Raw genomic sequence first — 56,349 nt, forward strand, 5'->3', positions numbered from 1 at the left:
TCGAGCTGAAGGAGATGGCGAGCACATGACGAATGACCGATCGCGGCGTTCTCCGGCGGACACGGTTCGCGAGCTCACGGAGGCCATGAAGGCCAGCAGCATCGTCCTCGCGCTGGTCCGGGTCGGAGTCGCCGACGCGGTGGACGACGAGCCGGTCACGGCGGCGGCGCTGGCCGAGAAGGTCGGCGCCGACGCGGACGCGCTGTTCCGGCTGCTTCGCGCGTCGTCGTCCCTCGGGCTCTTCGAGCACGTCGGGGGCGGAAAGTTCGTGCACACGCCGATGTCGCGGGCCATGCGCCAGGACGCCCCCGGCAACCTCAGCAGCCTCCTGAGCACATCGATGGACTGGGGCTGGACGCTGTGGGGACTCCTCGGCGACAACGTCATGACCGGCCGGTGCGCCTTCGAGTCCCACTTCGGCATGGACCTGTTCTCCTACTTCGACCAGCACCCCGAGGTCCAGAGCCTGTGTTACGGCGGCGTGACGACATGGGCGCAGATGTTCCACGCCCGGATCGCCGAGACCATGGACCTGGGTGACGCGCACGTGATCGCCGACGTGGGCGGCGGCAACGGCGCCCTGCTCCGGACGGTCCTCGAGCGCAACCCGCACCTGTCCGGCATCCTCTTCGAGACCCCCATCACGCTGCGTACGGTCGTGCCCGAACTCGCCGACGGACCGCTGGCCGACCGGTGCTCGCTGGTCGCCGGCGACTTCCAGCAGGCCGTCACCTGCGCCGCGGACGTCTACACGATCAAGATGGCGCTGCACATGTGGAGTGACGACGTCTGCGTCAGCGTGCTCCGCAACTGCGTCGAGGCGGCTCGCCCGGGTGCGCGCGTCATCGTCCTCGAACGCCTCATGACGGACCAGCCGACTCCGGAAGTGGCGTACATGGACCTGCACATGATGCTGGTCTCCGGCGGCCGCGAACGCACACGGGAGGAGTGGGCCGCGCTGTTCGAGCGCTCCGGCCTCCGGCTCTCCGCGGTCACCGACACCTCGACGCCGTTCTGGATGATCGAGGGCGTCGTCGTCGGCTGAGCGCGCGACCACCACCCTCACCTCCCGCATAGGGAAACCCGGCCCGTCGCCGCACCGATCGGCGACGGGTCTTTCTCGTTACCTCGCCGACTAGTCGTTCATTACTAGTCGGCGGCGACTAGATTGCTCTAGGCTAGGCGAAGGCGCTAGCCACCGCCGACATGCATACGAAGAGAGCAGGAGCCCACCAATGCCGCGAGTCAAAGGGAATCCCTGGGTCACGCTCGTGATCCTGTGCCTGGGGTTCTTCATGACACTCCTGGACACCACGATCGTGAACATCGCGCTGCCGAGCATGTCCCATGACCTGGGAGCCAACCTCGACGACCTGATCTGGGTCATCAGCGTCTACGTCTTCGGCCTCGGCGTTCTGATCATCACGGCCGGGGGTCTGGGCGCCATCGTGGGGCCGCGCAACGTCTTCATCGCCGGCCTGGTGCTGTTCACCGCGGCGTCGGCGGCCTGCGGCGCGTCCCAGAGTCCGGGGCAGCTCATCGCGGCGCGCGCCGTCCAGGGCGTCGGGGCCGCGTTAATGACGCCGCAGACGCTCACGCTCCTCATGGCGATCTTCCCACCCGACAAGCGAGCGGTTCCGAGCGTCATCTGGGGGTTCGCCGCCGGCGTGGCCGGCGTGGCCGGGCCGACCGTCGGCGGCCTGCTCGTGACCCACTGGAGCTGGCGCTGGATCTTCTACGTGAACGTGCCCGTCGGGGTGATCACCCTGATCGCGGCGATCCTGCTCATTCCCGACCTGCGCGTGGGTCAGCGGCGGCGGCTCGATCTCCTCGGTGTCGCGCTGGTCAGCCTGGCCCTGTTCGCGATCACCTTCGCCCTGGTGGAGGGCGAGCACTACGACTGGGGGACGGTCCGGTCCTTCGTGACGATCCCGGGGCTGATCGTCACGGGCGTCGTCCTCCTGGGCCTCTTCATCGTCAGCCAGGCGTACCGCAAGGACCCGCTGATGCCGCTGGAGCTGTTCCGCAACCGAGACTTCTCGATCATGAGTTTCGTCGGGCTGGTGCTGTCGTTCACGCTCGTCGCCGCCGCCTTCGGCCTCACGATCTACCTGCAGAGCATGCTCGGGCTGTCGGCGCTCTCGGCCGGCCTCACCATCGCGCCGTCGTCGCTCGCCATCATGGCCGGCTTCGGGATCGTCGGCGCCCTCGGCAAGTGGGTGAAGGAGAAGCAGCTCGTCATCGGCGGGTTCGTGCTCAACGCCATCGCCATCGCGGACATCGCCCACGTCACGCGGATCCACGCCTCCCGGTGGGACTTCCTCCCCGGCCTCATCATGCTCGGGCTCGCCCAGGCGGCGATCTTCAGCCCGCTGGTGACCGTCGCGGTGCGCGACGTGCCCACCCGCCTCAGCGCGGCCGCCTCCGGCGCCTTCAACGCGATCCGCCAGATCGGCTTCCTCCTCGCGGCGGCCGCCGTGGGCGCCCTGCTGGAACGGAAGATGGCCGGGGCACTGCACCATGAGGCGGTGGCGCAGGCGACCCGGCTGCCGGCCGACGCCCGTGCCCCGTTCGTCTCCGCGTTCGACGAGCTGGCGCGCAGCGGCCTCCAGGTCGGTTCCGGCTCGGCCGGCACGCAGCTGCGGTTCCCGGCCGGCATCGCGCCGGCCACGTTGCAGCAGATGCAGAACCTCAGCGGCACGGTGGTCGCGCACGCGTTCATCGACGCCCTGCGCTTCACCCTGTACCTGGTGATCGGCGCGTGCCTGCTGGCCGGCGTCGTCTGCATCGCGATCAAGAAACACCACGCGGAGGCCCAGGGCGACGAGGACCGGAGCCAGCTCGACCCGATCACGTTCTGACCTCGGAGGCGGCCCGTCGCGCCCGGCGTGCGCACGCCCGCCGGGCCGGCGCGGCCGCCGCACCGCCCACCGGCGACCCCGTGCCGGTGACGCCCGGCTCTTCTACGATGGTGTTGATCGTCGCTGGAGAAGGGCACCATGTCATCACCGCGTACACCGCTCGCCCTGGCCATCCTGGCGCTTCTCCACCAGGAGCCGGTCCATCCCTACGAGATGCGTCGGCGGATGCGTGAGCGCCGCCTCGACCACGCGCTGAAGCTGCGGCACAGCTCGCTCTACACCACGGTGCAGCGCCTGCAGGACGCCGGGCTCATCGAACCCACCGAGACCAGCCGGGAAGGCCGCTGGCCGGAACGCACGGTGTACGCGCTCACGGACGCCGGGCGCGAGGAGTTCCAGAACTGGCTGCGCGAGCTGATCTCCGAACCGGTCCGCGAGTACCCGCAGTTCGCCGGGGCCGTGGCGTTCATCAACCACGTGACGCCCGACACCGCGGTCGAACTGCTGAAGGCGCGCGCGTCGGCGCTGGAGACCGATATCGCCGCGACCGAGGGGTCCTTGGACAAGCTGCTCGAGATGGGTCTGCCCCGCTACCTGCTGCTGGACGCCGACTACCTGCTGACCATCCGCAAGGCCGAGCTGGCGTGGGTGCGCTCCCTGACGGAGAGCGCCGCGAGCGGGAAGCTCAGCTGGCCGCTGGAGGGCACGTCCCACGACACCTGACCGGTCGAGCCGTGCTCGAGGCGGGTACCAGCAGCGGTTGACAGCATCAGGGGCCACCGTCATGCCACCGAGCAGTAAGGCGGCCCATGAAAGCGCTGGTCCTCGCCGGAGGTTCCGGAGTACGCCTCCGCCCCTTCACGCACAGCATGCCCAAGCAGCTGTTCCCCATCGCGAACAGGCCGGTCCTGTTCTACGGCCTGGAGGCCATCGGCGCCGCCGGCGTCCATGATGTCGGCGTGGTCGTGGGAGATCACGCGGAGGCCATCAGGCAGGCCGTGGGCGACGGGGCCTCCTTCGGCCTGAAGATCACCTACATCCGTCAGGACCTGCCGCTGGGCCTCGCGCACTGCGTGTCGATCGCCCGCGACTTCCTCGCGGACGAGGACTTCGTGATGTACCTCGGCGACAACGTCATCGGCGACGGTGTCGAGCCGATCGTCTCGGCCTTCGGCCGTACCCGGCCGGCCGCGAGGGTGATGCTGGGCAAGGTGGGCGACCCCCGCCGGTTCGGCGTCGCGGAGGTGGGCCCGGACGGGCGCGTCCTGCGGCTCGCGGAGAAGCCGGCGGTCCCGCGCAGTGACCTCGCGATGATCGGCGCCTACGTCTTCTCCCCCGCCGTGCACGAGGCGATCGCCGCCATCGAGCCGAGCGAACGCGGCGAGCGGGAGATCACCGACGCGCTGTCCTGGCTGGTCGCCCACGACCACGTCGTCGAGGCGCACGTCTCCTCCGGGTACTGGCAGGACACGGGCACCTTCGCCGGCGTGCTCGACTGCAACCGCGCGATGCTCGGTGCGATCACCCCCGCGGTCCTGGGGAGCGTGGACGACGCGAGTGAGCTGATCGGCCCGGTGGTCGTAGAGGAGAACGCGACGGTGTCGAGGTCACGCGTCATCGGGCCCGCCGTCATCGGCTCGGGCGCCACGGTGTCGGAGAGCCGGATCGGCCCCTACACGTCGATCGGCGCGAAGTGCACCGTGAACCGCAGCGTGGTGGAGAACTCGATCATCTTGGGCGGGTCCTCGCTGCACGGGATCCCCGGAATGCGCGACTCGCTGATCGGCCGGGACGCGGACGTACGCCGGGCGGAGACGCCCGGGCCGTGCTCCCTCATCCTGGGCGACCACAGCAGCGTGGCGCCGGCCGTGTGAGGGGCATGCCCCTCACACGGCCATGCGTCACGGTCACGGTCGCCGGCCGACCACCAGGGTCTCGTTCCGGTCCAGGGGGTGCACGGAGACGTCGCGGAGCCCCGCCTCCTCCATCCAGGACCGGCACTCGGTCGCGGTGTACTCCGAGCCGCCCTCGGTCACGAGCAGCATGTCGAGGCTGATGAGAAGGTTGTCGATCCCGGCCGCCTTCTCGTCGAGCATCGGGTCGTAGACGAGCACGAGCCCGCCGGGGCCGACCGCGCCGGCGGCCTTGCGGATGAGTTCGCGGCGCCGCTCGACGGGCCAGTTGTGCAGTACGTGCCCGACGACGGCGACGTCCGCCCCCGGCAGCGGGTCCGCGAAGAAGTCCCCGCCTCGGAAGGTCGCGCGTCCGTCCACGCCGTGCCGGACCATGTGCTCACCGAAGGACGTCTCCATCTGGGGCAGGTCGAAGACGGTCCCGGTCAGGTGGGGGTGCGCGGAGAGCACGCGTGCCACGAGGTTTCCGCGGGCCCCGCCGACGTCGAGCAGCGACGCGTGGTCCTCCCACGAGATGATCTCGCTGAGCGCCTCGGCGGCGTGGCCGCTCGCGGCGTCCATCATCGCCAGGTACGCACGCCGCTGGTCGTCGTCGCGGGTCATCGCGTCGAACGACGGCTGGGCGCCGCTTCGCGGCAGGCCGGTCCGCAACACCTCGGTGAGCCCGCCCCATGCGGGGTACAGCGCGTGGTTCACCCGCTCCAGGAAGCCGCCCACGTACTCCGGCCGCCCGCGTACGAGATGGCGCTGGGCGGCGGGCGCGTTGCGGTACCGGTCGTCGACGCGTTCCAGCAGGCCCAGTGCGACGAGGCTGTCGAGGAAGTCACGGACGCCGCGCGGGTGCAGGCTCAGCCGCCGGGTGAGGTCCACGGCCGTGCCGGGCTCGTCGGCGAGTGCGGTGAACACGCCCAGCTCCGTGGCGCTCAGCAACACCTTCGCGGCGCTGAAGGCCTTGCCGAGCGCGAGGATGTCGGCGGCCGTGGCGGGCGCCGCCGTGCGGTCTGCGCTGTCGGGCATTACTCCTCCATCAGTGTGTGACGTGACACGCCGTCTTCCAGCACGGTGATCGCCCGGCCGGGGCAACGGCGCGCGGCCTCGCGCACCCGCTGGTGCGTGTCCTGGGGCGGGCGCGCATCGGCGAGGCGTACCACGCAGTCCTCGTCCTGCTCGAAGACCGAGGGGACCGCGAGGACGCAGAGGCCGCTGCTGCAGCACCGGTCGGGGTCGACGAGAACGTTCATCGGTTCACCAGGCGACCGGCACTTCGAGGAGCCCCTCCATCAGGGCGCCCTCATTGCGTCGCAGCTCCGCCGGGGAGACGGTCAGTCGCAGCTCCGGCAGCCGGCGGAGCAGGGTCTCGATCGCCATCTGGAGCTGGAGACGCGCCAGAGCGGCGCCGACGCAGAAGTGCGGCCCGACGCTGAACGTGAGGTGGTGCGCCTCCCCGCGGCCGACGTCGAACTCGTCGGGCCGGTCGATGACCGAGGCGTCGACGTTCGCCGACTCGATGACCGGGATGACGCTCGTCCCCTTCGGGATCGTCCGGCCGCCGATCTCGATGTCCTCGGTCACGTAGCGCAGCATCGACAGCGAGGAGCCGAGCAGCTTGAGGCGGAGCAGCTCCTCCACCGCCTGCGGGACCAGGCCTGGATCCTCCCGCAGCTTCTTCGCCTGGTCGGGGTGGGTGAGCAGCACGGCCACGCTCGCGCTCAGCTGCGCGGCGGTGGTCTCGTAGCCGACGAGCAGCAGCAGGCGGGACCACCAGTGCAGCTCGTACTCGCTGAGCCGGCCGTCCTCGGTGTCCCGTACGCCGATCAGGGCGCTGATGAGGTCGTCCCTCGGGCGTTCCCGCTTCTCCTTGATCAGGTCGGCCATGTACCCGTTCAGCTCGCCCATCGCCCGGCCGATCTCCTCGCGGCCGAACTTGCTCACCGACAGGAACGCGTCGGTCCAGCCGCGGAAGCGATCCCGGTCCTCCACCGGCACGCCGAGCAGCTCGCAGATGATCCTGATCGTCATCGGGAACGACAGCGCCGTGTTCAGGTCCGCGGGCGGACCAGCGGCGATCATGCCGTCGACGAGCTCGTCGGCCACCTTCTGCACGTGCGGGCGCAGGTTCTCCACGCGGGTCGCGGTGAACGCCTTCATGACGAGACGGCGCAGACGGGTGTGGGCGGGCGGGTCCGGATCCATCTTCGAGTCCTGGAACATCATGTTGTTCTTGCTCATCCGCGCGGCGCCCGGACGCATGATGTTGCGGCTCACGTGGGGGTGGCACAGGAGCGTGCGGATGTCCTCGTACCGCGTCACGAGCCACGCGACGTCGCCGCTCGGCAGCGTCGCGGGCACGACCGGCTCGTCCCGCAGGGTCCGGAGCTCCTCGGGCGGATCCAGCGCGGCGGCGCGCCGGAACGGGTAGGGGCAGGGAGTCTCAGTCATGTGCCCTCCTCTGGCGACGATGCCCGGGACCGACGACACGGCCGGGGAACGACATGGCAGGCCCACGGTCGCACCGCCGGCTCGCGGCGAACGCGACCTTCGCTCGACGACGGCGGCCTCACCAGGCGACGGGAACCTGGACGAAGCCCTGCATGAACGAGTCGTCGTGGCGGCGCAGCTCCCCGACGGGGACCGCGAGCCGCAGGCCTGGCAGGGTGACCAGCAGTTCCTCCAGCGCGATCTCCAGCTGCACGCGGGCCAGCGCGGCGCCGAGGCAGTAGTGCGGCCCCACGCTGAACGCGAGATGGTGGTTCCCGCCGCGGGTGATGTCGAGCCGGAACGGTTCGGGGAACACGGTCTCGTCGTAGTTCGCCGACTCCAGCACGCAGATCAGGCTCGCGCCCTTCGGCACGGTCACGCCGGCGACCTCGATGTCCTCCTTGACGTACCGGAGCATGGACAGCGAGCACCCCACCACCTGGCAGCGCAGCAGCTCGTCCACGGCCCCGCGCATCAGGCTCAGGTCGTCTCTGAGCAGCGCGAGCTGGTCGGGATGGCCCAGCAGGGTGACCACGAGACCGCCGAGCTCGGTGGCGGTCGTCTCGTTCCCCGCCATGAGGATCGCCACGCACCAGTGCAGCAGCTCATGTTCGCTGAGGCGCCCGTCCTCGGAGTCACCGACCTCGATGAGCGCGCTGATCAGGTCGTTCGCCGGCGTCTCCCGCCTCGCGGCGACCAGGCCCTGCATCCGCAGCCACATCTCGCGGGCCGACGCCGAGCACAGGGCGTCCTGCTCGTCCCGTGGCACGCCGAGCAGGTCGCCGAGCACGCGTACGGAGAACGGCGCGGCGAACGAGGCCAGCAGGTCGGCGGGCGGTGAACCCGACGTCATCGCGGCGAGGAGCTCCCGCGCGGCCTCGCGGATCAGCGGGCGCATCCGCTCGACGCGGCCGGCGGTGAACGCCCTGGCGAGGACGCGGCGCATGCGCGTGTGCTCCGGAGGGTCCATGTCCACGAAGCCGATCGCCTTCTTGCGCTCCTTGACCATCCGCTCGCCGTCCGGCCGGTTGCGGTTCCGGCTCAACCGGGGGTCGGAGAGGACCGTCCTGATGTCCTCGTACCGCGTCACCAGCCAGGCCGTCGAGCCGTCCGGGAGTACCGCCGGGACGACGGGCCGGTCGCGCAGCGTGAGGAGCTCCTTCGGCGGCTCCAGCGGGCTGGGCCACGCGAAGGGAAAGGCGATGGGGTCCGCGTGCACAGGATGCCTCCCGGAGTCGAAGGCCGCCGCCCGCCGGCGCCGCGGCCCGTGGTCGCGATCGAGGCGGCATCCTGCCAACACCGGCTGGAGAACCGCTCCAGCGAGGTTGGGGCGCCTCCCCGTACGGCGGCCGGTCGCGCGGGCGGTTCGCCGCACGGGCGTTCCGGTAGCTGCCGCTTCAGAGATGCTCCAGCACGGTTCGACCGGGTTCTGCCGACACTGTCGGTCGGCAGAACCCGCCCGGACCTCCGGCGGGAACCGACGTCACAGGAGATGCCATGGCCGACGTGGGAGATGACATGTCTGACGAGCGCGCCGCGCTGAACCGCCGGCGCCTGCTGAGAACCGGCGCCGTCGCCGCACCGGCCGGACTCGCGGCCACGCTCCTGGGCGGCCTTGCGGCGTCCGCGGACGCCGAAACGGACACCTCGGGCTCGCTGGTCGGAAGCTGGGCGGTCACCATCACGTTTCCCGGCAGCACCCAGGAGTCCGAGCGGGGTCTGTTCGCGTTCATGCCCGGCGGTGTGATCATCGAGACCAACACCCGCTCGAAGTACCCGGGCATCGGCTCCTGGCGCATGACCGGGGCCAGTACGTTCGCGTTCGTCTTCCGCGAGCAGGCCTTCGACGCGACCGGGGCCTACGTCGGTGAGATCCACGTGGCGCAGACCGGGAGGCTGACCTCCTCCACCGCGTTCACCTGCGACGGGACCGGCACCATCCACGACCCGTCCGGGAATCCGGTCACCACGGTGACGAGCCACGGCGACGCCGTCCGCTACACGACCGCCGACACCACGTGAGCGGCCGCCGGTCGTGACGATGCCGGGGACGCGTTCGCGTCCCCGGCATCGTCGCGTGCCGTGAACCGCCCCTACTCCACGGTCTCGACCACGCCGCTCTGCCCGTCGACCGTGACGACCTGCCCGTCGCGCAGCGTACGAGTGGCCCGGCCCGTCGCCAGGACGGCCGGCACCCGGTACTCACGCGCGATGATCGCCGGGTGCGACAGCAGCCCGCCGCTGTCGGTGACGAGCGCGCCGACGCACGGGAACAGCACCGACCATTCCGGGCTGGTCTCCGGACAGACGAGCACGTCGCCCGGACGGAGCTTGCCGAACTCCGACACGTCCGCGATGACGCGCACCGGGCCCGTGTAGGTCCCCGGAGACGCGGCGACCCCGCGCAGAGCGCCGTTCTCCGGCTCCCCCGCGGAGCCCTGCGCGGACTGGAACTCGCTCGTCACCCAGCCGAAGACCCGCAGCGCGTACTGGGCCTCCTCCGGCAGCCGGGAGAACTTGTCCTCCATGTCCCCGCCGCCCCAGCCGGCGGGCGGCTCCCCGTACACCGGCGGACCGGGGTTGACCCGCGCCCACTCCCGCTCGCCCTCTCGGCGTGCGACCAGTGTTCGCCGGGGCTCCCCGTCGCCCAGTGCGGCCAGCGCCTCCTCGATCGTCAGCAGGAACACGTCGGCCTCCCGGCCGATCTGCTCCCGCCGGGCCAGCCTCCGGCCGAGTTCGAGCACGGCGTACCGGACCAGGCCGCCGGTCAGCGCGGTGTAGAAGGCCTTGTCGTCGCGGACCGGGTAGGCCGCCTGGGCCCGGACGAGCGCCCGGTCGAACCGCTCCCGGTCGGTGTCGGGTCGCTCGGCGAGCAGCGCGCGGGCCTCGGCCACGGCCTCGTCGCGTGCCTCCAGCAACCCTGCGGTCCGCAGCTCCGGCCGGTTCATCTGGTCGCGGATCAGCCCGAGGACCAGGACCGGACGCTCCGCGAGCGTCTGCTCGGTCAGGTCGACGCCCACGCTGCGGTGGCAGAAGTCCCGCAGATAGGCGGCGAAGCGTTCGGCGAACTCGGCGTCCGAGTCCGCCAGCCCGCCGGACAGCGCCTCCTCCGGGTCGTCGAGCAGTTTCCGGACGGCCGGCCTGGACCGGGCGACGCGGGCGCACTCGGCCAGCGCGAGCGCCGGCTCCGTCGTCTTGCCCGGACCGCCGCTGAGCAGGCGCATGGTCTGCCGTACGTCCCAGCCGAGCAGGTCGCGGACGAGCAGGCCGAACTCCCCGACGAGGAACATCGAGGCCGAGGCGAGCCTGAAGTGCGTCTCGTGGACCTCTTCGACGAGGTCGAGGACGACGGACACGTGCCGGAGCAGCGCCTCGTCGTCCAGCGCGCCGAGGTCGACGTCACGCAGTGCGGCCGTCTTCGTCGCGAGGGCGTCCTGGCCGCGCTCGTTCCATTCGTCGATCAGCAGCCACGCGTCGTCGCTCCGGACCGCCGCGACGATCTCCGAGACCCGCTCCATGATCTTGTCCAGGCCGTCCAGCGGCACCATGCGGGTGTACATCCAGCCGCCCACCTCGCGGTACTCGACGCCCGCGAGGAAGCTGTACTGGAACATGTGGTGGCGCGTCGCGTTGTAGACGTCCATGAAGATCGACCTGCGCATGGGCGACCAGGGCACGCGGGAGCCGTAGTCGTCCCGTCGCCAGAAGCCCTCCGGCACCTCGACGGGGATCGGCACCCGCACGGGCGGCGGGTCCGGAAGAGCCGTGATGGGCCGCGCCTGCAGGAGCCACAGGCGGTCGTCGTCGAAGGCCCACTCGATGTCCTGCGGCGCACCGAGCCGCGCCTCGACCCGGCGCGCCAGGTCGGCCACGGCCCTGGCCTGCTCCTCGGTGATCGCGCCCTGGCCCGTCGACCTGCGGGCGGCCTCGCCGTCCCGGACCACCCACTCCTCCGGTGACGCCTGGCCCGACATCATCAGGTCTCCGACGCCGGAGACGGCGTTCACGACGACCTGGCCGCGTTCGCCGGTGACCGGGTCGGCGCTGAAGGCGTTGCCCGCGCAGACCGCCGGGACCATCCGCTGGACGAGCACGGCGACGCGGGAGGCCCGCGCGGTCCCATGGCTCTGCGCGTACGTGGTCACCTGTTCGGAGAAGGCGGAGCGCCAGCAGTCACGGACGGCGTCGAGCAGCTCCCGCTCCCCCTTGACGTGGAGCACGGTCAGGTACTGACCGGCGTACGACGCGTCCCGCAGGTCCTCCTCCGCCGCGGACGACCGCACGGCGAGGGACTGGTCCCGTAATGCCGGATCGATCTCCGCCAGCCGGGCGGCGATGTCCGCCGGCATCGACACGTCGGCGGACGGATCCCCGGCGAGGGCCCGGTCGAAGGCGTTCACGGTCACCACGACACCGTCGGGGACGGGGAATCCCGCGTTCAGCAACGCGCCGAGGACGGCGGCCTTCCGGCCGACCAGGCCGGCGTCGCCGAGGTCGACGTCGCGTATTGGTCGTAGGTAGTCGTTCATGGGCAACCCCTCCTGGTTCAGTGGTCCAGCCCGGCGACGTCGCATGCCTCACGGGCCGCCCGCAGGATCGCGCACCGGCCGTCCGTCGTCGGCGCGAAGGCGGAGACGCCCAGGGTGGTGACACCCGCGGCGGCGTACTCCTTCATGCGACCGGCGATCCGGCCGACCGGACCGAGGATGGAAATCTCATCGATGAACGCGAACGGCACGGCGTCGGCCGCGCCGCGCCGATCGCCACGCTGGACGCGCTGGTGCACCTCCATGGCCTGGTGCCCGAACCCCATCCGCTCGGCCACCGCGCAGTAGAAGTTCCGGTCGAACGACCCCATCCCCAGGAAGTGGGCGAGATAGGGACGGACGGCGTCGGCCGCGGTCCGCACGTCCTCCGCCGGGGCCACGGGCACGCAGGCGATCACTTCGAAGCCGTCGCCGGCGCCGTCCGCCGGGACCGGCCGGCCCCGGCGGGCGGCGGCGCGGCTCTCCGCGATGACGGCGACCGACTCGGAGACCCGCGTCGGCGAGCAGAAGGTCGCGATCCAGCCATCGGCGATCTCGCCGGTCAGCCGCAGGTTCCGCGGTCCCACCGCGGCGAGGTAGATCGGCATGTCCGCCCGGACGGGCTCGGTGAACAGGCGCAGCGGCTCCCCCGTGCGTCCCGGCGGCGGGAGCCGGACGTGCGTGCCCTGGTACCGCACGGGCTCGCGCCGCAGGGCGGAACGCACCACGTCCACGTACTCCCGCGTGCGGGCGAGAGGATCGTCGAACGCGACGCCGTACCAGCCTTCGGAGACGTCCGGATTGGAGATGCCGAGCCCGAGCCGGAAGCGCCCGCCCGAGACCGCGTCGAGCGTCGACGCCGTCAGCGCCGTCAGCCCGGGCGTGCGCGCCGGAATCTGGAAGACGCTGGAGACCAGCCCCAGGCGCCGGGTGGCTCCCGCCACCATGCCCAGCACCGTGGCCGCGTCGGACCGGTAGCCCTCGGCCACCAGCGCGGACTCGTAGCCGAGCCGCTCGGCCTCACACGCCACGACCGTGGCCCCGTCGTGGACGAGGTTGACCCCGAGCCTCACGTCCGCCCCGCTCAGACCGGACGGGCTTCGACGATCGAGTGGGGCGGCACCCCATCGGTCACGCCGGCCAGCTCGAACCCGGCCGTCGCGAGCAGCCGTCCCCATTCGTCGCGGGTACGCTCGCCGCCGCCGAGGCACACCATCATGTCGACGTCCATGAGCTTGCTGTAGTGCCACTCGTTGAGCGGCGGGAGCACCGCCTCGATGATCAGCACCCGGGCGTCGGCGTTCGTGCCGATCGCCTCGCGGATGCGGCGGAGGATGAGCACGCTCTTCTCGTCGTCCCAGTCGTGCAGGATCGCCCTGAGGAGGTAGGCGTCGGCCTCGGGCACCGGCCCGAAGAAGTCTCCTCTGACGCACTCCACACGGTCGGCGACGCCCTCCTCCTTCAGGACCGGCTGGGCGCCGTCGATCGCGGTGGGCAGATCGAACAGGATGCCCTGGACGCCGGGGTTCTTCCGCAGGATCGAGGCCAGGAGACGACCCTGGCCGCCGCCGATGTCGGCGATCCGGCCGAAGGCGCCGAAGTCGAAGCGGTCGGCGATCTCCGCGGCGCGCCAGTTGACCGAGGTCATCGCCCGATGGAACGTCTCGGCGGTGCCGGGGTTCTGCTCCAGGTACTCGAACCAGGACCGTCCTCCGAGTTCCTTGTCCGCGATGGGCTCGCCGGTGCGCACGGTGTCCATCACATGTCGGTAGCAGCCCCAGGACGCGGCCTCTCCCCAGAACATGGCCATGTAGCGCATCGTCCCGGGAACGTCGCTGCGCAGGTACTCGGCGGTCGGCGTGAGCTCGAACCCGCCGTCCGGGCGTTCGGCGAACACCCCGAGCGAGGCCGCCGCGCGCAGGAACCGGTAGAGCGAACGCTCGTCGGTGTCGGTGGCGGCCGCCAGGTCCGCCGGAGTCCGCGGCCCGTCGGCGAGGAGATCGGCGACGCCGAGGCGGGCGAGCACGTGAAGGATCTGGGAGACCCACTTTCCGGTCAGCATCATCAGGACCTGGTCCTGGGGGGACCGGCCGTCGGAGAACACAGGCAGGGGCGTGGTGATCAACGGGACTCCCTTCCGCACGTCAATGACCGGCCGATCGTGTCCCTCACCGCTAGAGGAGTCATCGAAGACCTATCTCGCGGCCACGGACAGCCGCCGCGCGACGGACGGCAGGAGCCACAGCGCGTTCGCCCGGCCGATCGCCGCCTTCTCCTCCGCGCCGAGCCCGGGGAACGCCTCGAACGCGCGGGTGCCCCGCTCGACCGCCTCGGCGGAGGCGGCGCACCAGTCCGTGCCGAACAGGATCCGCGAGGGGTCGGCCACCGACAGGAGGCTGGGCACGGCGGACGGAGCGGACAGCGCGAGGTCGTAGTAGAAGTGCCGGAGCGCGTCCCGGACGTCGGCCGCCGGCGTCCCCGCCGTCTCGGCGACCGCCTCCAGCCTGGTGGCCGCGTACGGCGCGAAACCCCCGGCGTGGGAGAGGATGATCGAGACCCGCGGGAATCGCTGCGGGACACCCGCCCTGATCATGCCGACCGCCGCACGTGTGGTGTCGAGCAGGAAGTCGGCGAACACCGGGGGCACGCCGGGCGCCGCGCCCGCGGGCAGGGCGAGCGGATGGACCAGGACGACCGCCGCGCGCCGGTCGAGCTCCTCGAACAGCGGATCGAACAGAGGGTCGCCGAGGTACCGGTCCCCCGCGTGCGGCAGGAGCGTCACACCGTCCGCTCCCAGGACGTCCAGGTTGTGCCGCAGCGCCTCCAGCGCCTCGTCGAGATGCGGCATCGGCAGGGCGGCGAACAGGCCGAACCGGCCCGGCCGCTCGCGGACCAGGTCGGCGACCGCCTCGTTGGTCCGGCGGGTGAAGTCGTCGGCCTCCGACGCGGTCGGGAAGATCTCGGCCGGGATGGCGTTGGACACCACGCCCAGCTCGATCCCGTTGGCGTCCATGACCTCGATGGTGCGGTTCACGCACCAGCCGGGGCAGGGGTTCGGCGCGCCGCGTTCGGCGAGCATCGCGCCGACGGACGTCGGCAGCGCGTGGTGATGCACGTCGATGCGGTGCACACGGGTGTTGGATGAGAGCAGGTCGGTCACGAGGCGACCCTCCTAGGAGGCGGTACGGATCCCGGCGTCGCACGCCGATACGGCGAGCATCTGGTCGACCAGCGAGGTGCGGTGCTTGGCGTCCCGGAACAGCGGATGGGCGAGCACGTCCCGCAGGAAGCCGATCGTGGTGTGCACGCCCGCGCCGGCGACGATGAACTCGCTCAGCGCCCTCTCCATGCGGGCGATGGCGCCGGGGCGGTCGGGCGCCCAGACGACAACCTTGGCCAGCAGGGAGTCGTAGTACGGGGTGATCGCGAGTCCCGCCCGCCCGTACGTGTCGACGCGGGTGAACGGGCCACCGGGTGGTTCGAAGACGTCGAGCACCCCCGGGGCCGGCAGGAAACCGCGGTCGGGATCCTCGGTGTTGACCCGGCACTCGATCGCGACGCCGCGCGGCGAGACCTCCTCCTGGCGCACCGACAGCGGATGTCCGGCCGCGACCAGCAGCTGTTCGCGGATCAGGTCGATGCCGGTCACCATCTCGGTGACCGGATGCTCCACCTGGATCCGGCAGTTGGCCTCGATGAAGTAGAAGTTGTTCTCGTCGTCGACGACGAACTCGACGGTCCCGGCGCCGACGTAGCCGACCTCCCGGGCGCATCGGACGGCGGCCTCGCCGAGCCGGGCGCGCAGGTCGGCGGGGAGGGCGGGGGCCGGAGTCTCCTCGATCAGCTTCTGCCGCGACCGCTGCACGGTGCAGTCGCGCTCGCCGAGATGGATGACCCGTCCGTGCCGGTCCGCGAGCACCTGCACCTCGACATGGCGAGCCGTCTCCAGGAACCGTTCGACGTAGACCCGGCCGTCGCCGAAGACCGCCTGGGCCACCGCGCGGGTCTCCCGGAACACCTGCAGGAACTCATGGCCGTCGCGGACCACGGCCATGCCGCGGCCGCCGCCTCCGGCCACCGCCTTGATGATCACCGGGTAGCCGATCCGGTCGGCGACGCGCTTGGCCTCGACCGCGTTGCCGAGCGCTTCGAGGCTGCCCGGCAGCACCGGGACGCCGGCGTCCACCGCGACCCGCCGCGCCTCGGCCTTGTCGCCCAGGCGCTCGATGACCGTCGCCGGCGGTCCGATGAACGTGATGCCGTGGGTCTCGCAGATCTCGGCGAAGTCGCGGTCCTCGGAGAGGAACCCGTACCCGGGATGAACGGCCTCGGCGCCCTCGCGGAGCGCGGCCTCCACGATGCCGGCCGGGTTGAGGTAGCTGTGCCTGGCCGGTGGCGGTCCGATCTGCACGGACCGGTCGGCGAACCGCACCGGCCAGGTCTCACGGTCGGCCGTCGAGTGCACCATCACGACCCGGATGCCCAGCTCACGACAGGTACGGGCGACGCGTAACGCGATCTCCCCGCGGTTGGCGATGAGAACCGTTTCGAACACGAGAGCTCCAATGTGGTCAGGAGTCGGCGGGGGCGAGCACGAGCAGAGGCGCGTCGAAGTCGACCGGGGTCTGGTCCGGCACGAGGATGTCGACGACCCGGCCCGCGCGGTCGGCGTCGACCGGGTTCATGAGCTTCATGGCCTCGAGGATGCCGATCTGCTGTCCGGCCTCGACCTCGTCGCCGATGGAGACGAACGGGTCGGCGCCCGGCTCGGGCGCCCGGTAGAACGTTCCGACCAGCGGGGCACGGATGACGTGTCCTCCGGCCGTCGCAGGGGCGGTCTCGCCCGGCGCGCCGTCCTGTCCGGCCGCCGCCGGCGGTGGCGCGGGGGCCTCGGAGTACTCCACCTCGACGCTCATCTCACCGGCGCGTACGCGAACCGTCCGGGGCAGGGCGTCCGCCGCGCCGATCAGTTCCCTGGCCTGCCGGCAGAGCATCTCCAGCAGTGCGCCCGAGTCCAACGACTCGCCCATGGAGCCTCCTCGATCATCCGATCCTGTGATTCCCGAAGACGCGGAAGCGCGCCCGGCGGTCCCGTACCAGCCGGGCCGGGTCCCGTCCCGAAAGCTCGCGGAGGGTCGAGGCGACGGCGGCGCGGACCAGCTCGGCCGTCCCGACCGGGTCGCGATGGGCGCCCCCCGCGGGCTCGGGGACGACGGCGTCCACGACGCCGATGCTCAGGAGCTCGCGGGCGTCGATCTTCAGCGCCGTCGCCGCCCGTTCGGCGGCGCCGCCGTCCTTCCACAGGATCGCCGCGCATCCCTCCGGGCTGATGACCGAGTAGACGGCGTTCGACAGCATCAGCACCCGGTCGGCGACCGCCAGTGCCAGCGCGCCGCCGCTGCCGCCCTCGCCGGTCACGACCGCGACGATCGGGGTCGGCAGCCCGGACATGAGGGCGAGGTTCTCGGCGATGGCCCCGGCCTGGCCCCGCTCCTCCGCGCCCAGGCCGGGGTCGGCGCCGGGGGTGTCGATGAACGTCACGACCGGCAGGCCGAGCTTGGCGGCGAGTCTCATCAGGCGGGCCGTCTTGCGGTACCCCTCCGGCGAGGGCATGCCGAAGTTGCGATCGATCCGCTCGCGGGTGTCCCGGCCCTTCTGGTGGCCGATGAGGACGACCGGGTCGTCGTCGAGCCGGCCGACCCCCGCGACGATCGCCCGGCAGTCGCCGGACGCCCGGTCGCCGTGGAGCTCCTGGAAACCGTCGAAGGCGTGCGTGACGTAGTCGAGCGTGGTGGGCCGGTCGGGGTGCCGGGCGAGCTGGACGATCTCCCAGGCCGACCGGTCCGCGAGGCGGTCGGGCCGCCGGATCAACGCCTCCGGCGTCCGCGCGGCGGAACCGCCGTCGTCCTCGGGCGGCGCCGCCTTACGGCGCCGGCCGGACGCGGCCGCCAGCAGCCGGGCGAGCGTCCCGCGGAGCGCGCCGCGCCGCTGCACCTCGTCGACGAGACCGTGGGCCAGCAGGAACTCGGCCGTCTGGAAACCGTCGGGAAGCTCGACGCCGATCGTCTGCTTGATCACCCTCGGCCCGGCGAACCCGAGCCGGGCGCCGGGCTCGGCGATGATGACGTCGGCGAGCGTCGCGAACGACGCCGCGACTCCGCCGTAGGTCGGGTCGGTCACCAGCGAGATCGTGAGGATCCCGGCCTCGTTCAACCGCGCGAGCGCCTGGCTCGTCTTCACCATCTGCATCAGCGACAGGGCGCCCTCCTGCATGCGGGCGCCGCCGGACGCCGTGACGAGAACCAGCGGAACCCCGTCGGCGAGGGAGGTCTCGGCGGCGTTCGTGATCTGCTCGCCCACGGCGGAGCCGAGGCTGCCGCCGAGGAACCGGAAGTCCATGACGGCCAGGACCACGGGGGTGCCGTCCAGCCGGCCCCGTACGGCGAGGACCGCCTCGCGCAGCCCGGTGGCGGCCCGTGCCGCGTCCAGCCGCTCGCGGTACGGCCGTAGGTCCACGAAACCCAGCGGGTCGTCGGCGACCGGGGACACCTCGATCGCGCCCGCGGACCCGGGGTCGAGAAGCTGGGCGATCCGCTCCGGCGCCGTCAGCCGGGCGTGGTGCCCGCACATCGAGCAGACCTTGAGGTCGCGCTCGAAACGCTTGCCGTACAGCAACGCCCGGCACGCCGGGCAGCTCACCCACGCCGCCGGCGGCGTGGCGTCGGCGGCGGCGCCGCGCGCCCGCCGGGTCGTCGTGACCGCCGGTCTCTCGAACATTCTCACCATCCGCTCGCGATCTCCGCCACACCGGCCACGACCTTCGCCGCACCTCCTAGTGGCCCGCTGGAACGCCGGTGGAACGCCGTCCCTCGACCGGATCGCGAGCCCTTCGCGAGCCCGCGCGAACAGCATCGGAGCGGTGGATCCTTCGACGGGAGAGGTGGCCCATGGCGGCGCGGAAAGTCACGGTGATCGGCCTGGGCGCGATGGGCGCGGGCATCGCTCACCGGCTCATCGAGTCCTCGTTCGCGGTGACCGTCCACAACCGGACGGGCGCCAAGGCGCTGCCCCTCGCCGAGGCGGGCGCGACGGTCGCGCCGTACGCCGCCGAGGCCGTACGGGACGCGGACGTCGTGCTCCTCAGCCTCGGCGACGAGGAGGCGGTCGAGCAGGTGCTCTTCGGGGACGCCGTCAAGGGGCTCCGCGCCGGCACCGTGGTGGTCGACACGTCGACCGTCTCCCCCGCGTACGCCCGCGACGCGGAGGAGCGGCTGGCCGCGCTCGGCTGCCCGCGGATCGAGGCGTGCCTCATCGGGAACCCGGCGATGGCACGGGCGGGCGAACTGCGGGTGCTCGGCTCCGGTGAGCACCGGACCTTCGAGCAGGTGGGCGACGTGCTGACCGCGATCGGCGCACGGGAGCCCCTCTACCTCGGCGCCACCGGGCGCGCCGGCGCCATGAAGCTCGCGTTCAACCTCATCCTGGGCGCGCAGACCGCGGCGCTGGGTGAGGCCCTGGCGCTGACCGCGTCCGCCGGCCTGGACCGGGAGCTCGTCCTGACGGCCATCACGCGGAGCGGCTGGGGCTCGCCGGTGCTCAACTTCCGCGCGGAGCTGATGCGGACCCGGGGTTACGAGCCGGCCGGGTTCCGGGCCCGCCTGATGGCCAAGGATCTGCGGCTCGCGGTCGAGACCGCGGCGGAGGCCGGCCTGACCCTGCCCGTCACCGCCGAGGCCGGCCGGCGGTTCGGCGAGGTCGTCGCCGCGGGCAGGGGCGACGCGGACGCCGCGGTGGTCTGCGAGCTGGACCGCCGGCCGGCCGGCGCGGACGCGGACTGAACGCTGCGCCGGCCGGGGCGTCAGCCGAGCGTCACGGCCAGGCTGTTGACGGTCAGCGCGAGTATCGCGAGCGCCGTCCGCAGCAGATGCCAGTTGCGCCAGCGGGGACGCGGGTCCTGCCAGTCGTCGGGCAGGGCCCCCGACCGCCACGCCTTGATCTGCCGGTTGATCGGCACGTTGCACAGGTGCGACACCACGGACACGCCGAACAGGAGGACCGCGGCGGCGCCGTACAGCGTGCTCTGCCCGGTCCCGTCGGCGAGCACGGCCAGTACGACGTCCGCCGCCGTCGAGCCGAGGACGATCGCCGGCATGACCGGATCCCAGTTACGGCCCAGGAGCTGATGCGTGTAGACGAAGTTGTCGGGCGCCATCACCAGCAACGCCGGTACGACGCTGACCGCGACTCCGAACAGCACCCCGGTCGTCGTACCGCTCCCGATCAGGGCGACGATGGTCAGCACACGGAACACGAATGACTCCCCCTCTCGTGCCGTTCGCCGTCACCCGGCCTGCCGGTCCGGCACCGGTGACTCTCGCCACCAGGGTGACCGGCGGGCCCATTCGATCGTCTTGACGAGTCCGTCGTGCAGCGACGTCTCACAGCGCCACCCCAGGAGCCGCCCCGCCTTGGCCGTGTCGGGGATCCGGCGGGGCACGTCCTCGTAACCGTCGCCCAGCCGGGCCGCGGTGTCGAAGGCGAGCGGCTCGGCGTTCGCCCCGGCGAGCCGGCAGACCAGGTCGATGGCCTCGCCGATCGGCGTCTCCCGGTCACTGCCGATGTTGAGGCACTCGCCGTCGGCCCGGCCGGACTCGGCCGCCATGACGGTGCCCGCCACCGCGTCCGCGACGTAGGTGAAGCATCGGGTCTGCCGGCCGTCGTCGTAACGGATCGGCGGCAGTCCGTTCAGCACCCGGTGGACGCTCCTGCTGATGACGTACGAGGGCCGCTGGCGCGGGCCGTAGAGGTTGAAGTAGCGCACGATCGTGGCGCGAAGACCGGCCTGCCGCATGAAGGCGTACGTCAGGTGCTCGGCCAGCGCCTTGCTCGACGAGTACGACCACCGTTCCGCCGACGTGGCGCCCAGCACCCGGTCGGAGCCCTCGCTCCAGGGAACGGCCGGGTTCCTGCCGTAGACCTCGCTGGTGCTGGCGAGGAGCACCTTCGCCCCGACGTCCAGGGCGCGGCGCAGCACGTTCCGCGTGCCCATGACGTTCGTGTCGATGACGTCGAGCGGCCGGCTGAGATAGCGGTCGACGCCGACGACCGCGGACAGGTGATAGACGATCTCGGTGTCGGCGGTGATCGCCGACGCGAGCGTCTCGGCGTCGCGGACGTCGCCGACGACATGGCGTACCCGCCCCGGCCCGATCTCCCGGTCGGGCGGAGGCGGCGCCATGTCGTACACGGTGACGTCGGTGCCCTGGCCGACGAGCCGGTCCACCAGATGACCGCCGAGGAATCCACAGCCTCCTGTGATCACGATGCGGGACATGTCAGCGCCCGATCCCGCGGTAGACGAAGCCGAGCCGGCCGAGTTCATCGATCTTCTCCCGCGAGTAGTACGCACGCCCGTCGAGGATCAGGCACGGCATCTCCACCACACTCCGCAGGTCGCCGAAGTCCAGCTCCTGGAACTCCCGGTGACCCGCCAGGACCGCCACGCATGCGGCCCCCTCCGCCGCCTCCCGCGGCGTCCGAGCGGCCGGGACGCCGAGGACCGCCTCGGCGTCCGAGCGGGGGACGAGCGGGTCGTAGACGGTGACGTCGTGGCCCGCCGCCCGCAGGGCGCCGATGACGGGCTTGACCGGGGTCCGGCGCATGTCGCCGGTGTCGCTCTTGAACGAGACGCCGAGCACCGCCACGCGGGCGGGGCCCGGCCGACCGAGCGCGGCGAGCCCGCGGGTCACCACGTCGAAGGTGTAGCCGGGCATGCCGTCGTTGACGGCGCGTGCCGCCTCGACCGTGCGCAGGGCGACGCCGTGATCCCGCGCGGCGTGCCACACCATCCACGGGTCCTTCGTCAGGCAGGACCCGCCCACGCCGATGCTCGGCCGCAGGATGTTGACGAACGAGTCGCCCTTGGGAAGGGAGTTGGCGGCCGTGATGACGTCGAGCACGTCGGTGTCGTAGGCGGCGCAGACCTTGGCCAGCTCATTGGCCATCGCGATGTTGAGATCGATCCACCAGTTGTCCGCCAGCTTCACGAACTCGGCGACCTCCGGGGCGTCGAAGCCGATGGTGCGCACGCCGAGCGCACGCTGCCAGAACGCCGCCGCCGCCGAGGTGCTGTCCGGGTCCACTCCGCCGACCACGATGGGCAGCCGCCGCAGCTGGTCGAGCGCGGCGCCTTCCGCCAGCCGCTCGGGGCAGAACGCGAGGCCGAAGTCCGTTCCCTGGCGCAGGCCGCCCGCCTCGAGAAGAGGTAGCACGAGCCGGCGCATCGTCCCGGGCGGGACGGTGCTCTTCAGGATGACCAGCTGGCCGGGGCGCAGCCGCGGGGCCAGCTCACGGCACGCCGCCTCGAGCTGCCCCGTCAGCGCGGAGCCGGCGTCGTCGATGGGAGTACCGACGGTGACCACGATGACGTCGGTCTTGGCGATCAGTTCGTAGTCGGCGGTGACCTGCAGGGCGCCGGATTCCAGGGCACCGGCCAGAAGGCCGGCCAGCCCCGGTTCGCCGAACCTGCACCGGCCCGCGTTCATCTCCTCGACCATGCCTCGATCGCTGTCCACTCCGAGCACGGTGATGTCACCGCCGGCCAGGGTGGCGCCGAGGCAGGAACCGACGTAACCGAAGCCGACGACGGCCACGGAAAGGCTGGTCCCCTCTGGCAGAAATCGCATCCGCACCTCTCCCACTCGTGTCTCGGTCGGCCTGATGGTCGCTGCGGACCACGGTCTCCCGGGCATCTGGAGGTCCGGGCGAGGAATGCTCGAAACCCGTCGCCGGGTGTCGTCAGACGCTCGGCGCGTTCGGCAGGAAGCTCAGGTCCCAGCCGCCCTCGGCGATCTCCTGGTCGAGCCGCGTACGCGCGTAGATCCAGTGGAGGTCGTGGAAGCTGTAGTGGACCTCACCGTTCACGGAGGCGACGCGGAGGAAGTGGTGCTGGACGAGACGCGCGAGGATCGTCTCGGCCTGGCCCTCGTCCCGGCACAGCAGCCCGGCCGCCTGCCGGGCGCCGAACTCCCGGCGAGGGAGCATGCACAGAAGCCGTAGGGCGGAACGTTCCTCGGGAAGCAGCTGAGCGTAGCTGAGGTCGAAACGCTGTCGTATGTCCAGCCCGGAGTAGCCCAGCTCCTCCAGGAGCCTGCCGTAGTTCGCCAGCTGGTCGGCGAACTTGTCCAGCGGCAGACCCGGCAGCTCGGCCAGCCGGCCACCGGCGCACCGGAGGGCCAGCGGAATCCCGCAGCAGCGCCGGGCGATGCGTTCCGCGGCCCCGCGCTCCTCCTCGACACGCTCGCGTCCGGCGATGGTCTCCAGCACCCGCACGCTCGGGTCGAGTTCGAGCGGTTCGAGCTTCACCGTCAAGGCGTCCGCCAGGACGCCCAGACCGGACGTGCTGGTCACGATGGTCGCGCAACGGCGCGCGCCGGGCAGCAGCGGCGGCACCTGCTCGGTGCGGACGACGTCGTTGAGCAGGACGAGCACTCGCCGCTTCGCGCACCAGCTGCGGAACACCTTGCCGCGCTCCTCCAGCCCGCGGGGCAGGTCTCGCTGAGCGATCCCGATTGCCTGGAGGAACTCCGCGAGGATGTCGGCCGGTGCGACCGCCGACCCGTCCCGGTTCTGTAACTGCGCGTAGAACTGGCCGTCGGGAAAGTGGGCCTCGATCGCGTGGGCGAGCGCGAGCGCGGTCGCCGACTTCCCGACTCCGGGCATCCCGGTGATCACCGTGATGGCCGCGGTGCCCCCGCTCTCCATGTCCGCGAGCACCCGTGTCTCCAGGGACCGCAGGAGGTCCTCCCGGCCGACGAGCGAGGCGATGTTCGGCGGCAGCTGCGCCGGCGTGGCCGGGAGGTGCGCCTTCTGCCGGACCGGCTCTACGTGCGCCGGCGCCATGTCCAGTGACGCGTCGGCGGACAGGATCGCCTGCTGCATCTCTCGAAGCGGCTTGGAGGGCTCTAACCCGAGCTCGTTGATGATCGTGCGACGCAGCCTCTGGTAGGTCTCCAGTGCCTCTGAGCGGCGACCGGACCGGTAGAGCGCCAGCATGAGCTTCGCGTAGAAACCTTCGCGCAGCGGATGCGTCGCCGTGAGGTCCTTCAGCTCGCTGATGCACGTGTCGTGGTCGCCCATCTGGAGCTTGGCCTCGATCTTCAGCTCGAGGGCGCCGAGGCGACGCTCCTCCAGCTGGGTCAGCTGGGCGGACAGCAGCTCGCCGGTCGCCACGTCGGCGAATGCCGGGCCGCGCCACAGATCGAGCGCCTGCGTCAACAGCTCGACGGCCTTGACCGGGTCGCTCGACAGGGCCGACCGCCCGTCGTCGACCAGCCGCTCGAAGTGGTAGACGTCCACGTCTTCGGGCGGCGACGTCAGCATGTAGCCGTACGGCCGGGTGAGGAGCGCGACGTCCGGGCCCTGACCGCTCTCGTCCAGCATCTTGCGGATCTTGTAAATGTAGGTCTGAAGAGTGGGCTGTGCGCTGACCGGTGGCCGGTCGCCCCACAGCTCCCGAATCAACTGGCCACTCTGGACGACCCGGTTGTGCCGGAGCACCAGCAGAGCCAAGACACACCGTACTTTTGGAGCCGTAGGCGTCAGCTCCTTCTCTTCGTGTAACAATTGAAACGGACCGAGCAGTCGGAACTTCATTTCGCCACTCCATGTAACCGGCAACCGACGGAATGAGCAGCAGATAGTCGGGAGGCGACTAGTCCGGATCGTACCTTTGGCCCCTTCAATCAAGCACAGCCATCGAAGACCACATCCGGCCAGCGAGGCACCGAAAATAGGGCCTTTCCTTTTTAAGGGATCTCGTTAGCGCGAGTAAAAGAAGTCAGCGTCTGGGGAAATTTCGTCCTTGTGTTACTGACGATGACCGGCCGGGATCACGCGATGTCAGCGAACCCTTACTCAGCGCCTATGGCGCGATCTGACGCCACATCGTCCGCATCCCCTCCTCCAAGGTGATGCGGGGGCGCCAGCCGAGCGCGTCCGCCGCGTTCCGCACGTCGAGCCACGAATGCCGACGATCGACCTCGCGCCCGGGAAGGCGGGTCACGGTCACCGACCTGCCGGTGACGACCTTCCGCACCACCTCCACGACCTCGGCCAGGGACACGGGCCGTCCGCTCCCGATGTTCAGCACCGGCGGGCGCACGCGGCCTCCGTCCGCCGTCATCGCATGGACGCGGACCATCGCCCTGACGACGTCCTCGACATGGACGAAGTCACGCGTCGCACCCGGATCCCCGTAGATCCGGAGGGGCTCGCCCCGCGCCACCGCGGTCAGCCAGTGGTTGATGACGCCCTGGCCGCCGGCGCGCCGCTGTCCCGGGCCGTAGACGGTCGCGATGCGCAGCGCGACGGGCTCGACGGCGTCGGTCGCCGAGAGCATCTCCCGCTCCATCTCCAGCTTCACCCGCCCGTAGACCGTCGCGGGGTGAACCGGCGACGTCTCGGCGTGCGGCGGCTCGGCCGCGGTGCCGTAGACGGCGCCACCCGAACCGGCGAGCACCATCGTGGGCCGGTCGCCGTCCCGCCGGACCACGTCGAGCAGCAGCCGGAACGTCTCCAGGTCGGCCCGCGCACGCCATGGCTCGCGCTCGGCCTGCGCGATCGTCGCGGTCTGCGCGACGAAGAACACCGTGCGCGCGCCGGCCAGGCCGGCGGCGGCGCGGCCGTCCCGGGCGAACGGCTCCGCCCGCGAGTAACCGGACGTCGGTACGCCCGCCCGGGTGAGAGCCGCCGTGAGCCACGTGCCGATGAACCCCGTGGCTCCGATGACCGCGGCGGGCGTCGCCCCGCCGCTGTCGGTATTCGAAGTAAACCCCGTATCCACCACCGGGTCAGCGTACGGTGGAACGCTGGAATCGCCCTCGAATCACGGTCAAATACAAGGTGACCGCGGGGCCGCGCACCGGCTCTCAGAAATACCGGATGCTTCTCCGGCGAACATGATCATTAATTGGCAGGCGATTCACCTCATCGTTTCGTCGTCGCCCATTCATCGGAGCGCCCGAGAACCCATGCCCGACAGGTACGATTTCCGGCTCTCGGGCGGCGTGTAATTCACTTACCAGTCCACCGGCCGGCGAGCCCGGAAGATCCGTCCGGTCGGCCCACCATCCGGAAGGACCGCCGCCCACACCACGTGACGGGCCGCGTCCTCCGGGGAGGTCGCCGCGTCCGGGCGCATCCTCGTCCGCACCAGGCCCGGATTCACGGCGTTGACCAGAACACCGCGCTCCCGCGTCTCCTCGGCGAGCGCCACCGTCAGCGCGTTGAGCGCGGCCTTGGAGACCGAGTACCCGGGAGTGCCGGGGAAGATGCCGTTGCTGAACATGCCGGTGCCGCTGGAGACCATGACGATCCGGCCCCACTTCCGGTCCAGCATCGCCGGGAGGAACGCCTGGCACACTCTCCAGGCACCAAGCGTGTTCGTGGCCAGCTGCCGCTCCACGAGTTCCAGCGGCACCGTGGAGGGCAGCGTGCCGGCGTCGAGCAGGAGCCCGGCGTTGTTGACGAGGATGTCGACCGGACCGACGCGGCCGCGAACCGAGTCCGCCGCCCCGGAGGCCGTGACGTCGAGCCCGACGCCGACGGCGCCGTCGCCCAGCGCGCCCGCGACCCGGTGGGCGTCGTTCTCGGTCCGTGCCGCCACGATGACGCGATGGCCGAGCGCGTGCAGGCCCGCCGCGACGGCGGCGCCGAGGCCGCGTCCCGCGCCGGTCACCAGTGCCGTACGCCGAGGGCCGGCCATCGGCGCTACCCCGTGACCTCGGCCAGGAGCTCCAACTGGCCGAGGTCGGGGACGCACGGGAAGAAGATCAGCTCGTCGCAGCCGGCGGCCGCGTGGTCGCGCACCATGGCGTCCACGGCCTTCTCATCGGTGAGCAGGCCGCGGACGACGCGGTCGCGGTACGGCCCCGTCCCCGCGTAGTAGTCCCGCAGGTACTGTTCCGCGCGGTCGCGCGCTCCCGGCCCGAGCGCGGTGTAGGCGATCGCCATCATTCGCGGCGCGCCCGGCCGGCCCGCCGACGTCCATGCGTCTTTCATGCGGGCCACGAGCTCCGGATAGGCGTGCGCCGAGCCGCCTCCCATGATCCAGCCGTCGCCGTGGCGTGCCGCGCGACGCATGGCGGCGGGCGAGTGGCCGCCGACGACGATCGGCGGCGGGCCGGCGGGCAGCGGCGGCACCAGGCGCTCGTCGGCCCAGACGCGCCGGATCCGGGCGAGGTTCTCATCCAGCCGGCGCCCCCGGTCCCGGAAGGAGGCGCCCGCCATCGCGAAGTCGTCCTCCCGGCCGCCCGCCGCGACGCCGACCACCAGCCGTCCCGCCGACAGGTCGTGCACGGCGGCGAGCTGCTTGGCCAGCAACGCGACGTCGGTCCGGCAGGCGGCGACGAGAATGGTGGTGGCGAGCCCGATCCGCTCGGTCACGGCCGCCGCGCCGGCCAGCGCGACGAGCGGCTCGTGGCTGGTGTACACGAGCCGGTCGAGCACGCCGAGCCGGGCGAAGCCGAGGCGTTCCGCCGTCGTGGCCCAGGTCAGCAGCTCACGCGCCGGCACGCCGGGGAGCGTGGCCGGCAGGCCCACTCCGATGTCCATCGTCTCGCCCCTCACGTGGCGGGGTGGGTCTCCACCGAGAGCTGGGAGATACAACGCATCGTCGCGTTGCGGAAGTACGCGCCGAATGCCTCCTCGGTGCCGGTGTCGCGCCGGCGCTTCAGGTACGGCGCGAGCTTCTCCTCCAGCGCGTGGACACCGGACTGCCGGCTCATGTGGCGCGCGACGTCGGCGAGGTCGCCTTCGTAGTGGATGATCCGCACCATGAGGTCGTCCTTGATGAAGACGGCGGTGCCGAGCAGCCGGCCGGACGGCCGGCCGGACTCGTCGCGCAGCTCGGGAGTGTCGACACGACGGAAGCCGGCGAAGATCTCGGCGATCTCGTCCTCGTGTCCCGGCTGCACATCGTAAGTGATCGCCGCGTACGGCATCAGATTCCTCCATCGACGTTGAGAGTGACTCCGGAGACGTAGCCGGACAGGTCACTGGAGAAGAACAGGACGGCTCCCGCCACGTCGTCCGGTTCACCGAGCCTGCCCAGCGCGGTCATCGCGGTGAGGCGGGTACGGAGCGGCGCCGGAAGGTCGTCCCCGGGCTCGGCGACGACGCCGGGCGCCACGCAGTTCACCCGGATGCCCCGAGGTCCGAGTTCCTTGGCGAGGGACCGGGTGAGCCCGATCACCGCCGCCTTCGACGCGGTGTAGTGCGCGCTTCCGGGGCGTCCGCGCATCGCCGCCGAGGCGCCCAGGTTGATCACCGATCCGCCGTCGGCGAGCAGCGGCAGAACGGCCTGGGTGACGTGGTAGCAGCCGGTGAGGTTGACCGACATGACGCGGTTCCACTCCTCCGCGGTGAGCCGGTCGATCTCGGCGCGGCCGTCGACCCCGGCGTTGTTGATCAGCACGTCGAGTCCGCCGAACGTCTCCCGGCAGGTCGCGGCCAGCTCGGCCACGTCCGCGGCGTCGGTGACGTCGGCCACCTCGACCCGGTGCGGGCCGCCGATCTCCTTCAGCTCGGTGACGAGGTCGTCCGCCGGCGACTCGCCGCGGTGACAGGTGATGACGTGCGCGCCGGCCTTCGCCAGCACGCGCACGGTGGCTCTGCCGATGCCGCACGTGCCGCCGGTGACCAGCACGCGGCGTCCGGTCAGTCCGAGGTCCACACGTACTCCCTTCGCGATGTCGTCCGGCGCCGCCGCGTCAGTAGGCCGCGGCGACCTCGTAGATCCCGACGGCGGTTCCGCCGCCTGCCTTCTGGTACGGCCGCAGCGGGGCCGTGACCTGGCGGTGCGCGGCCCCCGCCTCCCACGACCGGAAGGCGTCGAGGCTCTCCCACTCGCTCATCACGACGAAGTCGCCGTGCTCGGCCACCGAGCGGAGCAGCTCGTTGCCGATGAGCCCGGGTGTGCCCTGGAGATCACGGCTGATCCGGTGGTACGCGGCCTCGACCGCGCCGGCGTCGTGCTCCGGCGCCACGGCGTGGATCACCACGCGGACGTGGGAGGCGGTCATGTACGCGCTCCCCGCATCGCGTAGACCACCCGCATGGTCGTCATCGACCCGCCCGAGCGGTACGGGTGGAGCCGGGTCCGGTGTTCCAGGTGCCGCTCGCTGCGCTCGAACTCCCGGAACCGCGGTTCGTCGACCCAGTCGCTGGTCACGTAGTAGACGCCGTCCTCTTCCGCGCTCTTGGCGAGCCACTGGCCGAGGTTCGCCGGGTGACCGGTGATCCCGTCGCCGATGGCGTACCAGGTCTCCTCGAACTCGCGCTCCATCCCGGGATGGATCTGCATGCGCAGCATGACCCGGAAGACGTTCTGGCCGGCCACGGTCAGATGCCCCCGTCCACGTGGAGCGTCTCCCCGGTGATGAACGCCGCGTCGTCGCCGGCGAGGAAGGTCACCGCGCGCGCGACGTCCTCCGGGCGGCCGAGCCGGCCGAGCGCGATGATCCGCTGGTAGCGCTCGCGCACCTCCGGCGGGACCTCGGCCTCCGTCTCGATCGGCCCGGGTGCCACCACGTTGACCCGGACGCCCCGGGGCCCGAGCTCCTTGGCCAGCGAACGGGCCAGGCCGATCAGCCCGGCCTTGGCCGCCGTGTAGTGCGAGCGCAGCGGAATGCCGACCGTGGCGACCCGTGAGCCGACGTAGACCACCGACGCCTTCGGCGTCAGCAGCGGCAGCGCCGCCTGGGTGATGAAGCACGCGGCGCCGAGGTTGACGTCGAGCACCTCGCTCCACTGGCTCGGCGTGAGTTCACCGAACGGCACATGGCTGATGACGCCCGCGTTGTGAACGACGACGTCGAGCGATCCGAACCGGTCGCGGCACTCGTTCACCAACCGCGTCACGTCGTCGGGGACCGCCACGTCGGCCGCCATGACGTGGTGGTCGCCACCGATCTCCTTCAGTTCGCGGGCGAGGTCGCGCGCGGCCTCGCCCTCCCGCCGCCCGCAGGTCACCACGTGCGCGCCGGACCGGGCCAGGTCGAGGACGATCGCCCGTCCGAGCCCGCGGGTTCCTCCGGTGACCAGAGCCTTCTTTCCATCGAGCCGCATGACACCTCCTAGAGCAGTGCCCCGGTGCCCGCGACGTTCATCGCGAGCGCGAGCAGGGCGAGGGACGTCCGGGCCAGGTTCCAGTTGCGCCAGCGCACCCGTGGGTCACGGGCCGTCCAGTCGTCCGGCGGCCGGTCGGGGTCCAGGGACGTCACGTACTTGTTGATGGGCACGTTCTTGATCACGGAAATGAACATCACGGCCGCGAGGAGCACCGCCGCGGACGTGAACAGGATCCGGCCGGTCGCGTCCGGCGCGAGCACCGCGACGACGATGTCCAGAACGAAGGTCAACGCGTTCACCGCCGGCATGAACGGGTCATAGCGCGGCCAGAGGAACTGGATCGTCCGGATGTAGCGTTCGTAGGGCAGCACCAGGGTCAGCGGGACGACGCCGAGGACCGTGGAGAGCATGACACCGGCCCCGATGCCGTTCCCGAGCAGCGTCAACGGCACCAGCACGCGGATCACGCGTCCGCCCCTCCCCGAGCCGGGGTACGCGCGGCGGCCTCCTCGACGAGGCGCTTGATGCGCGCCATCTCGACGGATGTGGTGCGGTTCAGGTGCGCGGTCATGCCGTCGTCGTCCGCGGGCGCCTGCGGTTTCATGTGGAAGTCCTGGATCCACCGCATCTCGACGCCGCTCGCGGGAAGCTCGCGGTACTCCCAGCGGAGATTCATGTACTCGAAGGGCCCCGTCTCCACGCGACGCGCGCGAACGGTGCGGGTGGCGGGGTCGGGCGTGCGCTCGGAGACCCAGCTCCACACCCGCCCCTCCTCGTCGGGATGCATGGTGAGCCGGAAGGTGACGGTGTCGCCCTCCCGCTTGAGGATCTCGGCGGAGGCGTACTCGCCGAACAACCCCGGCCATGCCTCGACGTCGTTGGTCATCTCCCACACCAGGTCCATGGGGGCGTGGATGACGATCCTGTTGTCCGTGTGTCCTGCCATCACTTCACCGCTTCGCGTCAGGCGGCCGCGAGCCGCTGGTTGACGTAATCGACCATCGACGTCGGACTGGTCAGCTCCTCGATCGCCTCGTCGGGAATCTTGACCTGGTACCGGTTCTGGATCTGGCTGGCGATCTGGAGCACCGCCAGCGAGTCGCATCCGAGTTCCTCGAACGTCATGCCGGCGATGAGGTCGGCGGACTCGTCGGCGCCCGCGCACTCGCGCATGATGCCGGCCAGGTCCTCGAAGGTGAGCCGTGCCATTTCCCCTCCTTCAGTTTTGCGTTCGTCGAACGGCGGTCAGGGCGACCGCGGAGTTGAAGCCGCCGTGGCCGCGGGCGAGCACGAGCGCGGCGCGGACGGGCATCTCGCGCGGTTCGCGTACGAGGTCCAGGCCACACCCGTCGGCCAGTTCGGTCACGCCCACCGTGGGCGGCACCACGCCGTCCCGCATCGCGAGCAGCGCGGCGGCCATGTCGAGCGCGGCGCCTCCGGCGTACAGCCGGCCGGTCATCGTCTTCGGCGCGGTGACCGGGACGGCGCGCGGCCCGAACAGCGCCTCGATCGCGCGGGCCTCCTCGCGGTCCCGCGCCGGTACGCCGAGGGCGTCCGCGAAGACCACGTCGACGTCCCGGGGAGCCAGCCCCGCCCGGTCGAGGGCGATCTCGGCCGCGCGCCGCAGGCCGGGCTCCCGTCCCGAGCCCGGCGGCGGGTCGAACGTCGCGCCGTGCCCCGCGAGGCACCCGTAGCCGTGGACGCCGCGGGCCCGTGCGACGTCGTCCGGCTCGATGACCAGCATCGCGCCGCCCTCCCCCGGCACGTAGCCGGACGCCTCCCGGTCGAACGGCAGGTAGGCGCGGCCGGGGTCGTCACTCGTGCTCAGCGCACCGGTCGCGAGCTGGGCGACCAGCCCGTACGGGCACAGCGACGCGTCGGTGCCGCCGGTGACCGCGAGGCGCGCCCCGCTGCGGAGCATCCGCACGGCATGCGCGGCCGCGTCCAGCCCGCCGGCCTGTTCGGCGCAGATGACGCCGCACGGGCCGCGCATCCCGTGCCGAATCGAGACCTGGCCGGTGGTGGCGGCGTAGAACCAGGCGATCGACTGGTACGCGCCGACCCAGCCGGGGCCCTTGTCCCACAGCCGCTCGATCTCGCGCTGCCCGAACTCGGTGCCGCCGGAGGAACTCGCCGTCACGACGGTCATCTCGTACTCGGGCAGCTCGGCCGGGTCGACCCCGGCGTCATCGAGCGCCATGTCGGTGGCGGCCAGCGCGAGGTGGGTCCAGTGATCGGTCTGCGGGATCAGCCGGCCCGGTATCGCCTCGGCCGCGGCGAACCCCGGCACCTCGCCGGCGAGCCGGACCGGGTAGCGCTCCGGGTCGAAACGGGTGATCCGCCCGATACCCGTCCGCCCGGCCAGGGTCGCCGACCAGTACTCCTCGGTGCCCAGGCCGTTCGGCGCGGCCACGCCGAGGCCGGTGACCAGCGCAGCGGTCATGGCCGGCCCGCCCGGCCGAGCAGCATGGCCGACTGGAAGCCGCCGAAGCCGCTGCCGACGCTCAGCACCACGTCGAGGTCGGCCTCCCTGGCGGTCAGCGGCACGTAGTCCAGGTCGCACTCGGGGTCCGGGTTGTGCAGGTTGGCGGTGGGCGGTACGACGCCGTGGTGCAGCGCCAGCGCGCACGCGGCGACCTCGATCGACCCGATCGCGCCCAGCGAGTGCCCGATCATCGACTTGATCGAGCTGACCGGGACCTCGTACGCGCGTCCGCCGAGGCTGCGCTTGAACGCGGCGGTCTCGTGGCGGTCGTTCTGCTTGGTGCCCGACCCGTGCGCGTTGATGTAGTCGATGTCCTCCGGGCCGAGGCGGGCCTGTCCGAGGGTCTCCGTGATCGCCTCGGCCATCTCCCGGCCGTCGGGCTTCAGCCCCGTCATGTGGTAGGCGTTGCTGCGGCTCGCGAAGCCCAGGATCTCCGCGTATATCTGCGCTCCGCGCCGGCGCGCCGCGTCACGGCGCTCCAGCACCATGATCGCCGCACCCTCGCCGAGCACGAATCCGTCCCGTTCCGCGTCGAACGGCCGGGACGCGTGCCCGGGGTCCTCGTTGTTCGGCGACGTCGCTTTGATCGCGTCGAAGCACGCGGACGTGATCGGGGAGATCGGGGCGTCGGTCGCGCCGGCGACGACGACGTCCGCGGAGCCCTCCCACAGCAGCCGGCACGCGTACCCGACCGCGTCGAGGCCGGCCGTGCAGCCCGTCGAGATCAGCCCGACCGGGCCCTCCGCGCAGGACGCCCACGCGACCTCGGTGGCCAGGGTGCTGGGCACCATGTACCCGTACAGGTGCGGGACCGCGTACGAGGGATCGACCAGCCAGTTCCGGCCGCCGTCGCTGAGGACGACGTACTCCTCCTCCAGGCCCATCGTGCAGCCGACCGCGCTGCCGACGCTGACGGCGACGCGTTCGGGCGGGACGACGCCGGTGTCCAGACCGCTGTCGGCCAGGGCCTGACGCGCGCAGACCACACCGAACTGGCCGGCGCGGTCCATCCGGCGGATCTCCTGCGGGGACAGCCCCTCGGCGGCGGGGTCGAAGTCGCACTCGGCGGCGACGCGCGACCGGAAGGGCTCGGCGTCGAACAGCGTGATGGCCCGCGTCGCGGTGCGGCCGGAGGTGATCAGGTCCCAGAACGCCTTCGTTCCCGGGTCGCCCGGCGCCACCACCCCGATGCCGGTGATCACCACCCGCGCGTCGTCGTCGATCACTGGTGGCTCCCGCCGGGGGCGCCGACCTCCGGCTGGCCCACCGCGCCGTTCGGCGGTGGCTCCGTGTCGACGTGGCCGAGCTCGGGCCGGGGCGCCAGCGGGCAGAGCTGGAACACCGCGAACGCCTCGGCGTCTTCGGTGTTCGTCACCCGGTGGCGGACGTTCTTGGGGACCATCAGTCCCTCGCCGGCCCCCACCGACAGCTCGTCCGTGCCGTCGAGCCGTACGGTGAGGCGGCCGCGGACGACGTAGAGGAACTCCTCCGAGTACGGGTGGTAGTGCTCGGAGACGAACTCGCCCGGGGCGAGGACGAGGGTGCCCATGAACCCGGTCGTGGCGCCGCACGTCTTCGGGCCGAGCACCACGCGCAGGTCGCCGCCTCGACGCCGGTTCACCGGCACGTCCGCCGCGGCGACCGGACCGGTCCGTGTCTCAGGCACGGTCGGCCTCCCAGACGTAGAAGGGGATGGCCATCGCGTCCTTCGGCTCCTTCCAGTTCGGGTCGTACGGCCGGATGTGCTGGGCGAGCTTCTTGTTGACGTCGGCGAACAGGGGGTGCCCACGCACCTTGTAGAGGTCCGGCGTGATGTCGTGGTCCGCCTCGATCAGCTGGAAGTACAGCTCGTGGAAGCGGAGAACGGTCCGACGCGACACTCCGACCATGTAGGGCAGCTCGGTGGCGTCGGACTCCGCCCAAATTTCGGCTACCTCATCCGCTTTGGCCGGATCCATGCGGGCGACGATCAGACTCCGATGCTGCACGCGGCGCTCCTTTCGACGGATGCTCCCGGCCATGCTGCGGGCGGCGCTTCGCGCGCCGATCGAAGGCGACTGGAGACCGGGACGACCGGTCGTCCCCCCGCGGGCCCGGGAACGGCGATTCGCGTTCGAGCACGGATCCAGCGGCATGCGAAGCCGCATTGCGAGATTGACCCCGGCCTTGTCACGGAGAAGGGAGCCGTCCCGGTGACACCTGATGGAAAGGTCTCGGTCTACCTCTTACAGCAGGGGATCTGGGACATGCCGCTCGAATCCATGCCGCTCGCCTCGGGGTACCTGAAGGCCGCGGCACTCACGGACGACCGCATCCGGCAGTCCGCCGAAATCAAGATCTTCAACTACCGGGGCGGAGTCACGCTCACGGAGATGGCCAACGAGATCTTCACCGACGGGGCGCCCGACGTCCTCGCCTGTTCCGTCCTCGGCTGGAACTTCCGGACGTTCGGCTCGCTGGCCGAGACGTTCAAGCAGCTGAACCCGGACGGCTGGGTCATCTTCGGCGGCACCCACGTCACCGACCAGGCGCGCCGGACGTTCTCCATGTTCTCCGACGTGGACATCATCGTGAACGGAGAAGGGGAACTCGTCTTCCCCGACCTGCTGAACCGCTACCTCGACGGCACGTCACGGCACCGGCTGGGCACGGTGAACGGGATCTCGTTCCGCGGCCTCGACGGCGACATCGTCACGACCCTGCCGCGGGACCGCATCCAGGACCTCGACGTCATTCCCTCGCCGGTGCTCACCGGCGCGCTCGAACTGACCGACGACAACGGCGCGTTCCGCTACGACGTGGCGCTCATGGAGACCAACCGGGGCTGCCCGTACAAGTGCGCCTTCTGCTACTGGGGCGGCGCGATCGGGCAGCGGGTCCGCGCGTTCTCCCGGGAGCGGCTGCGCCAGGAGCTCGAGCTGTACGCGAGCCTGAAGGTCCACACGATCTGCCTGTGCGACGCGAACTTCGGCCTGCTCCCGATCGACGAGGAGTTCGTCGACGACGTCATCGAGATCCGCGAACGCACCGGTTACCCGAGGGCGCTCGAGAGCTCCTGGGCCAAGAACAAGTCCAAGGTCTTCTACCGCATCGTCCGCAAGATGAAGGAAGCCGGCCTGCGCAGCTCCTTCACGCTCGCACTGCAGACGCTGAACCCCGAGGCGCTGCGGCTGATGAACCGCAAGAACATGAAGGTGAACGAGTGGGAGGACCTCGTCGCCTGGCTCAACAGCGAGAACCTCGAATGCTACGCAGAGCTCATCTGGGGCGCGCCGGGCGAGACCGTCGAGTCGTTCCTGGAGGGCTACGACCGGTTGTCCAGCTACGTGTCGCGCATCGCGGTCTATCCCATCCTGCTGCTGCCCAACACCGACTACTCCGAGAAGAAGGAGGAGTACGGGATCGTCTGCGTCCGCGGTGACACCGACGACTTCGAGTACGTGCTGGCGCACAACACGATGACGATGGCGGACAACCAGAAGATGCAGCGCTTCCTCTTCTGGAGCCGGGTGCTCGCCGACGCGGCCGTGTTCCGGCACTCCTGGGTCGCGCTGCGCGAACTCGGCGAGGTCACCCAGTCGCAGGTGCTGCGACGCATGGACGAGTGGATCGCCGCCACCGACGACCCGGCCGCCGTCCCGCTCCGGGAGGCCTGCACGATCGGCACGGCGACGCCCGGGGCGGCGATCGACTACCTGTACCGCGACCCGGAGGCCAAGCGGCTGCTGGAGCGCTGGTGGGAGGAGTCGATCCGGCCGTCGCTGCCGGCCGAACAGGCGCCGGTGCTGGATGAGATCTTCCGCTACGACCTGCTCACCCAGCCGGTGTACCGGAACGAGAACGGAGGGTTCGCCGACGGGGTGTCGACGATGCTCATCGGCGACGACGAGTACGCGGTGCGCACCGGCATCACGCTCGCCTACGACGTCCCCCGGATCGTCGCCCAGTTGCGCGCCGGAGAACGGCCCGACACGGATCCCGCCACGATCACCCTCGACCTGTACTACCGGATCGGGGTCGAGTCGTTCACGACCACGACGAACAGCGAGGAGATCGTCCACTTCATGGGGCGCACGAAGGACGCGCTGTTCGGGCCCGGCGATCTGGACGACTCCTCCAGCGACGGCCCCTACACGTCGCTGCTGCGCGACACCGGCAGCTGCGGATGACGGCCGGGCGCGCCCTCGTACGGGGGCTCCCACGCCGCGCGCTGCGCGGGTTGCTCGATGGACTGACGTACATCGGGGCGGCCATGTGGATAAGCCCGGAGGTCTTCACCGCCCTCTCGGCCCAGCACACGGGGACGGGGGCGGAGGCGCACCGCGACCCGGACCACATCACTCCCTATGACGACCTGCCCACCGAGGAACGCCGTCTTTTGCTCGGACTGGACGACCAGTTCAGACGGGAGTCCGAGCGTTAGGACCAGGACGCCGCCGAACGGCATCGGTCCGCGCCATCCACGACCGCCCACCGGCCGCGGATGGCGCGGACGCGGTGTCCGACCGATCCGCCACCAACGCCTCCAGGTCCTGTCCCGGCGCCCACCGCCCCACCTCACGGCACTCACCAGACGCTCGACGCCGGTCACCACCCGATCCGGAGAGCGACGGTCACGTGCCTCGCGCCGCAGCCGCTCAACGGTGACGCCGGGCGACATCGGTCCGCGCCGTCCGCGACCGCCCGCCGCACGCGGATGGCGCCAGCCGGTGTCCGATCGGTCCGCCACCGGTCCCTCCGAGGCCAGTCCCGGCGCCCGCCGGCCTACCGCGCGGCGCTCACCAGGCGCTCGATGTCGGTCACGACCCGGTCCGGGGAGGGACGGTCGTGTGTCTCGCGGCGCAGCCGCTCGGCGGCGGCACGGTACGACGGGTCGCTCAGCAGTTCCGCCAGACGTTCCCGGATCACTCGCGGCTCCGCCTTGGACGCCTCGACGGTGATGCCCGCCCCCGCGCCGGCGAGTCCGGCCGCGTGACGGACGTGGTCGGGAAGACGCGTGACGAGGAGCTGGGGCAGACCGTACGCGACGCCGGTCAGCGACGTGCCCGCACCGCCGTGGGCGACCACGGCGTCGCAGGTGGGCAGGAGCAGGTGCAGCGGCGCCGACTCGACGACGCGCGTGCCCGGTGGAAGCGGGCCGAGCAACGTCCGCTGGCCGGGGGTGACCGCGAGCACCGGCTCCACATCGAGGTCGCCGATCGCCCGTGCCACCTGGCCGGTGAGGAAGAACGCGGGGTCCAGCCGGCTCAGCGTCGTACCCCAGGTGACGCACACGCGAGGCCGGCCGTCCGGTGGGGGCAGCACGGGCGGAGCTCCGGGGCCGTTGTAGGGCACGTACCGCACCGGGAGCCGGGGCGAGGGGGCCTCGGCCTGCATCCCGTCCGGGCACGGATCGACGGTCGCGGCCCCGTACACGTCGAGCTCGTCCAACCCCAGCCGGGCGCGCAGCGGGGCGAGCGCGTCCCGCAGGAAGTCCCCGGCGGCGCTCATCAGGTCGACGCCGTACAGGTGACGCACCGCGGGGATGCCCAGTACGGCCGCCGCCGCCGGCCCGGCGAAGGCGGTGGGCTCGAACACGATGAGATCCGCCCCCCAGCGACGAGCGAGCACGATCAGGTCGTCGACCATGGCCTCCGCGAGCGTGGCCAGCAGGCCGAGGACACGCGGGCCTCCGCGCTTCGGCCGCGGCCCGCCCGCCGACGGCGACGGCGACGCCGACGGTGACGGTGACGGCGTCGAGGCGATCTGCCGGAACACCGCGACCGCGTCGACGTCGTGACCGACCGAGGCGACCGGCAGGCCGGTCCGGGCGGCCGTATCGGCGAGCGCCGGCGGGCTCGCCACCAGCACCTCGTGGCCACCCGTCCGGCAGGCCCACGCGACCGGGACCATCGCGTACAGGTGAGAAGGCCATGCCCATGTCGTGAAAATGATCCGCATCGGTCCATCGCAGCAGCGGCGTCTGGTGGCCTCCTCCACTGTCGCTCGACCCGGACCCGATCCTGAGTCTTGATCGACGACCGGCACGAGCCGGCGCATCTCCAGCGACGCGCCGCCCGGGATCCCCACGCCGGAGGAGCACGTCCCCGACCTGGGGTCGCTGCGCGACCCAGCCTCGCCGGCGATGGTCGTGGCGTCGGCCGACCAGGCCGAAGCGAGATCACCGGCCGACTTTTGGCGACCCCGGCCGAATGCCCGCAGCACCCCTCGGCCCTGGCTCGCTCCATCGGCTACGAGGCGGCGAGTGCAGCGTTGTTTCGCCGGTCCTGGCTCCCGTCTTCGATCCGCACGCGGTCGCGTGCGGCTACCGGTTGAGCGAGTCGAGGTGGTGCGGCGCGACGTCGATGTCGCCGCTCTCCGGTCGCTGTCGGCGAAGTGCACCTGGCGGAGATGCGATCCGGCGACGAGGTAGACGAGACCGGGCCGTCGTCCTCGATCCGCGCGCGATAGAGGACGACGTTGGATGGCAACCGCGCCGCCGGGCTCATCACGGCGAGACTGGGCGCGGGCGGGGTACTGTACGCCACCGCACCGGGCCTCGGCCGGGCCGGCGTCGCCGCCTGCCGGTCGACACGCACGGAATCGACCACCGACAGTCCGCTCCCCTGACCCGGAGGGAACAACATGACGATCATCACCGCGGATCTCTACGACGAGCACGGAGACGACCTGCAGTCGTGCGAACTCCAGCTGCGTCAGTTCGGTCGCCGCACCGCGTTCCACGGAGACGTCACCACGGTCCGCTGCCACGAGGACAACGTGCTGCTCAAATCCGTCCTGACCGAACCGGGGGAAGGACGTGTCCTGGTCGTCGACGGCGGCGGATCACTCCGTGCCGCGCTGATGGGCGACCTCATCGCCACTCTCGCCGCCGACAACCGCTGGGCCGGAGTCGTCATCAACGGCGCCGTCCGCGACACCGTCGCGCTGCGCACCATCGACCTCGGCATCAAGGCGCTGGGGTCCAACCCGCGTAAGAGCCGCAAAGAGGGACTCGGCGACCGTGACGTCCCGGTCTCCTTCGGCGGCGTCACGTTCCACCCCGGCACCCGCCTGTTCAGCGACGACGACGGAATCCTGGTAACCCGCGCCTGACACACCCGGGCGACTGAACGGGCTGGTGGAGCGGGTCCCGAAGGTCGCGTGCGGCGGCGGGAGGTGGCGAACACCGTGGAGGCGGCGTTCCCGCAGGTGGAGATGGAACCGGTCTCCCGACGCTGCTCGAGACCGACGCCTGTTTCCCGTACGGGAGGACGCGAGGACGGTCGCCCTGCCTCGGAGCCGTCCCCCCGCCTCGCTCGGCCGGATCCGCCGGTGATCGTGCCGCAGGCGGGCGTCGCGGATGACGCCGTACGGCGCTGGTCACGGGTGGCGACGTACGGGCCAATGGGCGTTTGAAAGCAGCATGAAAACTGAGCTTCAACTGCGATGGCGCACGGGCTATCCCCGCCGGTTCTACGCCTTCACCATTCGTGGACGAGTATTCGACGTCACCAGAATTCCAATGATTCGGAGGCAGCATGTCCGCTCCCACGCATCGTCGTCTCTCAAGGCGGAGTCGGGTGATCCTGTCCATCGCGGCGTCCTGGAGGAGGCGCCCGGTGTCGCCGGCGGAACGGGCCGGCCGCATGGTCGACCACCACGTCACGGCAGGTAACCGCCCAGCTACCGCTCGCGAGCCATCTGGACTGCCGTTCGTGGGCGGGGAGCCGTTGTAGAGGACATTTCTGGCCCGCCACTGGCAGCGGCGCGCCGGAGCGTGAAAACAAATGAAAAATGACGCGGCGATGAAAGCCCGTTGCACGCCTCATCGTCCCGACGTATGTTGTCGGAACTCCGGGCCAGAGAATGCCCTGCGAAGAGCATTCAGTGAGATTTCCGTGGGAGTACCCGTGCGACGACTCAGATTTGCATGCCCGCCTCGGTCTCTACTCCGTACGCTCGCCGCGGCCGTCGCTCTGGCCGCGGCCGCCCTGGCCCCGATCGGCGCGACACCCGCCTCGGCCGCGACGTCCGCCGGCGTGTCGGTCGACGCCGGCCGGGCGCTGGCCTCGATACCGTCCTCCGCGTTCGGCATGAACGTGGCCGTCTACGACGGTTACATGAACGACTCCCCCGTCGCGGGCCTGCTCAAGGGCGCCGGGATCGGCGCCGTGCGCTACCCGGGCGGCTCCTATGCCGACATCTACCACTGGAAGACCAACACCGCCGACGGCGGATACGTCGCGCCGAACACCGACTTCGACTCGTACATGAACACGGTCCGCTCGGCCGGTGCGCAGCCGATCATCATCGCGAACTACGGGTCCGGCACGCCGCAGGAGGCCGCGGACTGGGTGCGCTACGCCAACGTGACCAAGGGGTACGGCGCCAAGTACTGGGAGATCGGCAACGAGGTCTACGGCAACGGTGAGTACGGCTCCGGCTGGGAGAACGACACCCACTCCAGCAAGAGCGCGACCACGTACGCCCAGAACCTGCTGCAGTACGTCACGGCGATGAAGGCGGCCGACCCCACCATCAAGATCGGCGCGGTGCTGACCACTCCGGGAAGCTGGCCGGACGGGATCACCGGGCCGGGCGACGGCGCCGACTGGAACCACACCGTCATGTCGATCGCCGGCTCGAAGATCGACTTCGTGGTCGTGCACTGGTACCCGGGCGGCGACAGCCCCGCCGACCTGCTCACCAAGCCGCAGGCCCAGATCGGCACCATCACCGCCACGCTACGTTCGCTGATCGACCAGTACGCCGGCGCGAACGCCCCCAACGTCGGCATCGCCGTCACCGAGACCAACTCCACGATCGACAAGGACACCCACCCGGCCGCGCTGTTCGCACCGGACGACTACCTGACCTGGCTGGAGAACGGCGCGTTCAACATCGACTGGTGGAACCTGCACAACGGGTCCAACGGCACCACCACCGTGAACGGCGCCACCGACTACAACGACGAAGGCGTACTGTCCAACGCCTCGGGCAGCGAACCCGCCGCGGAGACGCCGTTCGCGCCCTACTACGGCATCCAGCTGATGACCAGGCTCGGCGCGCCCGGCGACACGCTCGTCCGCGCGAGCAGCACCCAGCCGCTCCTGACCGTGCACGCGGTCAAACGGAGCAACGGAGACGTGGACCTGCTGTTCATCAACAAGGACCCGTCCAACGCCTACACGGCGAACCTCTCCTACAGCGGATTCACCCCGTCGTCGGCCACGCCCACCGTGTACACGTACGCGCAGAACGCCACGTCCATCACCTCCACGACCACCGGCAGCGCCACGAGCCAGACCATCCCGGCGTACTCGCTCGTCGTCGTCCAGCTCCACCCGGGCGGCGGCGGGGGCGGCGGCGCCTGCCGGGTGAGCTACACGAAGAACGAGTGGCCGGGCGGTCTCACCGCCGGCATCACCGTCACCAACACCGGGACCAGCGCCGTCAACGGCTGGACACTGGCGTTCGCCTTCCCGGGCGACACGAAGGTGACCAGCGCCTGGAACGCCACGGTGACGCAGGCCGCGGCGGCGGTGACCGCGAAGAACGTGTCGTACAACGGCACGATCGCCCCGGGGGCCGACGTGTCGTTCGGATTCCAGGGAACCTGGACGAGCGGCGACGCCGCCCCGACGTCCTTCACCCTCAACGGCACGACCTGCACGACCGGCTGAGCGCCGGAGGTCAGTGGCGTTCCGCCATGGTCCGGGAGGCACGTCTCGCGTGGTGGCGGCCGGACGCGGGCGTTCCGACGTCCTCCAGGCCGCGGCGAATCGACGGGATGTCGAAGATACCGACGACCACGAGCGAGACTCCGGCCGCGACAAGGTAGCCGCCGACGACATCCACCGGATAGTGCACCCCGAGGTAGACCCGCGCGAACCCCACCCCGAGCGCGAACAACACGCCGAGGATCGCCACGAGCGCCCGCAGCCGCCCCCGTACGAGGAGGAACAACAGCAACGCGACGGCCGCCGCCACGGTGGCGTGCCCGCTGGGAAAGCTCTCCTCGTTGTCCGGCGGGATCACCCACAGTCGTTGCGGCGGGCGATGTTCGGCCAGCAGGATCTTGACGGCGAACGCGACCGCGAGCGACCCCGCCATCAGGCAAGCGGTGATCAACGCGTCCCGGCGCCGGCGCAGCAGCCACAGGCCGACCGGAACGACGACCGCGATGACCGCGCCGACCTCCGCCTGGGCGACGGCCGTGGCCCCCTTCGCCCCCAGGGTGAGTACGGCGTCCCGTATCGGCACGAGATGTTCGTCCAGCCGGATGTCGACACGGGTGAGCGTCGGTGTCTTGGCGACGATGCCCAGCACCGCCATGAGCATGAGAAGCAGCAGCCCACCAACGATCTTCATCCGCTCCGTCACGTGCAGCCTTTCAACGATCACGCGATGTACATCGCGACTTCATGATCGCGACACGCTATCGCCTCCGTGATGGCGATGACACGCTGCGTCGGCTCCACGTCCAGAACGGCGTGTGCGACCTCGTCGCCGGGATAGTCTCGGTCGGTGTGAACGGCCGGCAGCTGTCGCGACGCGCCCCGGGAGTGGCGGGCATGCTGCTCCTGTTGTTCGTCACCGCCGGTCTGTTGCTCATGCACGGGGTTCAGTCCTCGGCGAGCCCGACCGACATCCGCGGCGTCCCGCTCATGCCGGCCACGACGACGTCCATGCCGGCCGGGCATGGCGAGCACGCCGTCGGGCACTCTTGCCCCTGCGACGGTCACCATCATCCGGGCGGGCAGATGTGCCTGGCTCTGCTGGTCCTCGGATCCCTGCTGCTGTTCGGCGCCCTGCTCGTTCGATCCGTGCCCGGCCGGACGACGCCGCCGCCGGGCGCGGCCGTCCCCGGACACGGGCACTCCGGGCGTTCGCCTCCTCCTCCGTCGATCTTCCAGCTTTCCGTGCTCCGGCTGTGACAGGCGTCTGGGCTCGTTCGAGCCACGACGCCTCGATCAACACGTCAGCAGACGGAATGAAATGGAAGAAGACGCATGAAACGCGCATGCTCCCTGCTCATCGTGCCGGTCGCCGCACTCACGCTCGCCGCCTGCGGCAGTGGCGGTGAGGGGCCCGGCCACGACATGAACGGTCACCGCATGGCGACCGCCTCCGCGCCCGCGGCCGGGCACAACGCTCAGGACGTGATGTTCGCGCAGATGATGATTCCGCACCATCGGCAGGCGATCACCATGGCCGGGCAGGCCGCCGCGAAGGCGTCCTCACCAGAGGTCAAGCGGCTCGCCGGCCGGATCGAACACGCTCAGGCCCCGGAGATCCAGAAGATGACCGGCTGGCTCCGGACCTGGGGTGCGTCGACGTCGTCGGGCGACGGCATGCACATGGGCGACGGGATGATGTCCGACCAGGACATGAAGAAGCTGGACACGTTGTCCGGTAGGGCGTTCGACACGGCGTTCCTGCAAATGATGATCAAGCATCACCAGGGCGCCGTCGCGATGGCGCGATCCGAACAGGCCCGGGGCTCCTTCCCCGAAGCGAAGGCCATGGCGAGCGACATCGTGACCTCACAGTCCGCCGAGATCACGACGATGCGGAAGCTGCTCGGCTGACCACGGACGGATCGCTTTGGGAGGCGGCCCGCCACGGGTCGCCTCCCGCGAATCGTCCTAATCTCCGTAGGAAGCGGTGGAGAATGGAGCACAGTGTGGCGAGCCGATGACGGAGGTGGCAGATGCCGATCGCAGGGCCTCTCGAACGCGCGATCATGGAGGCGTTGTGGGACGCCGACCGGCCGCTCCTCATCCGTGAACTGCTGGTGCCCGTCAACGCCGGCTCGCCGAAGCCGTCGGCCTACACCACGGTGCAGACCGTGGCCGACCGGCTCGTGCAGAAGGGTCTGCTGACGCGCACGCTGGACCGCAACGCCTGGCGGTACGCCCCGACGCGCAGCCGCGAAGAACATGTCGCGGGGGTCATGGCCGAGGCGCTGGCCGGTGCGCCGGACCGGGGCCCGGTCCTCGCGCGGTTCGTGGAGACGATCGACCCGCAGGACGCACACCGGCTCCTGATCGAGTTGGCGCAGCGGTCGGCTCCGTCCGGCGAGGGCCGGCGCCCGTGATCCTGCTCGGGGGGCTCGGCCTGATCGTTCTGGCGCTGGGCGCCGGCGCCGGACCGCTGCTGCGCAGAGGCGCGTGGAGCCATCGGCTGCCCAGGGCCGCCGTCTTCGCGTGGACGGGAGCGCTGGCCGGCGCCATCGCCGCCGCCGTGGGCATGGTCGCGGTCGTCTCGACGGGACACCGGGGTCTCGGACATCGCATCGCGGAGTGGCTGGTCAACTGCTGGCACCATCATGAGGGCGGCGACACCAGGTGGTACGCGCTCAACGCGATGGTGCTCGGCGCGACGCTCACCGCGGTGTACGTGGCGGCGCGCCGCTACCGGCGTACGCTGCTGCAGCGGCGCCGGCATCATGAGGCCCTCCAGTTCGTCGTCCGCGCCTCGACCGAACTGGACGATGTCTGCGTACTCGACCATCCCGTCCCGGTCGCGTACTGCGTCCCCGCGCGGACCCGGCCGATCGTGGTGAGCAGCGGCGCGCTCGACCAGTTGGCAGACGGCGAGCTCCGTGCAGTGCTCGCGCACGAACGAGCACACCTGCGCCACCGTCATCACGTCCTTCTCACGGTGGTCGACGCGCTGGCCGCCGCGCTCGCCTGGCTGCCCACCTTCCGCGACGCGCGCCGCCACCTGCCGCTGCTGCTGGAGATGACCGCGGACGAGATCGCCGCCCGACGCTGTGGTCGCCAGACCGTGGCCACGGCCCTGCGCAAGCTCGCCATCTCACCGAGCCCGGCCGGAGGCCTGGCCGCCGGCGGTTCTGATCACACACAGCTGGACCAGCGCCTCGCCAGGCTCGAGACCTCGCCCCCGGCCGACGACGCACAGGTACGGCGCCTGACGCGGGTCACCGCGGCGACGTCCGTGGCGGTGCCGGTCCTCATCTGCGCCGCGTGGATCTCCGCGACTCCGTTGTTGTGCTGAGGCAGCACGCTCGCGGCGGATGACGTCGAACGAGTGAGACGAGTGGCATGCGAGATCACGATCTCCTACACTCCGTCAGAGTGTCGGTTCCCCCTGCTTCACAGGAAGCACAGCCGACCCGCCGAATCCCCCCGACCAGGAGTTCACCCGTGGCGACCTCGTACTCGCGCCGCTCCGCGGGCCTGGCGGCCCTCGCGGTCACCGCCACTCTGCTCGCGCCCGTTCCCGGTGCCGACGCCGCTCCCAAGCCGTCGGTCGCCGCGACGAAGAAGAAGCTGGCGAAGCTCAACAGTCAGGTCGACAAGCTCGTCGACCGGTACGACAAGGCCAAGACCCAGCTGGACGCGGCCAAGAAGCAGCTCAAGGCGCTCAACGGCCAGGTCACGGCCGAGGAACGCACGTACAAGAGCATGCACACCCGGGTGGCGCGGATCGCCGCGGCCGCCTACAAGAACGGGACCCTCGACTACACGACCTCTCTGCTGGCGACACGGGATCCGAACACGGCGCTGAGCCAGATGTCGGCGTTCACCCAGCTGTCCAGCAGCCGCAGCCAGGAGCTCAAGGCGTTCGTCGACTCGGCCCAGCGCCTCCGTCGTGAGCAGGCCATGGCGCAGTACGCCCTCCAGGTCGTCCAGAAGCACACCGCGAGCGTCAAGAAGCAGAAGACGACCGTCGAGAAGGCGATCAGTCAGCAGAAGGAGCTCCTACGCAAAGCCGGAGTTCTCGGCGGCCCCGGGGGGCCGATCGGCGGAACGTACACCGGCCCCGCCTCCGGCCCGCCGCGCAAGGCCCTCGAATACGCCTACGCCCAGCTCGGCAAGCCCTACATCTACGGCGGCACCGGCCCGAAGGGCTATGACTGCTCCGGGCTGACCATGATGTCCTGGCGCGCCGCCGGCGTGAGTCTCCCCCGCGTCGTGCCCGACCAGTACGCCGCGACCCGCCACGTCGCCAAGTCGGACCTGCAGCCCGGCGACCTGGTCTACTTCGACGACCTCGGCCACGAGGGCATGTACGTCGGCGGCGGCAGATTCATCCACGCCCCCCACACCGGCAGCGTCGTGAAGTTCGACAGCATGTCCAACCCCTGGTACGTCTCGCACTACGTGGGCGCCAGCCGGCCCTGACGGATCCCGGGACCTACGGACGGCCCGGCGAGCCGGCTCGCCGGGCTTCGGCCCCGTACCTCCGGACCGCGTGGCTCCTGCCTCACCCGCCCACGGCGTCGGCGGGCACGAACACCGACACGATGATCCGGCCGTCCCCTTCACCGAGCGCGTCGAAGGTGAACTGCTCCATCGGCAGCAGGTGGGTGCCGCCGATCGTGACGGGCGTGCGTACCTCGTACACCGCCGGCCAGGGACACCGGTGATGGCATCCGAGCCGCTCCCCGTGCCGGTCGGTGGCGAAGACGATCGCGCCGCTCCGGAGCGCCGCGTCGATCTGAGCCTGGACATGAGCGGTCACCCTCGGCCGCGGATCCGCGGCCCACATCTTCTCGACCGCCGCGCGCGCCGACGGACGTGAGCGCCACTGCGCGCGCTGACCCGGATCGGTGAGGGACCAGATGTCGATCCTCGACGGGCCGTGCGCGACGAGGGAGACCGTGGTCGCGGGATCCCGGGCGTCGAGCAGAGTCGGCATCGCGGCGACCTGGCCGAAGAGGAAGAGCATCCGCAGCGCGTACCGGAGGTAGGCAGGGGTCGATCTGGACCATGACGGGTCATCGAGGTCCGGCTCCGCCGCGTACGCGATCGCGGCCGAGGCGCAGTCGAGTATCCACCGGAGCCGCAGCAGATCCTCTTCCTGCCTGACCGGCGACCGGGTGTAGTCGGCCAGAGTGGAGCCGCACCGTACGTGGATCGCCCGGAGCGCGGTCTCCATCGCGGTCGCCAGCGGGTAAGTACCGTCCGTCCGGTTCGGCCAGGCCGGCGGCTCGGCCGGAAGACGTACCTGCTCGTCGACTCGGTAGGAGGCGTCTCTCGCCAGCCGGCGGGCCTGGCACATCCAACGGTCGGCCGGACCGAGGAACGCCAGGATCCGGGCCGCCGCACCGGCGCGCACGGTGCCGAGAGAGCGAACCCGCACCGCGTCGAGCAGGTGCTCCCCCACGATCTGCAGCACGTAGGCGTTCCAGACCGCCAGCAGCCGCCCCGCCACGGCGGGCGGGAACCGGTGAGGTGCCGTACGTCCACGGAGAAGTTCACGGCGCAGGCGCTCCGCCTCATCCAGCTCCCGGCGGACGAGCTGCCCCGCAGACCGGTACTCCTCGAAGGTCTGCACGGGCAGCCCGCCCTCCAGGGGCCGGACCGCACGGATCGCCGCAGCGGACGGTTTCGTGCTCACCCGGCTACTACATACCGGCCATGGCCGACGCGCGCTCCGACGGGTGAGCGTTCGCCATCACGGAGTGCATCGAGTCCCAGAACGCCAGTTCCTCGTCCTCCTCCAGGACGGAGATCTTGCCCCAGAACTCGCGGTCCTCCGCTTGGACCGCCGCCTCGGCCGTGAGCGCGGGCATCACCGCCGTGCCCGTGTCCGCCTCGTCGAGTTGCGCCGGGGTGACATCGGCGGGCAGCTCGACCGGCTTGCGGTGGTGCTTTCCGTGCTTGCGGAGCTGCACGCCGGATGCGGGGACGGGGACCTTGACCCTTGCTCTGGCGATCGCCAGCGTGGCCGTGCCGAACACCACGACGGCCAGCAACCCGGTCAGCATGCCGCTCTGGTCGACCAACGGCTGCTCCGGCGCCGAGTGCGAGGTCTGCGCCACCTGCTGCTCCGATCCGGGGATCCCGACGATCTCCCGCGGCGACAGCGCCGGAGCCGAGTGCTTCGGCTGGTACTTGACCTCAGTGCCCGGTACCGGCTTGCCCTTCACCTTGACCTTGGCGGGATAGCCGAAGCCGACGACCTGACTGACATCGCGATCGGCGCGCCCGAGCTGGTCGTTGTGGTTCGCCTCGATGGTGGTGAGCTTGTCGCCGTGGACCTTCTCCACGATCCCGACGTGTTCGATGTCGCCGATGCTCTTGCCGCCCGAGAACGAGAAGAACACGATGGCGCCCGGCTCTGGCTTGTGACCCCACGCGTGGTGCTTCTGGAACCAGCTCGCGTGAGCGGGCGTGGAGGCGAACTGCCCCGCCCAGTCCTCGACTCCCGCCTTGTCGGCGGCCCAGGCGAGGAACATGTCGCACCAGGGCGCGTAGTCGTAGCCGCCGCCATGGGCGACGTGCTTGCCGTACCAGTCTCCGAACTTGGTGTAACCGCTGCCCTTCTCGCGATAACCGAGTTCGGTCCTCGCGACGTGCAGCAGCTTCTGGCCTACCGGATCCATATCTCTCCTTCACCCGCCGACCGGGTTAGCTGACGGGTTCGGGCCAGGAGAAGCCCTACCGCACACGGCGGATTCACCCCAAAGACATGGGTCCCCGGCTCCGGTGACGCCGGGGGCACCACCGGATTAGGCGTCCGGGCTCCGCCTTCGGATGAAGGCATGCCACAGCCCGGCTACGACGCAACGTAGTAAAGACCGTAATCAAACACAACATCAGCCCCAAATGCGACAACCGTTTCACCTCCAGCTGGGCACGGATGCCCGTACACGCCGAGCCGCCAGCGCGGGCGGAGCGCGTCGCCAGAGACGTGCGAGATGACATTGCCTCCTACGACATGTAGGAGTAAGTTCAGCCCGTATCGGCCATGGAACGCCACACCCAGCCGACTGCTCATCATGGCCCGGCTCCGCCAGGGCCCCTGCCCGGTCGGCGAACTCGCCGACGCCGTCGGCATGGAACGCTCGGCGGTGTCACACCAGCTCCGCCACCTCGGCCTCGTCACCGGCGACCGGCAAGGACGCGGCATCGTCTACCGCCTCTACGACGACCATGTCGCCGCCCTGCTTGACGAAGCCGTCCACCACATCGAACACCTCCGCCTCGGCGCGATCGACCGGCCCGCGGCCGGAGTCGGATGACCCCCGCCGCCCGGGCCGCCTGCTCGCCGCGCTCGCGTACGGTCTCGGTGGCGTCACGCGCCGGTCCGGCGATCCCGTCTCCTCCTGCGCCGGATTCCTGCGGGCGGGTGTCCGGCAGGCCCATGAGCCGTTCCCGGACGCCGCGTACGGCCGCGCGTGCCCGCTCCGCCTGGCGGGGGCCGGCGCGGTCGACGATGCGGTCGACGTCCGCGCCGGGACCGGCCCGGGTGTGCTCGATCTCGTTCCTCATCTCGTCGGGTGTCGTGCCCATCGCGCGTCCTCCTTCAGCGTCTCGATCGTCTGCTCGGGCTTCGGGGAGACGGTCCGCATCTGCTTTCGGCCGGTGGTGTACAGGACCGCGCCGACGATCGCCCAGACCACCGCGATGATCAGGGCGGACCATCCGTAGCCGATCAGGTGACCGAGCCCGATGACGGCCGCGGCCGACAGCAGGGCGAGCACCATGGAGCCGGCGTACCCGGCTCCTCCGTACATGCCGGCGGCCTTGCCGGCACGGGTCGCCTCTTCCCGCAGTTCGGCCTTTGCCAGCGCCAGTTCCTGCCGCAGCAGCTTCTGCACCTCCCCGGCGGCGTCCGTGATGAGTTCGCCGAGCGACGCGTCGTCCCTGGTCGTCACCTGTTCCTCCGCCGGACCGGAGGTCGATGCCGCCATCTCAGCGCACCTGACCGCTCGGACCGGGCCGGGACGTCGCCTGCGCGCCGTTCTCGTACGGCGTCGCGCCGTACGAACCGCCGGCGGCCGGCACCGGGGTATCAGGTGAGAGACTCGCGGCGGGCGACGACGGGCTCCGGCCCGGCGCCTCGGCTGAATCCTCCGCGGAACCGGTCGAGGCCGTGGCCTTCGCCAGACGGCCGGCCAGGAAGCCGGTCACCGCGGCACCGATCAGGAACGTCCCGGGCCTGCGCCGGGCGAACTCCCCCACACGTTCGGCGACCCCGGCGACACCGTGTTCGTCCAGGTAGCCGGCGGCCTGCCGGCCGCCCTGGGACAACCGCGTCACCGCCGTACGCACCGGCGAGCCGTCGGCGCCCGACTCGGCCATGCGGTCGAGCTCGTCCGCCCACTGCCGCAGGCCGCCCGCCGCGCGCCCGGTCTGCGAATCGAGCTCTCCGCTCAGCCGCCGGCGGGCGTCGTCCACCACGTGGCGGGCCCGTTCACCGGCTTCGCGCGGGACCTGCCGCGCCTGCTCCCTGGCGGTCTCGGCCACCTCGGCCGTGGCGGATCTCGTGTGCTCGGCCGTCTGCGCCGCCTCGTGCTGGACGGCCTCTCGCGTCTGACCTTCCGGCTCCATGGGTGCCTCCCGTGCTCGTGAAGGGCCCGCCCTACCCATGCGCCCGGGTTCAACCGCGATCACCGCGATCCGTACGGCGCCCGGCCCGCGGCCTCGCACGCGTCACCGAAGCCGGTGGACTCGACGCGGCGTTCAGCGCGTGGTGGTCTCGGCGTGGGGCGCACGGGTGAACGCGAGGATGCTTCCCGCCACACCGATGAGGATGATCGCGATGGCGATGCTGATCCCGCCCTGGCGGTTCCAGTACACGTCCTTCAACTCGATGAGCAACGCGGCTTCGTCGACCACGAGCGCCAGCCCGATCCCGAAGGCGAGGCCCATCCACGTCCGCCAGACCGGGGTTCTCTCGACCAGTCCGCACGCGCCGACGACGATCAGCAGGAGGATGCCCCAGATGTAGTGGTGGATGTGCACACGACCGACATGGACGTTGCCCAATCCCCTCACGTGAACGTGAATCGCCCACGTCAACGCACGCAACCCGGCGAATGTGGCGGTGAACCCCCACCAGGCGAGGATGAGACCGCGCCGCGTCGGATGGACGTGCCGCAACCGGCGTGGCCGCCGAGGCCGGTCCCGGGCCGGCCGGTCCTCCGGGGAATCCGACGCTTCACCGCTCACCCGCCGAGCGTACTTCGGCGCACACAGATCAGCTGGATCAGCTCGGGCAGGAAGCGACATACGGGGGGCGGGTTCCACGTGCGACGTTCGGCTGCTGCCCGTACGCGCGTCTCAGAGCCGGTTGTCGCGGAGGAAGGCGCGGAGGAGTTCGTCGTAGCGGGAGGGATCCTCCAGGAACGCCGCGTGACGCCGGCCTTCCAGGACCGTGGGGGTCCCGCGCCACAGGGCGGCGTACGTGAGGGAGCCGATGTAGTCGTGGCCGATGAACGGATCGTCGCGCCCGTCGATGATCGCGAGCGGTAGGGGCGACTGCGCGACGAGCGCCTTCTGATCCGAGTCGTGACCTGCGCTGAAGGACGCGAACATGATGCGCCGGGCCCGCCCGTCCGTACGCCGGACGTCCTCGACCGCCCATTCCGGCGGCGGGGAGACCGTGATCTGGCCGGCGAACTCCGCCGCCTGGTCGCCCGTGATGTGCTCGACGCCCGCGTAGCTCACGGCCGGCTGGAAACCCGCGGTCAGCGTGTCCTTGTTGACCGGTGGCGTACCCGTCACGACGAGGCCCGCCAGGCCGGAGAACCGCAGAATGAGTTCCAGGCCGATATGCCCTCCGAGCGACCAGCCCACGACGACGACTCGCTCGACGCCCAGCGCATCGAGGAATTCCGTGATCGTCGCCGCGTATCCCCGTTGGGTGTAGGCACGTTCGGGATCCGTGGCGTCGTCGGAGTCGCCGTGGCCCAGCAGGTCGAGGGCCAGCAGCCGCCTCGGCCCGAAGTCATCGGCGAGCTGCGCGTGGAACACCTTGCGCGACGAGGAGTTCCCGTGCACGAACAGCAGCGGCGGCCCGGCGAATGAACGGCCGGGATCGGTATCCGTGTAGGCGACCCGGCCGAACCTGGTTTCGACGTATCGAGTGGCGCCCGGCAAGGACCACGATTCCTGCTCATTTCCCATGGGCGAATCATAGGAACGCCGAAGCGAACCGGAAATGCTCGCCGTCCCATGCCATGACGACGCGCTCGTGGTGGCCGGTCTCCTCTCCCGCCGGGCGGGAGAGGAGACCGGCCGTGGCACTACCGCCGGGTCAGGGTCACGGCCACGGTGGCGCCGTGGCCGGGGCTGACGGTCACCGAGAACAGGTGCGTGGCGGTGTCGTAGTCGACCTGACCGGCGCTGCCGCCGGCCGCGGAGGCCGAGACCGGTGTCGGGGAGTACCCGTGCAGCGTGACCGGGCCGTCGCCGTGGGCGAACGCGACCGTGGCGTGGACCGTGCCGTTGTCCGACAGCGACCGGATCCGCTGGCTGCCCAGGGACACGAACTTGCCCGCGTCACCGAGGAAGGCGATGCCCGACCTGCCGACCGGGACCACCTGGAAGTACGACCCGTCGCGCGTCACCTGCGCGGTGTAGTCGTCGGCCGCGCCGACCACCTTGCCGGTGCCGGCGAAGTAGTCGTACAGGTACGCCTTGCCGGTGACGCCGAGATCGGCGGGCCGGAAGGTGGCGTCCTCGGTCGTCGGGACGGTGATCGCACCGGCGCTGATGCCGAGATTGTCGATGTTCGGGCCGTTCGCACCCGTGGCGGTCGCCCGTACGGTGTGCCGGCCGGCGGAAAGGGTGACCACGACCGGCTGCGCCGACCATGTGCCCCAGTCCCCGGTCGTGTCGAACGGCTGCGTGGAGGCCGTGCCGCCGTCCACCGAGACCGCGAGGGGGCGCGGCCCGAAACCGCCGTTGGCGTACCGGAACAGCAGCGTGTACTTGCCGTCGGCCGGCACGTCGACGTTCCACTGCACGTAGTCGCCGGAGTCGTGCTGGTAGTCGGCGAAACCGCGACCGGTGTAGCCGGCGTGATCGGTGTTCACGACGGGCCCGGACAGCGTGGCGTCCTCCGCCTCATAGGTCGTGTCCGGCTTCGGCGTCGGGACGGAACGCGCGTAGGCGAAGACGTAGCCGGCGGACAGTGAGCCGTGCCGGCTGCCGGTCGTGGCCACCATGGCGCCACCCGGCTGGGCTGCGTCGCGGACGTACGTGGCGTCGTCGGGGACGATCGGGGTGTCCGGCTTGACGATCGTGCCGTCCGCCTCGGCCACCTTGTTCAGGTTGGCGACGCTCTCCTTGCCGACCGCGTCGCCGACGCCGACCGGACCGGCGGACAGGTTCTGCAGCAGCAGGTTCTGCGTCTCCGTGCTCATCGCCACGTCCGCCCACGGCCACACGCCGAGCGCGCCGGCCAGGCGTGAGGCGTACAGGAACGAGTCCCACTTGGAGCGCTCGAACCGGTCGTTCGAGACCCGGGAGTTGGTGACGCTGTCGTACAGCGTGCTCTGCAGGAAGTCCTGGGGCAGCGGCATGCAGTACTGGATGTCGAGGCCGTTCGCCGCGGCGGCCTTGGCCATGTTGGTGAGGAACGCGGCGCGGTCGGTGAGGTTGAAGTCGGGCTGCGCGTTCGAGCACAGCCAGTCCTGCTCGAAGGTGTCGACCCCGGACGACTTGAGGTATCGCATCCGGTCGTTCCAGAACGCCGGGTCGGTGACCACCTTCCCGGACATCTTGTACTCCTGGTGGTACGGGCTGGACGGGTCGATCCACCGGGCGTGCGTGATCATGGGCACGCCCACGCTCTGCTGGAACGCCTTGAGCCCGTCGGGGAACAGGGTCTTGTCCGCCTCGTACCGGTACTCGCCCTCGGGGTTGTCGTCCCAGACGGCGTTCGGGCCCTTGGGGTAGAACCAGCTGTCCAGCTGGAGGTTGCCCATCGGGAGGCCCTTGGCCTTCCAGTCGTCGCGGACCGCTTTCAGCGTGCCGGCGTAGCCGAGGCTCTTGTCGTAGTTGTAGTAGTACGTGGCGCCGTTGTCGGTCCAGTAGCCGAGCTTGGCGAGTGTGTTCGTGGCGTCCTGCGACGGGCGGTGCTTGCCGGACAGGGCGGTCAGCGTTCTGCCCCAGGTGCCGTACACGTCGTTGATCCCGTGCCCGTACGCGAGCACGGTGCGCTGGGTGAACCCGGCGGGCAGGCTGCTGACCCCCGAGGAGACGCCGCTGGTCAGCGCGCCCGCGGAGTCGTACTTGGTGACCGCGGTGGTGAAGTTCGACGCGGCGGAGAGCAGGTAGCCGCTGCCGGAGGCGTCGAACGCCAGGTAGGGGCTGAAGCCCGCGTCGCCCTTGACGTCGAACTGGCGGTTGGCGAAGCAGCCGGCGAAGGTCTCGGTGTGCGGCAGCGAGGGCCGGGCCGACAGCGCCGGGAACGGGTAGGCGTTGGCCGCCGCCTGCTGGTACGTGGTGCTGAAGAGCACCACCGGACTGCCGTCGTAGGTCCGGATGCCGCTGCTCCGGGCGACTCCGCCGGCCGTGTAGTCGAAGTCGACCTCGTGGTAGGCGCCGGCGCCGTCCCGGCCCGTCACGTGCCTGACGTGGCTCACCGGGGCGCCGACCGAACCGGCGAAGTGGTAGTGCGGGGTGCCGGTGTCGATGGTGTAACCGCCGTCGGCGCCCACCGCGACCGTGGTGCCGGACGTGGGCGTCCGGGCGCCGGCCGGTGCCGAGGTGAGCGTGAGGCTCACCGGAAGGGTGAGGGCGAGCGCACCGGCGACCGCCGTGCGCCGGAGGGATCTTCGTGCGGGTCTGCTCATGGACCCTCCTCGTCGAGTCAGGGTTCTACCGCCCTCGGTGCGCGCACGCCGGGGGATTTCCGCGAAGTTAAAACGGTATTTCTGTCGTGTCAATGGACTTGGCAGTGCCTAATCTGGCCGTATTATGCGGAGAACATGACAGAATTAATCGAACCCCCGTGCGCGGTGAGGACACCATGAGCCCAGCGAGAGCACGGTCCGGGCCGAAATCGCACCGCGCGTACAACCTCGACCGCGTGGTCACGGCGGTGCGTGAGCGCGGGGCGGTCACCCGGGCGGACCTCGAACGGATGACCGAGCTGTCCCGCGCGACCGTGGCCGCGCTCGTCGCGCGGCTCATCGACGACGGCACCCTACGAGAGCTGCCCCCGGACGGACAGGGGGACACGGCCACCGGTCCGGGCCGGCCGCCGGCCCGGCTGGCGCTGACCGAGTCGGCGGGGCTCGTCTCCGGCATGGCCTTCGGCCACGGCGACCTCCGCGTCGCCGTGGCGACGTTGTCGGGCGAGGTCCTCGCCGAGCGGCACGTGGGGCTCGCGGTGGACAACTCCGTGGCCGCGGCCCTCGACACCGCCGCCGACGAATTCAGCGCGGTATTGCGCGAAATCGGCCACGTGGCGGAAGACGTCAGCAACGTCGTCGTCGGCCTGCCGGCCCCGCTCGACCGGCGCACCGGCCGGGTGGTGGTCAACAACATCCTGCCCGGGTGGGTCGACCTGGATCCGGCCGGCGGTCTGGAAGAACGCATCGGCCGGCCGGTGTTCCCGGAGAACGCCGTCAACCTCGGTGCCATCGGCGAGATGACCTACGGGGCGGGCACCGGCCTGCACGACCTGGTGTTCGTCAAGGTCTCCACCGGCGTCGGCGCGGGACTGATCTTCGACGGGCGCCTGTACCGGGGCGCCAGCGGCTACGCGGGCGAACTGGGGCACGTTCAGGTCGAGGCGAACGGGCTGCTGTGCCGGTGCGGCAGCCGTGGCTGCCTGGAGACGCTGGTCTCGACACCGCACATCATCGCCGCCCTGCAGCCGATGCACGCGGAGCCGCTCACGACCGCCGACGTGGTCCGGCTGCTCGCGGCGGAGGACTCCGGGGCCGTTCGTGTCGTCGGCGACGCCGGCCGCACGATCGGCCGGTCGCTGGCCGACATGTGCAACGTGCTCGACCCGGAGGTGGTCATCGTCGGCGGCGAGCTCAGCCGGCCGGACGGCGCGCTCGCCGACGGCATCCGTGAGGCGATCGCGCGCTACGCCCAGCCGGGGGTGGCACGGACGGTGACCGTGACGACCGGGACGCTGGAGAACCGGGCCGAGCTCCTGGGCGGGATCGCCCTCGCCGTCCAGCGAGCGGGCGACCCGGCCCGGGCCGCGCTGGGATGATCTGCCGCCCGGACCGTGGAGCGGCCGTGAGG

General features: G+C 71.0%; 56 protein-coding genes and 1 riboswitch. Of the genes, 17 read left to right on the forward strand and 39 right to left on the reverse strand.

Annotation, left to right across the window (positions count from 1 at the left end):
- Positions 1-25: 25 nt before the first annotated feature.
- The 4 genes from QSK37_RS18640 (at position 26) to QSK37_RS18655 (ending at position 4,735) form a co-directional block, all read left to right on the forward strand.
- Positions 26-1,045 carry a methyltransferase gene (locus QSK37_RS18640; RefSeq protein ID WP_285622590.1) on the forward strand — a complete coding sequence of 340 codons (1,020 nt, stop codon included), beginning with the start codon at positions 26-28 and terminating at the stop codon, positions 1,043-1,045.
- A gap of 190 nt (positions 1,046-1,235) precedes the next feature.
- Positions 1,236-2,861, forward strand: a complete 1,626-nt coding sequence (locus QSK37_RS18645; RefSeq protein WP_285622592.1) for a DHA2 family efflux MFS transporter permease subunit — start codon at positions 1,236-1,238, stop codon at positions 2,859-2,861.
- A gap of 138 nt (positions 2,862-2,999) precedes the next feature.
- On the forward strand, positions 3,000-3,584 hold the full coding sequence (locus QSK37_RS18650; protein ID WP_285571677.1) for a PadR family transcriptional regulator: 585 nt from the start codon (positions 3,000-3,002) through the stop codon (positions 3,582-3,584).
- Positions 3,585-3,670: 86 nt separating this feature from the next.
- Positions 3,671-4,735 (forward strand): glucose-1-phosphate thymidylyltransferase, encoded by a 1,065-nt coding sequence (locus tag QSK37_RS18655; RefSeq protein WP_285622595.1) that lies wholly within the window; start codon positions 3,671-3,673, stop codon positions 4,733-4,735.
- A gap of 33 nt (positions 4,736-4,768) precedes the next feature.
- Here the strand turns inward: QSK37_RS18655 and QSK37_RS18660 are convergent, their stop codons facing one another.
- The 4 genes from QSK37_RS18660 to QSK37_RS18675 form a co-directional block, all read right to left on the reverse strand.
- Entirely contained in the window at positions 4,769-5,791 is a 1,023-nt protein-coding gene (locus tag QSK37_RS18660) for a methyltransferase (RefSeq protein ID WP_285622598.1), read from the reverse strand.
- Positions 5,791-6,015 carry a ferredoxin gene (locus QSK37_RS18665; RefSeq protein WP_285622600.1) on the reverse strand — a complete coding sequence of 75 codons (225 nt, stop codon included), beginning with the start codon at positions 6,013-6,015 and terminating at the stop codon, positions 5,791-5,793. The genes QSK37_RS18660 and QSK37_RS18665 overlap by 1 nt, the downstream gene beginning before the upstream one ends.
- A gap of 4 nt (positions 6,016-6,019) precedes the next feature.
- Positions 6,020-7,213: a cytochrome P450 gene (locus tag QSK37_RS18670; protein WP_285622601.1), complete on the reverse strand. Its 1,194-nt coding sequence runs from the start codon at positions 7,211-7,213 to the stop codon at positions 6,020-6,022.
- A gap of 118 nt (positions 7,214-7,331) precedes the next feature.
- Positions 7,332-8,471: a cytochrome P450 gene (locus QSK37_RS18675; RefSeq protein WP_285622603.1), complete on the reverse strand. Its 1,140-nt coding sequence runs from the start codon at positions 8,469-8,471 to the stop codon at positions 7,332-7,334.
- Between the two features lie 299 nt (positions 8,472-8,770).
- On the opposite strand from QSK37_RS18675, the gene QSK37_RS18680 reads away from it, so the two are divergent.
- A complete protein-coding gene (locus QSK37_RS18680; RefSeq protein ID WP_285622605.1) occupies positions 8,771-9,274 on the forward strand; it encodes a hypothetical protein in 504 nt (167 codons plus the stop codon).
- Between the two features lie 71 nt (positions 9,275-9,345).
- Here the strand turns inward: QSK37_RS18680 and QSK37_RS18685 are convergent, their stop codons facing one another.
- The 7 genes from QSK37_RS18685 to QSK37_RS18715 all read right to left on the reverse strand — a co-directional run bounded on the left by QSK37_RS18685 (position 9,346) and on the right by QSK37_RS18715 (position 18,555).
- On the reverse strand, positions 9,346-11,781 hold the full coding sequence (locus QSK37_RS18685; RefSeq protein WP_285622607.1) for a PEP/pyruvate-binding domain-containing protein: 2,436 nt from the start codon (positions 11,779-11,781) through the stop codon (positions 9,346-9,348).
- 17 nt (positions 11,782-11,798) lie between these two features.
- Positions 11,799-12,851, reverse strand: a complete 1,053-nt coding sequence (locus QSK37_RS18690; RefSeq protein WP_285622609.1) for an LLM class flavin-dependent oxidoreductase — start codon at positions 12,849-12,851, stop codon at positions 11,799-11,801.
- Between the two features lie 11 nt (positions 12,852-12,862).
- Complete coding sequence (locus tag QSK37_RS18695) at positions 12,863-13,903, reverse strand: methyltransferase (RefSeq protein WP_285571703.1); 1,041 nt, start codon at positions 13,901-13,903, stop codon at positions 12,863-12,865.
- A gap of 69 nt (positions 13,904-13,972) precedes the next feature.
- Entirely contained in the window at positions 13,973-14,938 is a 966-nt protein-coding gene (locus QSK37_RS18700) for an amidohydrolase family protein (RefSeq protein ID WP_285622612.1), read from the reverse strand.
- Between the two features lie 12 nt (positions 14,939-14,950).
- Positions 14,951-16,333 carry an acetyl-CoA carboxylase biotin carboxylase subunit gene (locus QSK37_RS18705; RefSeq protein WP_285622614.1) on the reverse strand — a complete coding sequence of 461 codons (1,383 nt, stop codon included), beginning with the start codon at positions 16,331-16,333 and terminating at the stop codon, positions 14,951-14,953.
- A 16-nt stretch (positions 16,334-16,349) separates the two neighbouring features.
- A complete protein-coding gene (locus QSK37_RS18710) occupies positions 16,350-16,808 on the reverse strand; it encodes an acetyl-CoA carboxylase biotin carboxyl carrier protein (RefSeq protein ID WP_285622616.1) in 459 nt (152 codons plus the stop codon).
- Positions 16,809-16,821: 13 nt separating this feature from the next.
- A complete protein-coding gene (locus QSK37_RS18715) occupies positions 16,822-18,555 on the reverse strand; it encodes an acetyl-CoA carboxylase carboxyltransferase subunit alpha (RefSeq protein ID WP_285622619.1) in 1,734 nt (577 codons plus the stop codon).
- A 77-nt stretch (positions 18,556-18,632) separates the two neighbouring features.
- Between QSK37_RS18715 and QSK37_RS18720 the strand changes: the two genes are divergently transcribed.
- The gene (locus QSK37_RS18720; protein WP_285622622.1) at positions 18,633-19,616 is read left to right on the forward strand and encodes an NAD(P)-dependent oxidoreductase; all 984 of its coding nucleotides are present in this window, start codon (positions 18,633-18,635) and stop codon (positions 19,614-19,616) included.
- A 20-nt stretch (positions 19,617-19,636) separates the two neighbouring features.
- Here the strand turns inward: QSK37_RS18720 and QSK37_RS18725 are convergent, their stop codons facing one another.
- The 19 genes from QSK37_RS18725 to QSK37_RS18815 all read right to left on the reverse strand — a co-directional run bounded on the left by QSK37_RS18725 (position 19,637) and on the right by QSK37_RS18815 (position 34,380).
- The gene (locus tag QSK37_RS18725; protein WP_285571715.1) at positions 19,637-20,089 is read right to left on the reverse strand and encodes an anthrone oxygenase family protein; all 453 of its coding nucleotides are present in this window, start codon (positions 20,087-20,089) and stop codon (positions 19,637-19,639) included.
- A gap of 30 nt (positions 20,090-20,119) precedes the next feature.
- Positions 20,120-21,112: an NAD-dependent epimerase/dehydratase family protein gene (locus QSK37_RS18730; RefSeq protein WP_285622624.1), complete on the reverse strand. Its 993-nt coding sequence runs from the start codon at positions 21,110-21,112 to the stop codon at positions 20,120-20,122.
- A 1-nt stretch (position 21,113) separates the two neighbouring features.
- On the reverse strand, positions 21,114-22,463 hold the full coding sequence (locus QSK37_RS18735; RefSeq protein WP_285622627.1) for a nucleotide sugar dehydrogenase: 1,350 nt from the start codon (positions 22,461-22,463) through the stop codon (positions 21,114-21,116).
- 112 nt (positions 22,464-22,575) lie between these two features.
- Entirely contained in the window at positions 22,576-24,432 is a 1,857-nt protein-coding gene (locus tag QSK37_RS18740) for an AfsR/SARP family transcriptional regulator (protein ID WP_285622629.1), read from the reverse strand.
- A 268-nt stretch (positions 24,433-24,700) separates the two neighbouring features.
- Complete coding sequence (locus QSK37_RS18745) at positions 24,701-25,624, reverse strand: NAD-dependent epimerase/dehydratase family protein (RefSeq protein WP_285622631.1); 924 nt, start codon at positions 25,622-25,624, stop codon at positions 24,701-24,703.
- Between the two features lie 231 nt (positions 25,625-25,855).
- Positions 25,856-26,542: an SDR family NAD(P)-dependent oxidoreductase gene (locus QSK37_RS18750; protein ID WP_285622633.1), complete on the reverse strand. Its 687-nt coding sequence runs from the start codon at positions 26,540-26,542 to the stop codon at positions 25,856-25,858.
- Between the two features lie 5 nt (positions 26,543-26,547).
- Complete coding sequence (locus tag QSK37_RS18755; RefSeq protein WP_285622635.1) at positions 26,548-27,390, reverse strand: LLM class flavin-dependent oxidoreductase; 843 nt, start codon at positions 27,388-27,390, stop codon at positions 26,548-26,550.
- Positions 27,391-27,401: 11 nt separating this feature from the next.
- A complete protein-coding gene (locus tag QSK37_RS18760) occupies positions 27,402-27,779 on the reverse strand; it encodes a SchA/CurD-like domain-containing protein (protein WP_285571731.1) in 378 nt (125 codons plus the stop codon).
- A complete protein-coding gene (locus QSK37_RS18765) occupies positions 27,779-28,510 on the reverse strand; it encodes an SDR family NAD(P)-dependent oxidoreductase (protein ID WP_285622638.1) in 732 nt (243 codons plus the stop codon). Before QSK37_RS18765 ends, QSK37_RS18760 begins: the two co-directional genes overlap by 1 nt.
- Before the next feature lie 37 nt (positions 28,511-28,547).
- Positions 28,548-28,859, reverse strand: a complete 312-nt coding sequence (locus QSK37_RS18770) for an antibiotic biosynthesis monooxygenase family protein (RefSeq protein ID WP_285571738.1) — start codon at positions 28,857-28,859, stop codon at positions 28,548-28,550.
- Entirely contained in the window at positions 28,856-29,176 is a 321-nt protein-coding gene (locus QSK37_RS18775) for an antibiotic biosynthesis monooxygenase family protein (RefSeq protein ID WP_285571740.1), read from the reverse strand. The genes QSK37_RS18770 and QSK37_RS18775 overlap by 4 nt, the downstream gene beginning before the upstream one ends.
- A gap of 2 nt (positions 29,177-29,178) precedes the next feature.
- Complete coding sequence (locus QSK37_RS18780; RefSeq protein WP_285622640.1) at positions 29,179-29,904, reverse strand: SDR family NAD(P)-dependent oxidoreductase; 726 nt, start codon at positions 29,902-29,904, stop codon at positions 29,179-29,181.
- 8 nt (positions 29,905-29,912) lie between these two features.
- Complete coding sequence (locus QSK37_RS18785; protein ID WP_285622641.1) at positions 29,913-30,374, reverse strand: anthrone oxygenase family protein; 462 nt, start codon at positions 30,372-30,374, stop codon at positions 29,913-29,915.
- Positions 30,371-30,853 carry an SRPBCC family protein gene (locus QSK37_RS18790; protein ID WP_285571746.1) on the reverse strand — a complete coding sequence of 161 codons (483 nt, stop codon included), beginning with the start codon at positions 30,851-30,853 and terminating at the stop codon, positions 30,371-30,373. Before QSK37_RS18790 ends, QSK37_RS18785 begins: the two co-directional genes overlap by 4 nt.
- 17 nt (positions 30,854-30,870) lie before the next feature.
- Complete coding sequence (locus QSK37_RS18795) at positions 30,871-31,116, reverse strand: acyl carrier protein (RefSeq protein ID WP_285622644.1); 246 nt, start codon at positions 31,114-31,116, stop codon at positions 30,871-30,873.
- A 10-nt stretch (positions 31,117-31,126) separates the two neighbouring features.
- Positions 31,127-32,350, reverse strand: a complete 1,224-nt coding sequence (locus QSK37_RS18800) for a ketosynthase chain-length factor (RefSeq protein ID WP_285622647.1) — start codon at positions 32,348-32,350, stop codon at positions 31,127-31,129.
- Entirely contained in the window at positions 32,347-33,615 is a 1,269-nt protein-coding gene (locus tag QSK37_RS18805; RefSeq protein WP_285623534.1) for a beta-ketoacyl-[acyl-carrier-protein] synthase family protein, read from the reverse strand. The genes QSK37_RS18800 and QSK37_RS18805 overlap by 4 nt, the downstream gene beginning before the upstream one ends.
- On the reverse strand, positions 33,615-34,058 hold the full coding sequence (locus QSK37_RS18810) for a cupin domain-containing protein (RefSeq protein WP_285571753.1): 444 nt from the start codon (positions 34,056-34,058) through the stop codon (positions 33,615-33,617). Before QSK37_RS18810 ends, QSK37_RS18805 begins: the two co-directional genes overlap by 1 nt.
- A complete protein-coding gene (locus tag QSK37_RS18815; RefSeq protein WP_285571756.1) occupies positions 34,051-34,380 on the reverse strand; it encodes a TcmI family type II polyketide cyclase in 330 nt (109 codons plus the stop codon). Before QSK37_RS18815 ends, QSK37_RS18810 begins: the two co-directional genes overlap by 8 nt.
- A 204-nt stretch (positions 34,381-34,584) precedes the next feature.
- Between QSK37_RS18815 and QSK37_RS18820 the strand changes: the two genes are divergently transcribed.
- Together QSK37_RS18820 and QSK37_RS18825 are read left to right on the forward strand one after the other, a co-directional pair.
- Positions 34,585-36,561: a KedN5 family methylcobalamin-dependent radical SAM C-methyltransferase gene (locus QSK37_RS18820; protein WP_285622649.1), complete on the forward strand. Its 1,977-nt coding sequence runs from the start codon at positions 34,585-34,587 to the stop codon at positions 36,559-36,561.
- The gene (locus tag QSK37_RS18825) at positions 36,558-36,815 is read left to right on the forward strand and encodes a hypothetical protein (protein ID WP_285622652.1); all 258 of its coding nucleotides are present in this window, start codon (positions 36,558-36,560) and stop codon (positions 36,813-36,815) included. Before QSK37_RS18820 ends, QSK37_RS18825 begins: the two co-directional genes overlap by 4 nt.
- Positions 36,816-37,156: 341 nt before the next feature.
- On the opposite strand, the gene QSK37_RS18830 is transcribed toward QSK37_RS18825, so the two are convergent.
- Positions 37,157-38,332, reverse strand: a complete 1,176-nt coding sequence (locus QSK37_RS18830; RefSeq protein ID WP_285622655.1) for a nucleotide disphospho-sugar-binding domain-containing protein — start codon at positions 38,330-38,332, stop codon at positions 37,157-37,159.
- Between the two features lie 684 nt (positions 38,333-39,016).
- Here QSK37_RS18830 and rraA point away from each other — a divergent pair.
- A complete protein-coding gene (rraA, locus tag QSK37_RS18835) occupies positions 39,017-39,487 on the forward strand; it encodes a ribonuclease E activity regulator RraA (protein ID WP_285622657.1) in 471 nt (156 codons plus the stop codon).
- Positions 39,488-40,284: 797 nt separating this feature from the next.
- Complete coding sequence (locus tag QSK37_RS18840) at positions 40,285-42,057, forward strand: cellulose binding domain-containing protein (protein ID WP_285622659.1); 1,773 nt, start codon at positions 40,285-40,287, stop codon at positions 42,055-42,057.
- Between the two features lie 10 nt (positions 42,058-42,067).
- Here the strand turns inward: QSK37_RS18840 and QSK37_RS18845 are convergent, their stop codons facing one another.
- Positions 42,068-42,778 carry a phosphatase PAP2 family protein gene (locus tag QSK37_RS18845; RefSeq protein ID WP_285622662.1) on the reverse strand — a complete coding sequence of 237 codons (711 nt, stop codon included), beginning with the start codon at positions 42,776-42,778 and terminating at the stop codon, positions 42,068-42,070.
- Between the two features lie 20 nt (positions 42,779-42,798).
- Here QSK37_RS18845 and QSK37_RS18850 point away from each other — a divergent pair, with 20 nt between their 5' ends.
- The 5 genes from QSK37_RS18850 to QSK37_RS18870 all read left to right on the forward strand — a co-directional run bounded on the left by QSK37_RS18850 (position 42,799) and on the right by QSK37_RS18870 (position 46,527).
- Entirely contained in the window at positions 42,799-43,311 is a 513-nt protein-coding gene (locus tag QSK37_RS18850; protein ID WP_285622664.1) for a DUF6153 family protein, read from the forward strand.
- A gap of 75 nt (positions 43,312-43,386) precedes the next feature.
- Positions 43,387-43,965: a DUF305 domain-containing protein gene (locus QSK37_RS18855; RefSeq protein WP_285622665.1), complete on the forward strand. Its 579-nt coding sequence runs from the start codon at positions 43,387-43,389 to the stop codon at positions 43,963-43,965.
- A gap of 122 nt (positions 43,966-44,087) precedes the next feature.
- Positions 44,088-44,474 (forward strand): BlaI/MecI/CopY family transcriptional regulator, encoded by a 387-nt coding sequence (locus QSK37_RS18860; protein WP_285622667.1) that lies wholly within the window; start codon positions 44,088-44,090, stop codon positions 44,472-44,474.
- Positions 44,471-45,397, forward strand: coding sequence for a M56 family metallopeptidase (locus tag QSK37_RS18865; protein ID WP_285622670.1), 927 nt, complete (start codon positions 44,471-44,473; stop codon positions 45,395-45,397). The genes QSK37_RS18860 and QSK37_RS18865 overlap by 4 nt, the downstream gene beginning before the upstream one ends.
- A 149-nt stretch (positions 45,398-45,546) precedes the next feature.
- Positions 45,547-46,527 carry a C40 family peptidase gene (locus QSK37_RS18870; protein WP_285622672.1) on the forward strand — a complete coding sequence of 327 codons (981 nt, stop codon included), beginning with the start codon at positions 45,547-45,549 and terminating at the stop codon, positions 46,525-46,527.
- An 82-nt stretch (positions 46,528-46,609) separates the two neighbouring features.
- Here the strand turns inward: QSK37_RS18870 and QSK37_RS18875 are convergent, their stop codons facing one another.
- Complete coding sequence (locus QSK37_RS18875; RefSeq protein ID WP_285622674.1) at positions 46,610-47,746, reverse strand: hypothetical protein; 1,137 nt, start codon at positions 47,744-47,746, stop codon at positions 46,610-46,612.
- 7 nt (positions 47,747-47,753) lie between these two features.
- On the reverse strand, positions 47,754-48,734 hold the full coding sequence (locus tag QSK37_RS18880) for a CHAP domain-containing protein (protein WP_285622676.1): 981 nt from the start codon (positions 48,732-48,734) through the stop codon (positions 47,754-47,756).
- A riboswitch (cyclic di-AMP (ydaO/yuaA leader) is annotated at positions 48,734-48,877 on the reverse strand. (Overlaps the previous gene by 1 nt.)
- A 172-nt stretch (positions 48,878-49,049) precedes the next feature.
- Between QSK37_RS18880 and QSK37_RS18885 the strand changes: the two genes are divergently transcribed.
- Positions 49,050-49,373, forward strand: a complete 324-nt coding sequence (locus QSK37_RS18885) for an ArsR/SmtB family transcription factor (protein WP_285622678.1) — start codon at positions 49,050-49,052, stop codon at positions 49,371-49,373.
- 246 nt (positions 49,374-49,619) lie between these two features.
- On the opposite strand, the gene QSK37_RS18890 is transcribed toward QSK37_RS18885, so the two are convergent.
- The 5 genes from QSK37_RS18890 to QSK37_RS18910 all read right to left on the reverse strand — a co-directional run bounded on the left by QSK37_RS18890 (position 49,620) and on the right by QSK37_RS18910 (position 54,938).
- Positions 49,620-50,045, reverse strand: a complete 426-nt coding sequence (locus tag QSK37_RS18890; protein WP_285622681.1) for a phage holin family protein — start codon at positions 50,043-50,045, stop codon at positions 49,620-49,622.
- A gap of 1 nt (position 50,046) precedes the next feature.
- The gene (locus tag QSK37_RS18895; protein WP_285622683.1) at positions 50,047-50,685 is read right to left on the reverse strand and encodes a hypothetical protein; all 639 of its coding nucleotides are present in this window, start codon (positions 50,683-50,685) and stop codon (positions 50,047-50,049) included.
- A 132-nt stretch (positions 50,686-50,817) separates the two neighbouring features.
- Positions 50,818-51,132: a hypothetical protein gene (locus QSK37_RS18900; protein WP_285622686.1), complete on the reverse strand. Its 315-nt coding sequence runs from the start codon at positions 51,130-51,132 to the stop codon at positions 50,818-50,820.
- A gap of 285 nt (positions 51,133-51,417) precedes the next feature.
- On the reverse strand, positions 51,418-52,263 hold the full coding sequence (locus QSK37_RS18905; protein ID WP_285622689.1) for an alpha/beta fold hydrolase: 846 nt from the start codon (positions 52,261-52,263) through the stop codon (positions 51,418-51,420).
- A 119-nt stretch (positions 52,264-52,382) separates the two neighbouring features.
- Positions 52,383-54,938, reverse strand: coding sequence for a CBM35 domain-containing protein (locus QSK37_RS18910; RefSeq protein ID WP_285622692.1), 2,556 nt, complete (start codon positions 54,936-54,938; stop codon positions 52,383-52,385).
- 176 nt (positions 54,939-55,114) lie between these two features.
- On the opposite strand from QSK37_RS18910, the gene QSK37_RS18915 reads away from it, so the two are divergent.
- Positions 55,115-56,317, forward strand: coding sequence for an ROK family transcriptional regulator (locus QSK37_RS18915; protein ID WP_285622694.1), 1,203 nt, complete (start codon positions 55,115-55,117; stop codon positions 56,315-56,317).
- Positions 56,318-56,349 lie beyond the last annotated feature (32 nt).

This window comes from Actinoallomurus iriomotensis (assembly GCF_030269445.1).
GTDB classification, from domain to species: domain Bacteria; phylum Actinomycetota; class Actinomycetes; order Streptosporangiales; family Streptosporangiaceae; genus Actinoallomurus; species Actinoallomurus iriomotensis.

What these genes read in the sequence shown, in the direction of transcription:
- QSK37_RS18760 (WP_285571731.1), bottom strand. Translation starts at nt 27,779, where the DNA reads ATGCCGTACGCGGCGATCACTTACGATGTGCAGCCGGGACACGAGGAC.
- QSK37_RS18895 (WP_285622683.1), bottom strand. Translation starts at nt 50,685, where the DNA reads ATGGAGCCGGAAGGTCAGACGCGAGAGGCCGTCCAGCACGAGGCGGCG.
- QSK37_RS18655 (WP_285622595.1), top strand. Translation starts at nt 3,671, where the DNA reads ATGAAAGCGCTGGTCCTCGCCGGAGGTTCCGGAGTACGCCTCCGCCCC.
- QSK37_RS18795 (WP_285622644.1), bottom strand. Translation starts at nt 31,116, where the DNA reads ATGGCACGGCTCACCTTCGAGGACCTGGCCGGCATCATGCGCGAGTGC.
- QSK37_RS18715 (WP_285622619.1), bottom strand. Translation starts at nt 18,555, where the DNA reads ATGTTCGAGAGACCGGCGGTCACGACGACCCGGCGGGCGCGCGGCGCC.
- QSK37_RS18670 (WP_285622601.1), bottom strand. Translation starts at nt 7,213, where the DNA reads ATGACTGAGACTCCCTGCCCCTACCCGTTCCGGCGCGCCGCCGCGCTG.
- QSK37_RS18825 (WP_285622652.1), top strand. Translation starts at nt 36,558, where the DNA reads ATGACGGCCGGGCGCGCCCTCGTACGGGGGCTCCCACGCCGCGCGCTG.
- QSK37_RS18800 (WP_285622647.1), bottom strand. Translation starts at nt 32,350, where the DNA reads ATGACCGCTGCGCTGGTCACCGGCCTCGGCGTGGCCGCGCCGAACGGC.
- QSK37_RS18740 (WP_285622629.1), bottom strand. Translation starts at nt 24,432, where the DNA reads ATGAAGTTCCGACTGCTCGGTCCGTTTCAATTGTTACACGAAGAGAAG.
- QSK37_RS18665 (WP_285622600.1), bottom strand. Translation starts at nt 6,015, where the DNA reads ATGAACGTTCTCGTCGACCCCGACCGGTGCTGCAGCAGCGGCCTCTGC.
- QSK37_RS18770 (WP_285571738.1), bottom strand. Translation starts at nt 28,859, where the DNA reads ATGACCGCCTCCCACGTCCGCGTGGTGATCCACGCCGTGGCGCCGGAG.
- QSK37_RS18730 (WP_285622624.1), bottom strand. Translation starts at nt 21,112, where the DNA reads ATGTCCCGCATCGTGATCACAGGAGGCTGTGGATTCCTCGGCGGTCAT.
- QSK37_RS18880 (WP_285622676.1), bottom strand. Translation starts at nt 48,734, where the DNA reads ATGGATCCGGTAGGCCAGAAGCTGCTGCACGTCGCGAGGACCGAACTC.
- QSK37_RS18680 (WP_285622605.1), top strand. Translation starts at nt 8,771, where the DNA reads ATGTCTGACGAGCGCGCCGCGCTGAACCGCCGGCGCCTGCTGAGAACC.
- QSK37_RS18780 (WP_285622640.1), bottom strand. Translation starts at nt 29,904, where the DNA reads ATGCGGCTCGATGGAAAGAAGGCTCTGGTCACCGGAGGAACCCGCGGG.
- QSK37_RS18850 (WP_285622664.1), top strand. Translation starts at nt 42,799, where the DNA reads ATGATCGCGACACGCTATCGCCTCCGTGATGGCGATGACACGCTGCGT.
- QSK37_RS18640 (WP_285622590.1), top strand. Translation starts at nt 26, where the DNA reads ATGACGAATGACCGATCGCGGCGTTCTCCGGCGGACACGGTTCGCGAG.
- QSK37_RS18855 (WP_285622665.1), top strand. Translation starts at nt 43,387, where the DNA reads ATGAAACGCGCATGCTCCCTGCTCATCGTGCCGGTCGCCGCACTCACG.
- QSK37_RS18860 (WP_285622667.1), top strand. Translation starts at nt 44,088, where the DNA reads ATGCCGATCGCAGGGCCTCTCGAACGCGCGATCATGGAGGCGTTGTGG.
- QSK37_RS18905 (WP_285622689.1), bottom strand. Translation starts at nt 52,263, where the DNA reads ATGGGAAATGAGCAGGAATCGTGGTCCTTGCCGGGCGCCACTCGATAC.
- rraA (WP_285622657.1), top strand. Translation starts at nt 39,017, where the DNA reads ATGACGATCATCACCGCGGATCTCTACGACGAGCACGGAGACGACCTG.
- QSK37_RS18710 (WP_285622616.1), bottom strand. Translation starts at nt 16,808, where the DNA reads ATGGGCGAGTCGTTGGACTCGGGCGCACTGCTGGAGATGCTCTGCCGG.
- QSK37_RS18750 (WP_285622633.1), bottom strand. Translation starts at nt 26,542, where the DNA reads ATGGCCGGCCCTCGGCGTACGGCACTGGTGACCGGCGCGGGACGCGGC.
- QSK37_RS18830 (WP_285622655.1), bottom strand. Translation starts at nt 38,332, where the DNA reads ATGCGGATCATTTTCACGACATGGGCATGGCCTTCTCACCTGTACGCG.
- QSK37_RS18790 (WP_285571746.1), bottom strand. Translation starts at nt 30,853, where the DNA reads ATGGCAGGACACACGGACAACAGGATCGTCATCCACGCCCCCATGGAC.
- QSK37_RS18890 (WP_285622681.1), bottom strand. Translation starts at nt 50,045, where the DNA reads ATGGCGGCATCGACCTCCGGTCCGGCGGAGGAACAGGTGACGACCAGG.
- QSK37_RS18660 (WP_285622598.1), bottom strand. Translation starts at nt 5,791, where the DNA reads ATGCCCGACAGCGCAGACCGCACGGCGGCGCCCGCCACGGCCGCCGAC.
- QSK37_RS18910 (WP_285622692.1), bottom strand. Translation starts at nt 54,938, where the DNA reads ATGAGCAGACCCGCACGAAGATCCCTCCGGCGCACGGCGGTCGCCGGT.
- QSK37_RS18915 (WP_285622694.1), top strand. Translation starts at nt 55,115, where the DNA reads ATGAGCCCAGCGAGAGCACGGTCCGGGCCGAAATCGCACCGCGCGTAC.
- QSK37_RS18650 (WP_285571677.1), top strand. Translation starts at nt 3,000, where the DNA reads ATGTCATCACCGCGTACACCGCTCGCCCTGGCCATCCTGGCGCTTCTC.
- QSK37_RS18885 (WP_285622678.1), top strand. Translation starts at nt 49,050, where the DNA reads ATGACATTGCCTCCTACGACATGTAGGAGTAAGTTCAGCCCGTATCGG.
- QSK37_RS18645 (WP_285622592.1), top strand. Translation starts at nt 1,236, where the DNA reads ATGCCGCGAGTCAAAGGGAATCCCTGGGTCACGCTCGTGATCCTGTGC.
- QSK37_RS18735 (WP_285622627.1), bottom strand. Translation starts at nt 22,463, where the DNA reads ATGCGATTTCTGCCAGAGGGGACCAGCCTTTCCGTGGCCGTCGTCGGC.
- QSK37_RS18755 (WP_285622635.1), bottom strand. Translation starts at nt 27,390, where the DNA reads ATGGACATCGGAGTGGGCCTGCCGGCCACGCTCCCCGGCGTGCCGGCG.
- QSK37_RS18685 (WP_285622607.1), bottom strand. Translation starts at nt 11,781, where the DNA reads ATGAACGACTACCTACGACCAATACGCGACGTCGACCTCGGCGACGCC.